This is a genomic window from Nonomuraea sp. NPDC005650 (assembly GCF_040605375.1).
Taxonomy (GTDB): Bacteria; Actinomycetota; Actinomycetes; order Streptosporangiales; family Streptosporangiaceae; genus Nonomuraea.
The window spans coordinates 207,848-265,518 of sequence record NZ_JBEXCR010000007.1 but is presented as its reverse complement, the minus strand read 5'-3'; the positions used below and the strand labels follow the sequence as shown (position 1 = coordinate 265,518).

General features: G+C 70.8%; 44 protein-coding genes and 1 other RNA gene (2 of these 45 running past the window's edge). 12 read left to right on the top strand and 33 right to left on the bottom strand.

Going from position 1 to position 57,671, the window contains the following annotated elements:
• Positions 1-2,484 carry the end of a tetratricopeptide repeat protein gene (locus tag ABZS69_RS14560; protein WP_355371274.1) on the top strand. Its footprint begins 3,627 nt before the window's first position, so only the last 2,484 of its 6,111 coding nucleotides appear in the window; its start codon lies beyond the left edge, outside the window; its stop codon occupies positions 2,482-2,484.
• Between the two features lie 74 nt (positions 2,485-2,558).
• Here the strand turns inward: ABZS69_RS14560 and ABZS69_RS14555 are convergent, their stop codons facing one another.
• From ABZS69_RS14555 to ABZS69_RS14535, 5 genes are read right to left on the bottom strand one after another with little or no spacing between them, the layout of a single operon-like run.
• On the bottom strand, positions 2,559-4,145 hold the full coding sequence (locus ABZS69_RS14555) for an acyl-CoA synthetase (RefSeq protein WP_355371271.1): 1,587 nt from the start codon (positions 4,143-4,145) through the stop codon (positions 2,559-2,561).
• Complete coding sequence (locus tag ABZS69_RS14550) at positions 4,145-5,293, bottom strand: thiolase domain-containing protein (protein WP_355371636.1); 1,149 nt, start codon at positions 5,291-5,293, stop codon at positions 4,145-4,147. The genes ABZS69_RS14555 and ABZS69_RS14550 overlap by 1 nt, the downstream gene beginning before the upstream one ends.
• Positions 5,293-6,312, bottom strand: a complete 1,020-nt coding sequence (locus tag ABZS69_RS14545) for a thiolase domain-containing protein (RefSeq protein WP_355371268.1) — start codon at positions 6,310-6,312, stop codon at positions 5,293-5,295. The genes ABZS69_RS14550 and ABZS69_RS14545 overlap by 1 nt, the downstream gene beginning before the upstream one ends.
• Positions 6,309-7,208, bottom strand: coding sequence for an OB-fold domain-containing protein (locus tag ABZS69_RS14540; RefSeq protein ID WP_355371265.1), 900 nt, complete (start codon positions 7,206-7,208; stop codon positions 6,309-6,311). The genes ABZS69_RS14545 and ABZS69_RS14540 overlap by 4 nt, the downstream gene beginning before the upstream one ends.
• Complete coding sequence (locus ABZS69_RS14535) at positions 7,198-8,748, bottom strand: acyl-CoA synthetase (RefSeq protein WP_355371262.1); 1,551 nt, start codon at positions 8,746-8,748, stop codon at positions 7,198-7,200. The genes ABZS69_RS14540 and ABZS69_RS14535 overlap by 11 nt, the downstream gene beginning before the upstream one ends.
• Before the next feature lie 121 nt (positions 8,749-8,869).
• Here ABZS69_RS14535 and ABZS69_RS14530 point away from each other — a divergent pair, with 121 nt between their 5' ends.
• Entirely contained in the window at positions 8,870-9,679 is an 810-nt protein-coding gene (locus ABZS69_RS14530) for a crotonase/enoyl-CoA hydratase family protein (RefSeq protein WP_355371260.1), read from the top strand.
• On the opposite strand, the gene ABZS69_RS14525 is transcribed toward ABZS69_RS14530, so the two are convergent.
• A complete protein-coding gene (locus ABZS69_RS14525) occupies positions 9,676-10,782 on the bottom strand; it encodes a nitronate monooxygenase family protein (protein WP_355371257.1) in 1,107 nt (368 codons plus the stop codon). The two genes, ABZS69_RS14530 and ABZS69_RS14525, sit on opposite strands and share 4 nt — an antisense overlap.
• Positions 10,783-10,972: 190 nt before the next feature.
• Positions 10,973-11,890: a DUF3068 domain-containing protein gene (locus tag ABZS69_RS14520; protein ID WP_355371255.1), complete on the bottom strand. Its 918-nt coding sequence runs from the start codon at positions 11,888-11,890 to the stop codon at positions 10,973-10,975.
• A gap of 167 nt (positions 11,891-12,057) precedes the next feature.
• Between ABZS69_RS14520 and ABZS69_RS14515 the strand changes: the two genes are divergently transcribed.
• Positions 12,058-13,206, top strand: a complete 1,149-nt coding sequence (locus tag ABZS69_RS14515; RefSeq protein WP_355371253.1) for an acyltransferase — start codon at positions 12,058-12,060, stop codon at positions 13,204-13,206.
• Here ABZS69_RS14515 and ABZS69_RS14510 read toward each other — a convergent pair.
• From ABZS69_RS14510 to ABZS69_RS14490, 5 genes are all read right to left on the bottom strand, one after another.
• Entirely contained in the window at positions 13,127-17,152 is a 4,026-nt protein-coding gene (locus tag ABZS69_RS14510; protein WP_355371250.1) for an alpha-(1->3)-arabinofuranosyltransferase family protein, read from the bottom strand. The genes ABZS69_RS14515 and ABZS69_RS14510 overlap by 80 nt on opposite strands.
• A 404-nt stretch (positions 17,153-17,556) precedes the next feature.
• Positions 17,557-18,651 (bottom strand): glycosyltransferase family 4 protein, encoded by a 1,095-nt coding sequence (locus ABZS69_RS14505; protein ID WP_355371247.1) that lies wholly within the window; start codon positions 18,649-18,651, stop codon positions 17,557-17,559.
• A complete protein-coding gene (locus ABZS69_RS14500; RefSeq protein ID WP_355371244.1) occupies positions 18,648-19,451 on the bottom strand; it encodes a glycosyltransferase in 804 nt (267 codons plus the stop codon). Before ABZS69_RS14500 ends, ABZS69_RS14505 begins: the two co-directional genes overlap by 4 nt.
• A gap of 11 nt (positions 19,452-19,462) precedes the next feature.
• Positions 19,463-19,597, bottom strand: coding sequence for a hypothetical protein (locus ABZS69_RS14495; RefSeq protein ID WP_344996422.1), 135 nt, complete (start codon positions 19,595-19,597; stop codon positions 19,463-19,465).
• A 99-nt stretch (positions 19,598-19,696) separates the two neighbouring features.
• Positions 19,697-21,229, bottom strand: coding sequence for a hypothetical protein (locus ABZS69_RS14490; RefSeq protein WP_355371241.1), 1,533 nt, complete (start codon positions 21,227-21,229; stop codon positions 19,697-19,699).
• A gap of 85 nt (positions 21,230-21,314) precedes the next feature.
• Here ABZS69_RS14490 and ABZS69_RS14485 point away from each other — a divergent pair, with 85 nt between their 5' ends.
• A complete protein-coding gene (locus ABZS69_RS14485) occupies positions 21,315-23,135 on the top strand; it encodes a hypothetical protein (RefSeq protein WP_355371238.1) in 1,821 nt (606 codons plus the stop codon).
• On the opposite strand, the gene ABZS69_RS14480 is transcribed toward ABZS69_RS14485, so the two are convergent.
• Both ABZS69_RS14480 and ABZS69_RS14475 read right to left on the bottom strand, forming a co-directional pair.
• Positions 23,132-25,375: an acyl-CoA dehydrogenase gene (locus ABZS69_RS14480; RefSeq protein WP_355371236.1), complete on the bottom strand. Its 2,244-nt coding sequence runs from the start codon at positions 25,373-25,375 to the stop codon at positions 23,132-23,134. The two genes, ABZS69_RS14485 and ABZS69_RS14480, sit on opposite strands and share 4 nt — an antisense overlap.
• 62 nt (positions 25,376-25,437) lie before the next feature.
• The gene (locus ABZS69_RS14475) at positions 25,438-26,520 is read right to left on the bottom strand and encodes a hypothetical protein (protein WP_355371233.1); all 1,083 of its coding nucleotides are present in this window, start codon (positions 26,518-26,520) and stop codon (positions 25,438-25,440) included.
• A gap of 80 nt (positions 26,521-26,600) precedes the next feature.
• Between ABZS69_RS14475 and ABZS69_RS14470 the strand changes: the two genes are divergently transcribed.
• Together ABZS69_RS14470 and ABZS69_RS14465 are read left to right on the top strand one after the other, a co-directional pair.
• A complete protein-coding gene (locus ABZS69_RS14470; RefSeq protein ID WP_355371231.1) occupies positions 26,601-28,031 on the top strand; it encodes an AMP-binding protein in 1,431 nt (476 codons plus the stop codon).
• An 18-nt stretch (positions 28,032-28,049) separates the two neighbouring features.
• Positions 28,050-29,129 carry a trypsin-like peptidase domain-containing protein gene (locus tag ABZS69_RS14465; protein WP_355371228.1) on the top strand — a complete coding sequence of 360 codons (1,080 nt, stop codon included), beginning with the start codon at positions 28,050-28,052 and terminating at the stop codon, positions 29,127-29,129.
• 20 nt (positions 29,130-29,149) lie between these two features.
• On the opposite strand, the gene ABZS69_RS14460 is transcribed toward ABZS69_RS14465, so the two are convergent.
• The 5 genes from ABZS69_RS14460 to ABZS69_RS14440 form a co-directional block, all read right to left on the bottom strand.
• Positions 29,150-29,692, bottom strand: a complete 543-nt coding sequence (locus ABZS69_RS14460; RefSeq protein WP_355371225.1) for an OmpA family protein — start codon at positions 29,690-29,692, stop codon at positions 29,150-29,152.
• Positions 29,676-30,260, bottom strand: coding sequence for a hypothetical protein (locus tag ABZS69_RS14455; protein WP_355371223.1), 585 nt, complete (start codon positions 30,258-30,260; stop codon positions 29,676-29,678). The genes ABZS69_RS14460 and ABZS69_RS14455 overlap by 17 nt, the downstream gene beginning before the upstream one ends.
• Before the next feature lie 73 nt (positions 30,261-30,333).
• Positions 30,334-33,126, bottom strand: coding sequence for a BTAD domain-containing putative transcriptional regulator (locus ABZS69_RS14450; protein WP_355371220.1), 2,793 nt, complete (start codon positions 33,124-33,126; stop codon positions 30,334-30,336).
• 13 nt (positions 33,127-33,139) lie between these two features.
• Positions 33,140-34,753 carry a protein kinase gene (locus ABZS69_RS14445; RefSeq protein WP_355371217.1) on the bottom strand — a complete coding sequence of 538 codons (1,614 nt, stop codon included), beginning with the start codon at positions 34,751-34,753 and terminating at the stop codon, positions 33,140-33,142.
• 42 nt (positions 34,754-34,795) lie between these two features.
• Positions 34,796-35,758 (bottom strand): GlxA family transcriptional regulator, encoded by a 963-nt coding sequence (locus ABZS69_RS14440; RefSeq protein WP_355371214.1) that lies wholly within the window; start codon positions 35,756-35,758, stop codon positions 34,796-34,798.
• A gap of 100 nt (positions 35,759-35,858) precedes the next feature.
• Between ABZS69_RS14440 and ABZS69_RS14435 the strand changes: the two genes are divergently transcribed.
• Positions 35,859-36,266, top strand: a complete 408-nt coding sequence (locus ABZS69_RS14435; RefSeq protein WP_355371211.1) for a hypothetical protein — start codon at positions 35,859-35,861, stop codon at positions 36,264-36,266.
• On the opposite strand, the gene ABZS69_RS14430 is transcribed toward ABZS69_RS14435, so the two are convergent.
• The 10 genes from ABZS69_RS14430 to prfB form a co-directional block, all read right to left on the bottom strand.
• Positions 36,211-37,374: a hypothetical protein gene (locus tag ABZS69_RS14430; protein WP_355371208.1), complete on the bottom strand. Its 1,164-nt coding sequence runs from the start codon at positions 37,372-37,374 to the stop codon at positions 36,211-36,213. The genes ABZS69_RS14435 and ABZS69_RS14430 overlap by 56 nt on opposite strands.
• Complete coding sequence (locus ABZS69_RS14425) at positions 37,371-38,750, bottom strand: hypothetical protein (RefSeq protein WP_355371205.1); 1,380 nt, start codon at positions 38,748-38,750, stop codon at positions 37,371-37,373. The genes ABZS69_RS14430 and ABZS69_RS14425 overlap by 4 nt, the downstream gene beginning before the upstream one ends.
• 149 nt (positions 38,751-38,899) lie before the next feature.
• The gene (locus ABZS69_RS14420) at positions 38,900-39,505 is read right to left on the bottom strand and encodes a hypothetical protein (protein ID WP_355371202.1); all 606 of its coding nucleotides are present in this window, start codon (positions 39,503-39,505) and stop codon (positions 38,900-38,902) included.
• Positions 39,502-40,338, bottom strand: a complete 837-nt coding sequence (locus ABZS69_RS14415) for a hypothetical protein (protein ID WP_355371199.1) — start codon at positions 40,336-40,338, stop codon at positions 39,502-39,504. The genes ABZS69_RS14420 and ABZS69_RS14415 overlap by 4 nt, the downstream gene beginning before the upstream one ends.
• A gap of 367 nt (positions 40,339-40,705) precedes the next feature.
• Positions 40,706-41,089, bottom strand: a transfer-messenger RNA (tmRNA) gene (ssrA, locus tag ABZS69_RS14410).
• A gap of 290 nt (positions 41,090-41,379) precedes the next feature.
• Complete coding sequence (locus ABZS69_RS14405; RefSeq protein WP_355371196.1) at positions 41,380-43,257, bottom strand: penicillin-binding transpeptidase domain-containing protein; 1,878 nt, start codon at positions 43,255-43,257, stop codon at positions 41,380-41,382.
• Between the two features lie 19 nt (positions 43,258-43,276).
• Complete coding sequence (gene smpB, locus ABZS69_RS14400) at positions 43,277-43,744, bottom strand: SsrA-binding protein SmpB (RefSeq protein WP_355371193.1); 468 nt, start codon at positions 43,742-43,744, stop codon at positions 43,277-43,279.
• A gap of 22 nt (positions 43,745-43,766) precedes the next feature.
• Positions 43,767-44,675, bottom strand: a complete 909-nt coding sequence (ftsX, locus tag ABZS69_RS14395) for a permease-like cell division protein FtsX (protein ID WP_355371190.1) — start codon at positions 44,673-44,675, stop codon at positions 43,767-43,769.
• 20 nt (positions 44,676-44,695) lie between these two features.
• A complete protein-coding gene (gene ftsE, locus ABZS69_RS14390; RefSeq protein WP_185088544.1) occupies positions 44,696-45,385 on the bottom strand; it encodes a cell division ATP-binding protein FtsE in 690 nt (229 codons plus the stop codon).
• Positions 45,386-45,776: 391 nt separating this feature from the next.
• Positions 45,777-46,895, bottom strand: coding sequence for a peptide chain release factor 2 (prfB, locus tag ABZS69_RS14385; protein ID WP_355371186.1), 1,119 nt, complete (start codon positions 46,893-46,895; stop codon positions 45,777-45,779).
• 122 nt (positions 46,896-47,017) lie between these two features.
• Here prfB and ABZS69_RS14380 point away from each other — a divergent pair, with 122 nt between their 5' ends.
• The 3 genes from ABZS69_RS14380 to ABZS69_RS14370 are packed head-to-tail and all read left to right on the top strand — an operon-like array spanning position 47,018 to position 48,846.
• Positions 47,018-48,082, top strand: coding sequence for a hypothetical protein (locus tag ABZS69_RS14380; RefSeq protein ID WP_355371183.1), 1,065 nt, complete (start codon positions 47,018-47,020; stop codon positions 48,080-48,082).
• Positions 48,083-48,133: 51 nt separating this feature from the next.
• Complete coding sequence (locus ABZS69_RS14375; protein WP_355371180.1) at positions 48,134-48,367, top strand: hypothetical protein; 234 nt, start codon at positions 48,134-48,136, stop codon at positions 48,365-48,367.
• Positions 48,364-48,846 carry a Clp protease N-terminal domain-containing protein gene (locus ABZS69_RS14370; RefSeq protein ID WP_355371177.1) on the top strand — a complete coding sequence of 161 codons (483 nt, stop codon included), beginning with the start codon at positions 48,364-48,366 and terminating at the stop codon, positions 48,844-48,846. The genes ABZS69_RS14375 and ABZS69_RS14370 overlap by 4 nt, the downstream gene beginning before the upstream one ends.
• Positions 48,847-48,963: 117 nt before the next feature.
• Here ABZS69_RS14370 and ABZS69_RS14365 read toward each other — a convergent pair whose 3' ends face one another.
• The 4 genes from ABZS69_RS14365 to ABZS69_RS14350 all read right to left on the bottom strand — a co-directional run bounded on the left by ABZS69_RS14365 (position 48,964) and on the right by ABZS69_RS14350 (position 55,520).
• Positions 48,964-53,838 carry an NAD-glutamate dehydrogenase gene (locus tag ABZS69_RS14365; protein ID WP_355371174.1) on the bottom strand — a complete coding sequence of 1,625 codons (4,875 nt, stop codon included), beginning with the start codon at positions 53,836-53,838 and terminating at the stop codon, positions 48,964-48,966.
• A gap of 38 nt (positions 53,839-53,876) precedes the next feature.
• Complete coding sequence (locus tag ABZS69_RS14360) at positions 53,877-54,680, bottom strand: tryptophan 2,3-dioxygenase family protein (RefSeq protein WP_355371171.1); 804 nt, start codon at positions 54,678-54,680, stop codon at positions 53,877-53,879.
• An 85-nt stretch (positions 54,681-54,765) separates the two neighbouring features.
• The gene (locus ABZS69_RS14355) at positions 54,766-54,966 is read right to left on the bottom strand and encodes a zf-HC2 domain-containing protein (RefSeq protein WP_355371169.1); all 201 of its coding nucleotides are present in this window, start codon (positions 54,964-54,966) and stop codon (positions 54,766-54,768) included.
• Positions 54,966-55,520, bottom strand: a complete 555-nt coding sequence (locus ABZS69_RS14350; protein ID WP_355371166.1) for a sigma-70 family RNA polymerase sigma factor — start codon at positions 55,518-55,520, stop codon at positions 54,966-54,968. Before ABZS69_RS14350 ends, ABZS69_RS14355 begins: the two co-directional genes overlap by 1 nt.
• A 109-nt stretch (positions 55,521-55,629) precedes the next feature.
• On the opposite strand from ABZS69_RS14350, the gene ABZS69_RS14345 reads away from it, so the two are divergent.
• Positions 55,630-56,277 (top strand): DUF4142 domain-containing protein, encoded by a 648-nt coding sequence (locus ABZS69_RS14345; RefSeq protein ID WP_355371163.1) that lies wholly within the window; start codon positions 55,630-55,632, stop codon positions 56,275-56,277.
• 14 nt (positions 56,278-56,291) lie between these two features.
• Positions 56,292-57,671: the 5' portion of a DUF1996 domain-containing protein gene (locus tag ABZS69_RS14340; RefSeq protein WP_355371160.1), read on the top strand. The gene runs 84 nt beyond the window's last position; the window shows 1,380 of its 1,464 coding nt (coding positions 1-1,380); it begins with the start codon at positions 56,292-56,294; its stop codon lies off the right edge, out of view.

Below are 57,671 nucleotides of genomic sequence, written 5' to 3'. Positions count from 1 at the left end.
TGCAGGCAGGCCGCCGAGGAGGGCGGCACGCCGGAGATCCACGCCTACATCTCCGCACAGGCCGTGCTCGCCCGCGCCTGGACGGACGTGGGGCGGGCCGGGGACGGGTTCGTGCTCGCGACGCAGGCGGCCGAGCTGCTGCGCCGCCACCCCGTACCGGAAACGCCGCAGCGGGAGCCCGGTCCGGAGCGGCCGCACGCGATCGCCGTGGGGATGGTGGCGGCGGCGCTCGGCCGGGCGCTCGTGGGGCTGGGACGGCACGGGGAGGCCAGACCGCACCTGCTCACCGCCATCGAGTCCTACGAGCCGATGGCCGAGACGAGCGTCGTCTTCCGTACGGAGCTGGCCGAGCTGCTGATCCTGGACACGGCGGCGCTCTCCCACCTCGGCCGGCCGGCCGACGCGGAGGCGGCGGCCGACCGGCTGGTCGAGCTGTACGACGGGCTCGTGTCGGAAGGGCTCGCGGCCACCCCCGCCCTCGCCGGGGCGCTGCGCCTGCAGGGCGGCATCCGCTTCGCCGGGCAGGACGCCGAAGGCGCCCTCCAGTCGGTCACCCGGGCCCTCGACGTCATGTCGCCGGCGGACGCGGCGGGCGACCGGCCGCTCACCGCCGCCTGCCTGGAGCTCGCCGGCCTCTGCCTGGCCGAGCTGCACGAGCCCGGCGCGGCCGGGCCGAAGCTGGCCGAGGGCACCGCGTCGATGGTCGACCCGCCGCCGGATCTCGCCGGCGTGCACCTGCTGGCCCTCGCGCGGCTGGCCAGGATGCGGGTCGAGGAGGCGGGACCCGCCGCGGGAACCGCCCTCTACCGCCGGATACTCGACCTGCGGCCACTTCCGGGGACGGAGGTGCTCGGAACGCTCATCGAGGCGATCGCGACCTACCCGGGCGACCCGTCCGAGCTGCTTCCCGCGCTCGCGTCGTTCACGGACGCGCTGGAGCGGGAGGTGCCCCTGAGCGGTGGTGGCGGCCCCGAGACGCACGACCGGTACGCGCGGTGCCTGATGCGGCTCGGCGCCGCCGCCCAGGAAAGCGCGGCGGTGCTCTGCGCGGAACTGGCCGTCCGGGTCTACCGGGGCCTGGCCGCCTTCTCCGGCGACCACCGGGAACGGCTCGGCCTGGCGCTGGCCGCGCTCGCCCGGCTCGGCCAGGCCGATCTCGGCGTTCTGGAGCAGGCCGTCGACCTGCTCGCCGGGCGGCCGGGCGGCGCGCTGGCGGGCGTCCTGAACCGCTACTCCGTCCTGCTGCTCGAACAGGGCCGTCCCGTGGAGGCGCTGGCGCACTGCGAGCGGGCCGCCGACCTCTGCGACGAGCTCGACGACCCGGCCGTGGCCGCCGTCACGTACGCCCGGCTCGGCGCCGCCCTCGCCATGCTCGACCGCCCCCAGGCCGCCCTGGAGGCGATCACCTGGTCCCTGGCCGAACTGGACCGGACCACGGAGCACGGCCAGGAGCTGCGTCGCGTGCGGGCTCAGGCGATCCGGGTGCGCGGGCAGGTGCTGCGGGGGTTCGGCAGGGAGCAGGAGGCGCTGGGGCAGCTCAAGGAGGCCCTGCGGCTCTACACGGACCTGTCGGAGCAGCGGGAGGCCGCCGACACCGCCGCGGTGATCGCCGACGACCTGCTGGCCGCCGGACGCCCGGAGGAGGCCGCCGAGTACGCCGGGATCGCCGCCGCCGGCCAGCCGCCGGGCACGGTCAAGCACGCGCTGGCCACCCAGCGCCTCGTCCGGTGCCACATGATGCGCGGCGAGCTCGCCGAGGCCAACGCGCTCGTCGAGGAGCTGATCCCGCGGGCCAGGAGGTCGCCGGACGATCTCACGTACCGGGCCGTCCTCGCCGACTCCCTGGCGCAGAGCTCCGAGCTGCTGCCCCTGATCGGCCTGGACGAGGGGACCGAGGCCGAGGCCAGGGCCAGGGAGGCCATCGGGATCTACGACGAGCTGCTGACCACCGGCATGAACGCCCAGGCCCTGCACACCAGCCGGGCGGGCGCCTGCCTCACGCTGGCCTCCGCGCTCAGGATGCGGGGCCTGGCCGCCGACGCGATCCAGCCGCTGCGGGAGGCGGTCGCGGCGCTGGAGCGGTTCAGCCCGGGAAGCCCGGGCGAGCAGCGGTCCGGCCGGGCGAACCCGATGCAGCGCGAGCTGCTGTCCAGGGCGATGCTCATGCTGGGTGACGCGCTCATGGAGGCGGGCCGGGCACTGGAGGCCGGGCTCGTCTTCCACCGCGCCACGCAGGTGACCCGGGACGAGCTGTCCAGGGCCGTGGCGCACGCCCGGCTCGGCCTCTGCCAGCAGGAGCTGGGCAGGGACGACGCCGCCGACGCGGCGCTGCGGGTCTCCGCCGGGCTGCTGCGGGACCTGGTGGCCCGCGACGGCGTCGCCGACCTGCTCCGCGACGTGCTGCGGGGCAGACTGAGGCTGCTGGAGAAGACGGGCAGGCGCGACGAGAGGACGGCGATCGAAGAGGAGCTGCGGCAGCTCTGAGCGCCGGAAAGGGCCTGACGAGCCCTAGGCACCCGGAAAGGAGCTGCGGCAGCTCCGGATCCCCTCGACGGGCTTCAGGCCTCGCTCGCCTGCACCGTTTCGCGGGCCCAGCGGTAGTCGGCCTTGCCCGCCGGCGAGCGCACCATTTCCGCCACGAACGCGTACGTACGAGGCACCTTGTAACCCGACAGCAGCGTCCGGCAGTGCGTGTCCAGTTGCTCGGCCGTGACCTCGACGCCCGGCCGCGGCTCCACCACGGCCGCGACCCTGTTCCCCCACCGCTCGTCCGGCACCCCGGTCACCACCGCGTCGAACACCGACGGATGCCCCTTGAGCACCGCCTCGACCTCCTCGGGGAACACCTTCTCCCCGCCGGTGTTGATGCACTGCGAGCCGCGGCCGAACACGTTCACGGTCCCGTCGGTGTCCACGGTCGCCAGGTCGCCGGTCAGCAGCCAGCGCGTGCCGTCCGCGTCGGTGACGAACGTCCGGGCCGTCTTGTCGGGGTCGTTGTAGTAGCCGAACGCCACCCGCCCGGACCTGGCCACCGTTCCGAGCTGCCCGGAACCGGGCTCGACGGGCCGGTGCCGTTCGTCGAGGACGGACAGCTTGACCACGGAGTTCGGCTGGTAGCGCAGGCCCTTCTCCGGCGAGGACCCGGCCACGCCCGACGCGGTGAAGCCGGACTCGGTGGAGCCGAAGTTGTCCAGGATCCCGATGTTCGGGAGCGCCTCCTGGAGCCGGTCGCGCACCGCGCCCGACAGGATCGCCCCGGTCGAGCTGACCACGAACAGCGAGGAGACGTCGTAGCCGCCCTTCTCCAGCGCCTCGGCCAGGGGCCTGGCCATGGCGTCGCCGGTGATGTTCATGGTGAAGACGCGTTCGCGCTCGACCGCCCGCCACACGTCCTCGGCGTCGAACTTGCGCACGTAGACCATGGTCGCGCCCATCCACCAGGCGATGAACGTGGCCATCTGCGCGGCCCCGTGCATCAGCGGCGGCGCGGCCATCATCACCATGGGGTTGGCCTTGACGGCCTCGTCGATCACCTCACGCGGGGTGGCGCGCGGCTCGCCGTACGGGTTGCCGCCGCCGAAGGCCATGAACAGGTCCTCGACGCGCCACATGGCCCCCTTGGGCATGCCCGTGGTGCCGCCGGTGTAGATGATGTAGACGTCGTTGCCCGAGCGGGCCGGGAAGCCGCGTTCCGGCCTCCCGCGCTCCAAAGCGGTCTCGTACGGCACCGCCGCGCCGATCGCCGACGGCCCGCCCACCGAGATCAGGTGCTCCAGCAGCGGCGCCCGGTCCGCCACGGCGGCCACCCGCGCGTCGAACTCCACGTCGTAGACCAGCGCCCGGAGGTCGGAGTCGCGGTAGAGGTAGAGCAGCTCGGCCTCGACGTAGCGGTAGTTGACGTTGATCGGCACGGCCCGGATCTTCAACGCGGCCAGCAGGCCCGCCACGTACTCGACGCCGTTGTAGAGGTGCAGGCCGACGTGCTGGCCGGGCTGGATGCCGAGGTCCATGAGGTAGTGGGCGAGCCGGTTCGACTCGGCCTCCAGTTCGGCGTAGGTGCGCCGGTCGGAGCCGCAGACGACGGCGGTCCTGTCCCCGATCGCGTCCGCGAGCCCTTCGAACAGGTCAGCGTGGTTGAACTCCATCAGGGTCTCTCCCGTCCGACGATCCACATCGCGAAGAACTGGGCTCCCCCGCCATAGGCGTGGCCGAGCGCCGTGCGGGCGCCGTCCACCTGGTGCTCGCCCGCCATCCCGCGCACCTGCAGCGCGGCCTCGGCGAACCTGATCAGTCCCGAGGCCCCGATCGGGTTGCTCGACAGCACCCCGCCCGAGGCGTTCCACGGGATGTCACCGTCGAGCGCCGTCGCGCCCGACTCGGTGAGCTTCCACCCCTCCCCGTCCGCCGCGAACCCCAGGTTCTCCAGCCACATCGGCTCGTACCAGGAGAACGGCACGTACGTCTCGGCCACGTCGATCTGCCGCCGCGGGTCGGCGATGCCGGCCTGGCGGTAGACGTCGGCCGCGCAGTCCTTGCCCGCCTGCGGGCTGACCGTGTCGCGCCCGGCGCGGAAGATCGGCTCGGAGCGCATGGCGGTGCCGTGTACCCAGGCCGGGGTGCCGGTGACCTTCGACTCCGACGACAGCACCATCGCGCAGGCGCCGTCGCTGGACGGGCAGGTCTCCAGGTAGCGGATCGGCTCCCACAACATCGGCGTGGACTCGACCATCTTCTGGTCGATGCCGGGGATCTTGAGGTGCGCGTACGGGTTCCTGAGCGCGTTGAGCCGGTCCTTGACCGCCACCAGCGTCCCGATGTGATCGGGCGCGCCCGATCTGCGCATGTACTCGCGGATGTGCGGCGCAAAGTAGCCGCCCGCGCCCACGACCAGCGACGCGTTGAACGGCAGGTGCGTGGACAGCGCCCATGTGGCGTTCGACTCCGACTGCTTCTCGAACGCCACCACCAGCACCCGGTCGTGTACGCCGCCCTGGATGAGGCTGGCGCCGACCAGCGCCGTGGAGCCGCCCACGCTGCCCGCCGTGTGCACGCGCATCATCGGCTTGCCCGCGGCGCCGAGGGCGTCGGCCAGGTACGACTCCGGCATCATCACGCCCTCGAACAGGTCCGGCGCCTTGCCGATGACCACGGCGTCGATGTCCTTGAACGACAGCCCGGCGTCCTCCAGCGCCCGCAGCGCCGCCTCGCGCACCAGCCCGGCGATCGACACGTCCCTGCGTTTGGTCGTGTAGTGCGTCTGCCCGACGCCGATGACCGCGCATCGGTTGCCCATCATGCCTCCAGGACGGTGACGAGGTTGTGCTGCAGGCAGGGGCCGCCGGCCGCGTGCCCGACGGTGCGGCTCGCGTCGCCGTCGAGGATGCGCCGCGCGGCCTCGCCGATGCGGATGAGGCCCGTGGCCATGACGGGGTTGGCGGCCAGCGGGCCGCCGGACGGGTTGATCACCGTCTCGCCGGGCAGCTCCAGCGCGCGGCGCAGGATGATCTCCTCGTGGGGGAACTGGGCGTGCAGCTCGGCCACCTCGACGGGCCCCTTGCCGACCCCTGCCGCCCGTGCCGCGTCGGCCGCGGAGGCGGACACCGAGAGATCCCGCATGCCCAGGTAGTGGGGTTCGATGCGGTGGGCGATGCCCCTGATGTAGGCGGGATTCGGGCACAGCTCCCCGGCCAGGTCGCCGGCCGCGAGCACGATCGCCGCCGCGCCGTCCGTGATGGGCGGCACGTCCGTCTTCTTCAGCGGTTGCAGCGCGAAGTCCTCGCCGTCCGGATCGGGCAGATCGAGCGCGTACGGATTGCTCCGCCCGTCCGCCCGGCTCCGGCGGACGATCTCGTCGAGCTCCGTCCGGTCCGCGCCGACGGCGCCGGCCTGGAGCGCGGCGTAGGAGAGCAGGTCGAGGCCGAGCGGCGCCAGATAGTACGGGTCGAGCTGGATCGTCATGATCGTGCGCAGGTCGCCCAGCGACGACTTGCCGAACCCGTAGACCAGGGCCGAGTCGATGTCGCCGTGCTGGAGCCGGACCCACGCCTCGTACAGGGCCCAGGCGCCGTCCATCTCCACGTGGCTCTCCGAGATGGGCGGCCAGGCGCCCAGCGCGTCGAGGGCGGACACGAACGAGAACGGGGCGCCCGCGAGGTAGTCGCAACTGCCGGAGCAGGTGAAGCCGAACCTCTTGAGCCCGGTGCGCTCCTTGACCTCGTTGATCACGGGCAGGATCAGCTCGGGCTCGGTCTGCCCGGCGTCGTGGTCGGTGTGCCGGGTCTGGGCGAACGCGACGATCGCGACATCTCTCATGACAGCTCCACATCGGGCTCGCCGGTGGGAGCGAACCAGCGGATGTTCGACATTGACGCCGTGCGCTCGCTCTCCGGCACCCAGACCGCCTTGACCCGCATGCCCTGGCGCACCTCGTGAGCGGGTACGTCCCCGATGAGCGCGATCATGGGGATGTCGGCGTTGTCGATAAGGATGTACGCCGACACGAACGGCACCTGCGGGGCCCGGGGATCAGGCAGGTTGTTGATGGCGAACGTGGTGATCGTGCCGGTGTCGGGCAGTTCGAGCGTCTCCGCGATGCCGCTCCCGCATTCGGGGCAGGACTCGCGGTAGGGCACGTACACCTTGTCGCAGCTCTCGCACCGCCCCCCGAGGAAGACGCCGCGCCGGACGCCCTCCAGGAAGACGCGCAGCGCGCCGCCCGCCTGGAGGCGGTACTCGGCGCGCACGCTGGACACGATCCTCGTGACCTCGGGGGCGAAATGGGAGATGTCGCGGATGTGGCCGGTGGGCCGGTCGCTCCAGACCGGCCAGACGCGTGCACCCACGGCCAGCGCCTTGGGGTTGTCCGCGTCCACGGCGTGCAGCAGCGCGGTGTCGGCCCCGTCCAGCTTGATCAGCGCCCAGGCGAAGGGGCGGTCGAGCGGGTGGCCTTCGAGCGGCTCCTCCACCCATGCCCAGGTGGTGACCGTGCCGGCCGGGCCTACCTCGACGTACTCGTCGGTGACCGGCTCGCCGGTCGCGGGGTCGTACTCCAGGGGCGGGACGAGCACCTTGCCGTCGTTCGTCCGGACCCCGACGATGCGCCGGCCGCGCAGCTCGCTCAGGAACCGGCCGATCACCGGGCCGGTGGTTCTCGTGTAGCCGCCTGGGAACTCCAGGACGTGCTGGGCGACCAGGGGATCAGATGGCACGGTCGTGTCCCTCCCAGTACGGGGCGCGGAGCTTGCGTTTGAGGAGCTTGCCGTTGGGCTCTCGGGGCATCTCGGCGATGAAGTCGACGCTCTTGGGCCACTTCATCCTGGACAGGCGGCCCTCCAGCGACGCGAGCAGCTCGCGGGCCAGCTCGGGGCCGGGCTCGACGCCCGGGGCGGGCTCGACCACGGCCTTGATCTGCTCGCCCCACTCCTCGTCCGGGATGCCGAACACGGCCACGTCCGCCACCTTCGGGTGGACCATGAGCTCGTTCTCGATCTCGGCCGGGTAGATGTTCGCGCCGCCGGAGATGATCATGTCGGCCTTGCGGTCGCAGAGGTAGAGGAAGCCGTCCTCGTCCAGGTATCCGATGTCCCCGACGGTGAAGTACTCCTTGAGCCGGTTCGCGGCGGTCTTGGCGGGGTCGCCCTTGTACTCGAACGGGACGCCCATCATCTTCATGTAGATCGTCCCGGCCGTCCCGGTCGGCACGGGCTCGCCCTGATCGTCCGCGATCAGCAGCTCGCTGATGGGCCAGGCCTTGCCGACCGTGCCCGGGTGCGCCTTCCAGTCTTCGGGCGTGGCCAGGGTGCCGCCGCCCTCGGTGGCCGCGTAGTACTCGTACACGCAGTCGCCCCACCATTCGAGCATCGCCCACTTGACCGGGACCGGGCACGGCGCGGCGGCGTGGATCATCCACCTGAGGGTGGACAGGTCGTACCCGGCCCGGGTCTCCTCCGGCAGCGCGAGCAGCCGCTTGAAGTGGGTCGGGACGAGGTGGGAGTTCGTGACGCCGTGGCGCTCGCAGAGCCGGAGCAGCTCCTCGGCGTCCCACCTGTCCATGTAGACGAGCGTGTGTCCCATGTGCAGCGCGGTGCCGCCGAACTGGGTCACCGCGGTGTGGTAGTTCGGGGAGGTGACCAGGTGGGCGTTGGGGCGGCCCTGGGTGATGCCGAACAGTCCGAGCAGGAACGTCATGAGCTCCGCGGAGTCGTCCGGATCGAGGCCGTTCAGCCGGCGTCTGACGCCTTTGGGCTTGCCGGTCGTGCCCGAGGTGTAGTGCATGGTGGCGCCCGCGGTGCGGTCCGCGGGGGCGGTGTCCGGCCGGCCGTCGGTCAGCTCGCTCGCCTGGCGGAAACCGTCCGTCTTGCCCTCTCCGAGGAGGAAGCGGCGGTGCGGCTCGATCGCCTCGGCCGCCCTGGCGCCCTCTTCGAGGTAGCGGGGGTGCACGAAGAAGGCCTTGGCCTCGCTGTCAGAGACGATGTACGCGATTTCGGGGCCGGTCAGATGCCAGTTGACCGGGGTGTAGTACCAGCCGGCCTGCATGGCGGCGAGATACAGCACGAGCCCGTCCGCCCCGTTCGGCACCAGGCCGCAGATGCCGTCGCCGGGCTGGAGCCCGAGCTCGCGTAAGCCGTGCACGAGGCGGTTGGAGCGGGCGAGCAGCTCGCCCGCGCGATGCTCCGTGCCGTCGGGGTCCACGGCCGCGATCCACTCGGGATCCGCCTGCGCGAGCCTCCAGAAACCGAGCGTGCCCATCTGAACTCCTTGGAGTCGTGGCGCGAGCAAAAAACAGGAACCTGTTCTCGTTTGCTGCTGGGAGCGTATCCTGGGGCCGAAGTTCGTAGCAAGCGCTTGATTAGACACTTCGGAGGCGTCCGTGGAGCTCCTGCCGATCAGCACTCCCCACTGCCGGGTCGAACGCGACGGCCATGTCCTGATCGTCACCATGAACCGGCCGGAGGCGCGCAACGCGCTCTCCTCGGACATGTTGATCGGCCTGGCCTCGGCGTGGGCGTACGCGTCGGCCGAGACCGGGATCCGGGTGGCGATCCTGACGGGCGCGGAGGGCACGTTCTGCGCGGGGGCCGACCTCAAGGCCATGGGACAGCCCTCCACGGACCCTGACGTCCAGGCCAGGGCCGCGCAGATCCCCAACTTCCACTGGAAGGGCCTGCTCAGGGAGGACCTGCCCACCAAGCCGATCATCAGCGCGGTCGAGGGTTACGCGGTGGCGGGGGGAACGGAGCTGCTGGTGGGGACGGACCTGCGGGTGGTGGCGGAGTCGGCCACGCTGGGGCTGTTCGAGGCCAAGCGCGCGCTCTTCCCCATGGGCGGCAGCGCCGTACGCCTGCCCCGGCAGATCCCGTACTGCCACGCCATGGACCTCCTCCTGACCGGCCGCCCGATCACGGCGGCGGAGGCGCTGTCCATGGGACTGGTCAACCGCGTGGTGCCCGACGGCCAGGCGCTGGCCTCGGCCCGGGAACTGGCCGAGGACGTCGCCGCCTCGGGCCCGCTCTCCGTGCAGGCGATCCTGCGCACGTACCGGGACACCCTGGGCCTGCCGGAGCCGGAGGCGCTGAAGGTGTCGGACGAGATCGGCTGGCCGGTGATCGGCTCGGAGGACGCCAAGGAAGGCACCCGGGCCTTCCGCGAGAAGCGCCCTCCGACCTACCACGCGCACTAGTCCTGGGTGAGGCGCTCCAGGCGTTCGAGCGCCTCACCGTACTCCTCCACCAGGCCGAACACGACGTCCTTCGTCGAGCGGACCTGGTTGGTGATGCCGATGACCTGGCCGGCCGGGAAGGTGGCCAGGTCGGACGCGTCGGAGCGGCCGATGCGCCGCAGGGCGTCCGACACCAGCATGAACTGCAGGGGCATCGGCAGCGTGCCGGGCGACTCCTCCGACTCCCACGCCTCCGTCCAGGCGTTCTTGAGCAGCCGCGCCGGCTTGCCGGTCCAGCTGCGCGAGCGGACCGTGTCGCGGGAGGTGGCCTCCAGGATCCGGCGTCTGGCCATCTCCGGGGTGTCGGCCTCCTCGACCGTGAGCCAGAGCGAGCCGGTCCAGACGCCCTCGGCGCCCAGCGCCATCCCCGCCGCCATCTGGCGGCCGTTGCCGATGCCGCCGGCGGCCAGGACGGGCACGTCCACCGCGTCCACCACCTGCGGGATCAGCACCATCGTCGAGATCTCGCCCGTGTGGCCGCCGGCCTCGGTGCCCTGGGCGACCACGACGTCCACGCCGACCTCCACCTGCTTGAGCGCGTGCCGGGGCGTGGAGGCCAGGGCGGCGACCTTGACCCCCTGCGCGTGGGCGAGGTCCACCACGTCGGCGGGCGGCGGGCCGAGCGCGTTGGCCAGCAGGGCGATGGGGTGACGCAGGGCGACCTCGACCTGGGGGCGCGCGGTGGCGTCCGTCCAGCCGAGCAGCACCTTGCCGGGGTCGGCGTCCGAGGACAGCGCCGGCACCCCGTGCCGGGCCAGGAGGTCCTCGACGAAGGCCCGGTGGCCGTCGGGGATCATCGACTGCAGGCGGCCGACCAGCTCCTCGGGCGCGAAATCGGCGCCCTCGTAGGAGGCGGGCATGACGACGTCCACGCCGTACGGCTTGCCGTCCACGTGGTCGTCGATCCACTTGAGCTCGGTCTCGAGCTCGTCTGGCGTGAAGTAGAGCGCGCCGAGCACCCCCATGCCGCCCGCGCGGCTGACGGCGGCGACCACGTCCCTGCAGTGGCTGAAAGCGAAGATCGGGAACTCGATTCCGAACATGTCCGTGACACGGGTCCGCATGGCCCGACAATACGTCCGGCGCGACGCTAACTGCAACGTGTTCTAGACTAGAACCTTTCGTCTGGTACCAGCGAGTAACTTGTCACGATAACGAGTTCTAGTTTGCTCTTGTCCGGGCATGAAAAAGGGGCCCGCATATCGCGGGCCCCTGAATGCTCTTCGGGTACTCGACCGGGCTAACTCGGCCGGGCTACTCCACCGGGCGGCGGCGGCCCAGCACGACGCCGGTCACCACGAGCGCGGCGCCCACGATGAGCAGGACCAGCGGGATGATGTTGCGCAGCAGGTTGATCTGGCTCTTGCCCGACTGGGCGTTCTTGACCAGATCGTCCACGGTCTGCTGGGTCATCTTCGCGGTGCCGACGAAGGCCGCCTTGCGCTCGATCCCGTCCTGGGTCTTCAGCACCTCGTGGCGCTGCACCTCCTGCTTGACCGGCGAGCCCGTGACCGGCTCGACCCAGTACGTGGTCTTGCCGTCGTACCAGCGGTCCACCTGCACGTCACCGGTGGTGCCGGTGACGCCGAGCACGTTGGCGGGCGCGGAGCGGGTCTCGGTCTTGGTCGGCGGCACGTCCTGCTCGAAGACGTAGACGGGCAGCCCGTTGACATTGTCCTCGCGCACGAACTTGGCGTCGAACGCCTTGCCCACCGTGCCGTTGAACACCTTGTACGTCTTCTTCTCCACGTCGAACGGGAACTTGTAGATCTGCCCCTCAAGCGTGACCGGCGCCTTGTCGATGTTGCTCCCGCAGCAGTTCAGGCCCACGCCGGTGCGCCGGTCGAAGGCGCTGCGGCGCTCGGAGAGGTCGATCTGCGGCCGGCTGTTCGTCACGTCGTTGACGACGGTGGCCTCGTCCCAGACCACCCGCTGCGAGTTGGCCTCCTTCACGTCGCCGCGGGTGGTGACGAAGATCTGAAGGTCGCCGGTGAGGACCTTCAGGTCCTGGAGCGAGAAGTACTGGGCGCTCTTGGCCTCCAGCCGCGTGATGCCGAACTGGTTCGCGGGGGCGGAGATGACCTGGCCGGCCGCCCAGAATTTCAGCAGCGGCGCCAGTGCTATGAAGAAAGCCCCGAACCCGATGAGGACGAGCGTGGAGATACGACCCATCGAGGCCTCCGTATTAGTAGAACGTGTTGTCATCTAGCGCGATCGTCGAGCAACAAAGTATGACAGTGGGTGATGCGCGTCACTGCCGGGCATACCACCGCAATCAAATCGATAGAAACAGGTTCTATCGTGGTTTCGCCGAGCCGATCGAGAGGGTGTGAGCAGGGGTGAGGAACCGGGACGCGGCCCTCGACGGCATCCGGGCGTTCGCCGCTCTGGGCGTCTGGTTGCTGCACGTCGGCAGCAACACCGGCGTCATGTACCGCGAGGGCATGTACGCCTGGATGATGGCCCGGCTCGGCATCGCCGTCCCCATCTTCTTCCTCCTGTCGGGCCTGCTTCTCTACCGCCCGTGGGCACGCGCGGTGATCGAGGATACGCCACGCCCGGCACCCCTGCGCTACCTGTGGCGCAGAGTGCTGCGGGTCATGCCGGTCTACTGGCTCGTGGCCGGGCTCGGGCTGTGGGCGTGGAGCTCGCTCGACTGGCTGGGCTGGGTCAAATGGATGCTGCTGGTGCAGAACTACTTCCCCGACGAGCACACGGCCGAGGGCCTCTACCAGATGTGGACGCTGCCCATCGAGATGGCCTTCTACATCGTGCTGCCCGCGCTGGCCTGGGCGCTGCACAAGTGGGCCCGCCGGGGCGCCAACCCGCCGGTCAGGCTGCTGGCGGGCATCGCGGTGCTGCCGGTGATCACGGTGGTCACCGTGATCGTCACGCGGGAGTTCGAGCAGCCGCAGCTCGCCCTGCTGCTGCCGTACCACCTGGTGTTCTTCGCCTGCGGCATGGCGATGGCGGTGCTGTCGGTGTGGATCGGGCACAGCAAGGTGATCGACTCGCTGGCGCCGCAGCTCCTGGTGCTGGCGGCGCTGCTGTACGCGGTCCTGAGCACCGACCTGGCCGGCCCGCGCACGCTGACGCTGCCGACCCTGTCGCAGTCGCTGGTGCGGATCAGCCTGGAGGCGGCGATCGCGATACTCCTGGTCGCGCCGTTCGCCCTGGCCTCCAGGCCCGGCTCGCTCAGGCAGCGCGTGCTCGGCAACCCCGTGACCGCCTACCTGGGCCGCATCTCCTACAGCTTCTTCCTGTGGCACGCGCCGGTGGTCACGTTGCAGCTCAAGCTCACCGGCGCGCCGCCGTTCGGCGGGGACTTCCCCAGCGTGGCCGTGGTGTCGTTCGTGGTGTCGCTGCTGCTGAGCGTCGGTAGCTACCATCTCATCGAGATCCCCGCGCTCAAGCTCGCCCGGCGCCGGTCAGCACCTGCTCGGCCGCCTGCCGCTCCGGCGCCGGAGCCGGCCGTGCCGGCGGCCTGATCAGCTGGCCGAACAGCACGCCCATGGCCGCACCGGCGGCGAGCTGCGGCACCACGTCCCGCAGGAACACCCCGCCGGACACCAGCGTGGCCGCCGCCAGCGACAGCGTGGCCACGCCGAAGAGGGCGGCCGCGAGCCAGTGCGCGGGCAGGCGCCGGGCCCGGAGCACGAGCGTCACCAGCAGCGCGCCGAGGACCGCGAGCATGCCCTGCCAGCTCGCCACCCACCCGCCGAACGCCAGGCCCAGCACGACCGCGTACGGCGCGCGCAGGCGCGCCAGCCGCGCGGCCGAGGCGGCGGCGGTCTCGCGCACGTGCTCGGGACGCGGGCCGCGCATGACGAGGGCGATCAGGGTCAGCAGCGCGATCCCGACCAGGCCCAGCACGAGCGCGAGCCGGTAGGCGCGGTCCGGCAGGTATTCGAGCCGCGCCGTCCCCGAGGTCCCGGCCGGCAGCTCCCACGCCTGCTTCCAGCCGTCGATCCGTACGGGTTTCAGCGTCTTGCCGTTGATCTGCGCCCGCCAGCCGGCGTTGTAGTTCTCGTTGACGACGAGGAAGGAGTCCTTGGGCGCGGTCACCTTGACCTCGCGCTCGGACGTCGTCCAGGTGCTCTGCACGGCGGCCCCATCCACGCCGCGCGGCTTGTCGGGCAGCGTGCCCACCACCAGGTCGTCGATGGAGAACGACTCCCAGCCCGCGACCCGCACCCGGTTGTCGCCCTCCCGCAGAGCCGCCTTGGAGCAGCCGAGGATCTGCACCGGCCGCTGTTCGATCAGGTCGGCGAAGGTGCCGGCGACCTTGGTCTGGATCGTGCGCCCGTTCACCTCGATCCTGGGGCCGGCGCCGCAGGCGAGCCTGAGCGGGACGTCGGCGGGCCGGCCCACGGGGTTGACGCCGGGCACGACCAGCTCGGTCACCTGCAGCCGCTTCGAGTACGGCGTGAAGCGGAGCTTGAGGCTGGAGGTGACGAGCGGCTTGAACGTCAGGACGCCGTGCTCGTCGACCCGGCCCGCCCGGACGGCGCCGTTGTCGCCGGTCACGATCAGGTCCAGCGGCTGCTTGTCACCGCCGGGGCGGCCGACCTGGAGCCGGGCGATCCGCCGCTTGCCCTTCCAGGCGATGGTGAGCGTGGGCTCGGCGTCCTCGGCGGCGGGGACCCAGGTGGTGGTCAGGTCGCCGTCGAACGCCGATCTGGGCGACACCGGCGCGTCCAGGGTGAGCTGGGACGACCCGACCACACCGGTCAGACCCGCGCTGATGCGCGTGTACCGGTCGGCGAGCGCTGGATCTTTCAGCACGGCCGATCCCCGCACGTTCACGGTCGAGGCGGACTCCGCGCTGAAAGTCCGGTCGAACCCGTGCTCCTCGCCCGGCTTGGCGAGCGCCCCCGCGTTGCAGATCCACCGGAACTGGTTGCGCATGCAGGCGGACCGCTCGTCGAGCCCCCGGTCCATGACGAACACGTCGCCGCCCTTGCCCGGCAGCCGGATCGTCCGGCCGGGCGCGACCCCCGGGATCGACAGCTCGATGATGCCGACCCGCTGGCCGTAGCTCCACTCGCCGGACACGGTCTGGAGCACCTTGATCCGCACCCAGCTCGTGGGCCCGTCGGGCACGCGCAGCCGCTGCGGGTCCGTGACCCGCTCCACGTCCTGGGCCAGGCTCCCCGCCTCGGTCTCCACGGCCACCCGCTTGATCTCCTGGCCGAGCAGCAGGTCGGGGGTGAGCATCACCTGCAGGTACGGGATCCGCATCCGCGTCGGCAGGTCCACGCGCAGCCATTCGCCCTGCGGCGCCTTCGAGCCGTCGCTCTCCCAGCCGGTCTCCACGCTGCCGTCCATGGCCGCCCACGGGCCGCGGCCCGTCGTGCTGATCCCGGCGATCGCGTACGGGTCCGCGACCGAGGACGAGGCCGTGATGCCGGCGATCCCGTCGTACTCGGCGGTCGCGGTGTCGTCCAGCCAGCCGTCCTCCAGCAGGTCCAGCGCCCGTACGCCGGAGAAGTCGGCCTTCTTGTCGGCCGTCAGCGTGGGCGACCAGTTCGACCTGATCTCGCCGAACGAGCGCTCGCGCAGCCGCAGCGCGTCGCTGACCACGGTCGGCGCCTGGCGCTTGCCGGCATCGCCGTTGACCAGGACCGGGCCGTCGCCGAGCAGGCCCAGGTCGCCCATCGCGAGCAGGGAGTCCGGCCCGCCGCGCACGGCCAGCGCGTCCGCCACCGGCTGCACGGACACCAGGTCCGAGCTGCCCGTCACCTCGTACAGGTCGAGCGCGGGGAACGGCGCGTCCAGCGACTCCACGGCGTCGTCGCTGCCCTTGTCGCCGACGAGCTCGCCGAACGAGCGCACCCGCTTGATGCCGGGCGACTCGCGCAGCGCCTCGAAGATCCGGGCGGGCCAGGCGCCCTGGAGGTTCGCCCGGTTCAGGTCGTTCCTGACGAGCAGGTAGCGCACGCCCATCCTGCGCAGCACGGCCGTCAGCCCGGCCGAGCCGTGCCCCGCGGTGAGCCGCTGGTCGATGGCGTCGAGCAGCCTGGTCAGGCCCACCGAGCCCGGTGGCGTGATCTGCCTGGTCGTCCAGCGGGAGACCGACAGCGCCTGCATGGGCTCGTCCATCGGGCGGCCCCAGACGTACTCGCCGAACTTGGCGCCCGGCACGATCAGCACGCCGTCGTCCTCGGCGTTCTGGTTGAGCCAGGTCGCCGCCTCCCGCCAGTGCGCCGGCACCTCCTTGAAGTCGCCGGGCGCGGCCAGGCCCACGTTGAACACGGGCAGCACGAGGGCCGCGAACGCCGCCACCGACACCGCACGCAGCGGCAGCCGGGCCCGTACCAGCAGGTGGGCCAGCCCGAAGGAGAGCGCGAGGCGTACCAGCGGGTCGAACTTGCGCAGGTTGCGCAGCGGCGCGAGCGGGCCGTCGAGCAGCCAGCGCACCGGCTCGGCCACGATCGGCTCCAGGGCGCTCATGTGCCCGGCGACCAGCGCCGTCACGCCCACCAGGAACAGCGCCACCACGAACCCCTTGGCGGGCAGGTCACGGCGGGACAACCCGGCCAGGGCGAGCGCGGCCAGGAGGCCGGTGACCACGACCATGGTCGCGGAGGTGGCGATGGCGAACCCGGGCGGCTGGTCGAAGACGCCGTTGAGCGGCAGGTAACGCACCCAGTCGGAGGCGCCGCGCAGCACGTTCGTGAGCGAGGTGACCTGCGTGGTGATGCCGGCGGTCTCGGTGTACGGCAGGAACGAGAATGCGTACCGGCCCACGAGGAGCAGCGGCAGCGTCCAGAACAGGGTCGCGACGGACACGGCGGCCGTCCACCAGGCGAGCAGCCGCCAGCGCGGCACGGGGCGCGGCCTGGTGAGGATGAAGAGGACCGGGCCGACCATTACGGCCAGCACGGCGACCGCGTTCACACCGCCGCACAGCGCCACGGCCAGCGCAGACCTGACGGCCCCGCGCGCCCGCTGGCCCGTCTCCGAAGCGGTGAGCAGCGGGATCAGGATCCACGGCAGCATCGCGGCGGGCAGCCACTCGATCGAGATCTCGCCGAGAATGGACAGCGTGCGCGGGGCCAGCGCGTACGCCAGCGCGGCCACGAGCCGGGTCCCGGGGGTGCCGATGCCGAGCTGCCCGGCCAGCCGCTCCACGCCGAGGAACGCCACGCACATCAGCAGCGTCAGCCAGAGCCGCTGCGTCACCCACGGCTCGACGCCGGCCAGGTCTCCCAGGGCGAAGAACGGGCCTATCGGGAAGATGTAGCCGGCGACCTGGTTCTGGAGCTGGCCGAAGTGCTGCAGGTCCCACAGGTGGGCGGCGCGCTCCAGCCAGCCGAGGGGGTTGAGGGCGAGGTCCATCTTGGTGTCGGAGATGAGATTGCCCGGCCGGGTGGTGAACGCCAGGACGGCGAAGCCTAGGGAGCAGATGAACAACCACCAACGCCGCCGCACCCGCTCACCGGCACTCCCCCCTCCGGCCCGCAGCCCACCCGCCGACCTCGTGGCACCCGACCCTCCTGCAGGCCCGCCGTCGCCCGCCGAGTTCCCGGTACCCGGCACTACGGCACGCTCGCCGCCTGCCGAGTTCCCGGCGCCCGGTCTTCCCGCTCGCCCGCTGTCGCCCGCCGTCGCTCCGGCTCCCGGCCCGTCGGCCGCCGCGCCGCCGCCTTCCATCCGCGCACTCGCGGTCGGCTCGGCCCCGCGCCATCCGGCGGGCGGTCGGGGCGAGCGCCCCTCAGCCGACGTCTGCCCGCCCTCACGTCGGCCGGTGCCTGGGCGGCCGGCGACGAGGCGGTCGGTGGGGGGTTGCTTGGGCGATCGCCCGGCCACGAGCCGGTCGATCGGCGGTTTGCGGGTCACCGGGCCTCCCAGCCGGGCTCCACGGCGTGGCCGAGCATCAGTGCGGTGAGGCGTTCCGCGCTGCGGTCCCAGGAGAAACGGTCCGCCCATTCCCGACATTTCACGGAATAAGTGTCGTCCACCTCATCGAGTGCGGCGGCGATCCCCTTCGCCAGCCCCGTCCCCTCAGGCAGCAGCCACCCCGTCTCACCAGGCCGTACCGCATCCCGCAACCCGTCCACGTCGAACGCCACCGTCGGCACCCCCAGCGCCGCGGCCTCCAGCACGCTGAGCCCCCAGCCCTCCCCCTGCGAGGCGCTCACGTGCACCCAAGCCCGCGCGACCAGCCGCGCCTTGTCCTCCTCCGGCAGGTAGCCGTGCATGGTGACGCCCTCGGGCAGCCGGGCGCGCAGCGCGCCCTCCTCGGGCCCGCGGCCGATGATGTCCACGGTCAGGCCGGGCCAGCGCTCCCTGAGCTCCGCCACGGCGTCGAGCAGCAGGTGAACGCGCTTGTGCGCGACGAGCCGCCCCAGGCAGACGAGCCGCGGCGCCGGGCTCCGCACCACGTTCCCGGGCTCGGCGATGCTGACCCCGTTCGGCACGATGTGCACCGGCCCGTCCCATCCGAGCCGTTCCCGCATGGCCCGCACCGTGGACGGCGAGACGGCCACGCTCGCGTGCCGCCGGTAGCTCCACCTGGCCACCGGCCCCTCCAGGAACCGCCCGAACGCCGCCAGCCACCCCGGCATGTGCATCCCGAACTGCCGGTCGTGCACGTGGTGCATGACGCAGAACACCTTGGTACGCCGCCGCACGACCCACGGGGTGAAGAACGGGATCCCGTTCTGGCAGTCGAGCACCACGTCGAAGCGCCCGCGCCGGACCAGCAGCCAGCACAGCACCAGCGGATAGACGGTGAACACACCGCCCATCCGCACGATGCGTACCCCCTGGACGGTCTCCCCCCGGCCCTGCCCCTGCGCCCGCGCGGTGACGAAGCAGACCTGGTGGCCCGCCCGCGCGAAGCGGCGGGCCAGCTCCCAGGCGAACGTCTCAGCGCCGCCCGCCTGGGGATGCCAGGGGTCACGCCAGTTGACTACAGCGATCTTCACGGATATCCGACGGGGTCGAGCGGGGGTTCCCAGGCCGGGCGCGCGGCGGGACGCGGCTGGGCGCGCAGCCGCAGCCAGATCCTGCCCAGCTCCATCACGATGCCGAACGTGTGCCGGGCCGGGGAGAAGCGCGAGCCGGGCATGTCGTGCCAGCGCACGGGGATCTCCTTCACCGACGAGCCCCGGTGCACGCAGCGTGCGAGCAGCTCGACGTCGAAGGCGAAGCCGGGGGTGCGCAGCTGCGCGGCGCTCTCGCGGGCCAGCGCACCGTCGAAGAACTTGAAGCCGCACTGGGTGTCGCTCACCCCCTGCACCAGCACGCCCGCCAGCGCGCGGAACCCGAAGGCGCCCAGCTCGCGGACCTTGCTGTGGCGGTTCTCGACATGGGAGTCGAGATGCGCCCTCGACCCGATCACCACCCGCTCCCCGGACAGCAGCTGTCCGAAGGCGACGTCGATGGCGTCGAGGTCGGTGGCCATGTCGGCGTCGACGAACCCGACGAACGGCGCACTCGTGCCGAGCAGCCCAGCGCGTACGGCAGCGCCTTTGCCCGGAACGGGGCACCGGACAAGGCGAACGGGCACGGGGCCACGCGGCCAGTCCCTGACGATCTCGGCCGTGCGGTCCGTGCTGTTGTTGTCGACGACGATGACGGCGGTCGGGAACGGCATTCGGGCAAGCTTCGCGCACAGCTGCAGGAGGCCCCCGGGAAGTCGTCGTTCCTCGTTGTACGCGGGAATGACGATCTCAAGCAGTGGTGGTCGGCTCGTCTCCTCGTCCCCTGGTGGAGAGGGCGGCATGTCGGCTCGGGTTACCGGTCGCCGTAGAAGTAGAGAGGCTGGTTGACCGGCGTGGCGGTGGCGCCGGTGAGAGAGACGGTGGTGACCGTCGCCACGAGAGCCGCTACGGCGACGCCGATGATCGCTGCTAAGAGGATCTTTATCACGGGGGGTTCCTCCTTGAGCAATGGAGCGGACCGTCCCCAACCTAGAACCAATTCTTGCTACTCGGAAGTAGCTCTACAAAATCTTTATAAATCCCCAGATCAGGGCATCTGTCGTGACGGGAGCGGCCCGTCGAACCGGTACAGTCGCAGGTCACCCCCATCGACCAACATCCTCGCGTTCCGTAGCCACAAGCCGAAACGCTGCCGTTCTTCAACTGTCCCGGCGTTGACTATCACGTAGCGAAATCCGGCCGCGGGAAGGTCGGGCGAAGGCCCTTCTAGTACGTGTTCTACTCCCTGGGCGCGCGGATCCTCGCTCTTGACGGCCATGCCGCCGACCCGTACCACGTCGTTGGAGACCACCCTCCGGCCGGGCACGGCGAAGAAGCGCTGCGCCGGATCCAGCACGGCCCGGCCCCCGTTCCACGGGAAACGCCGGTAGGACTCGAACGGCAGCACCAGCACGTCCCCGCCCGCCGGATCGCGCCGGATCACCTCGCGCGCGGCCGTCCAGCTCTCCGGATAGGAGACGGAGCCGAGCGCTCCGAGCGACCCCCACGCCATGGTCGGCAGCACGACCACCGGCACCAGCGCCATCGCGCCGACCCACACCCGATCGCGCGCGACCGACTCGACGAGCAGCCCGAGCCCCAGCGCCGCCACCAGCGCCAGCGGCGCCACGAACTGCTGGGCGTCCCTGAACACCGCGAACCCGCCCCACACCCCGACGAGCCACGCGAACGCCTGCCTGCCGGGCTCGCTCACCCCCACGCACGCGATGCCCAGCCCGACGGCCGCCGCCACGGCCAGCCCCTTCTTGTACGGCACCGCGCTCCGCAGGAAGAAGACCACCCCGGTCAGCACGAGCAGCAGTCGGGCCAGCGCCCCCGCGAAGGTGCCGTAACCCGGCGGCACCGCGTACGCGTTCCAGATCCCGCCCAGCGACAGCAGGCTCCCGACCGCCCCGAACGGCGTGTCGGCCCTGGCCGCGAACGCGTACACGCCCACCGGGTCGCCGGCGATCCCCTCGGGCCGCAGCGCGGTCGCCACCAGCCACGGCAGGCTGAAGGCCGCCAGGACCCCGGCCACGACCAGGAACCGGCGGGCCACCGGAAGCACCGTGATCGCGGTGACCGTCATCGCCGCGAACCCGCCGACCGCGGCGGGCAGCATGGCCGGCGCGACCCGCCGCCCCGTCCACGCGGCCCGCACCACCCAGGGCAGCCCGGCGTACCCGAGCAGCAGCGCCCACTGCCCCATGAGCAGCCGCTCGGCCACGTACGGGTTCCACACGTAGAACGCGCCCGCCACCAGCCGCGGCCCCAGGGACTCCGACGGCAGCAGCAGCGCGGCGCCCGAGCACCCCAGCACGAAGACCGCCAGCAGGATCGCCTTCTGCACCAGCTCCGCCGGGATCACCTGAGCCAGCACGGTCACCACCGCGTCGCTCGGGACGACCCGCGCGGCCCCGCCCGCCAGCCCGAACGTCCACGCGCTGAACCCCGGATCCGGCACGAACACCATGTCCTGGATCAGCGTGAACCCCCAGCCCAGCGCGGGTCCGAGCGCCAGGCAGCCGAGCGCGAGCCCGAGGAGGGCGGAGGCGTGCCCGGCTCGGGGCGTGTGCGGCATCCCGCTATGACATCACAACCCTGCTACGGCCATTCCACCGCCGACCTCCGGCGTGGTTGAGTCGTCGCGGGGGTGATGGGGAGCGGTGGTTGCGGCTGGGGCGCGGCAGTGGCTACGCGGCGGCGACGCGGTGCTCGCCGCCGGCCTGGTGATGGTCGCGGTCCAGCTCGTGTGGAAGTTCGAGCTGGTCGGGCGGACGTATTTCCGCCAGGACGACTTCATGTTCATCGCCAGGGGCCTGGAGAACCCGCTGTCCTGGGACTACCTCATGCGGATCGACTTCGGCCACCTGATGCCGGGGGCGTTCGCGATCCACTGGGCGATGGGGCGGCTCGGCGTCTACAACGACGCCCTCGCGCACGTGCTCACGATCAGCCTGCAGGCGGCGGCCGGACTGGCGGTGTTGCGGCTGCTGCGGCTGCTGTTCGGCACGCGTCCGGCCATCCTCGTGCCGCTCGGGTTCTACCTGCTGACGCCGATGACGATCTCGGGGCTGTCGTGGTGGGCGGTGGTGGCCGAGACGCTGCCGTTCCAGATCGCGCTGCCGATGGCGCTCGGCTCGCACGTGCTCCACACCCGCACCGGGCGCTTCAGGCACGCGGTGGCGGCGGCCGCGTGGACGGTGTTCGGCATGGTCTTCTTCGTGAAGGCGCCGTTCATCCTGGTGCTGGCCTTCGTGCTCACCCTCGGCTGGCTCGGCGGGCGGCGGCAGTGGCGGGCGTGGCTGCTCTACCTGGGCGTGCTGATCCCGTACGCGGTGCTGTTCTTCCGGCAGTTGTTCACGTCGGTTCAGCTCACGCACGACACGTTCCGGCCGGTGCTGCCCACCGCCGAGGTCGCGGCGAAATCGGCGTGGACGCTGCTGACCGGCTCCCTCGTGCCCACGTCTCTGGGCGGGCCCTGGCGGTGGCAGCCGATCGGCGAGGACTACGCGCTGGCCGCCACCCCTCCCGTGCTCATGTGGGCGAGCCTGGCGGTCGCCGTCGTCGCCGTGACGGTGTCTGTGATCTGGCGGCGGCGGGCCTGGCTGGCGTGGCTGACGCTGCTGGGCTACTTCCTGCTGGCCGACGTGGTGCCGATCATGCTGGGGCGGGTCGAGGCGCTCGGTCCTGATCTGAGCGGATTCGAGCTGCGGTACATCTCCTCCACCGCCACGGTCGTGGCCCTGGTCATCGGGCTGGCGTTCATCCCGGTCGAGGGCGAGGAGCGGCCCTGGCGCCGTCCTGCGCTGCGGCTCAGGTGGGCGTGGGTGCCGGTGGCGGCGGTGTTCGCGGCGGGCTCGGTGTGGTCGGTCGCCGCCTACGCCGACCGCCCGCTCGGCGCGAACGTCAGGAGCTACGTACGGACCGCCGCGCAGGCGCTCGCCCGGGTGCCGGCCGGCTCGGTCATCCTGGACACGCACGTGCCGGCCAAGATCGCGTTCCCGGTGTTCTTCTACGACTACGCGCTGCACTCGCGCATCCTGGGCCCGACCGCGCCGCGCCAGATCACCTGGGCCAAGCAGCTCACGGGCCCCATGCCCGTGCCGCTGATCTTCGACGAGCAGGGCCGGCTGCGCCCGGTGGCGATCGACGGCGTCACGATCCCGGCCGGCTCCGCCTGCAAGCCCGTCGGCCGGGCCGAGGTGCGCTTCCGGCTGCCCGTCCCGATCGAGGACGGCGAGCACACCGTCCAGATCTCCTACCTGAACGGTGCCAAGACCACCCTGAACGTGCGCATGGGGCTCGCGCAGAGCGTCGTGCCCGCGGGCAAGGACCTGGGCACGACGTACGCGACGATCATCGGCGGCGGGAACGAGCTGGCCATCCGCGCGGACGGCCCCGGCTCCTGCGTCGGCGAGATCAGGATCGGTACCCCTGTGCCCGCCGAGGACGTCTCGCCCATTCCCCCGCTGCCTGTCCGCTAGTCCCTGGGCAGGCCCAGCATGCGCTCGCCGATGATGTTGAGCTGCACCTCCGTGGTGCCGCCGTAGATGGTCATCGCCCTGGTGGCGAGCACCGCGCGGTTCCAGTAGCCCGGGTCGCCGAGCTTCATGTCGGCCCCCACGACCGCCGCCGGGCCCAGCAGGTCGACCGCCGTCTCGGAGACGTGCTGGGCGTGGGAGGTGGACAGCAGCTTGCGTACGGACGCGTCCGCGCCCGGCTCGGTGCCGGCGAGCTGCTTGAGCGTGACCCGCAGCGACAGCGCGTTGATCGAGTGACCCTCGCAGACCACCGCGGCCACCTGCTGCGCCTCGGCCGGCGTCAGCTCGCGGCCGAGGCGGCCGATCAGGCCGAGCAGGTCGGGCACGGACGCGCCGGTGCCGCCGGAGCCGGACGACAGCGAGACGCGCTCGTTCGAGAGCGTGTTGCGGGCGACCTTCCAGCCGTCGCCGACCTCGCCCACGACCAGGTCGTCGGGGACGAAGACGTCGTCGAGGAAGACCTCGTTGAACAGGTTCTCGCCGGTCATCTCGGTCAGCGGCCGGACCGTGACGCCCGGGGCCTTCATGTCGACCAGGAAGTACGTGATGCCCTCGTGCTTGGAGCCCGCGCTGGAGTTGCGGGCGATGCAGATGCCCCACTCGGCGATGTGGGCGACGGAGGTCCAGATCTTCTGCCCGGTCAGCTTCCAGCCGCCCTCGACCTGCTCGGCCTTCATCTGCAGCGAGGCCAGGTCGGACCCGGCGCCGGGCTCGGAGAACAGCTGGCACCAGATCGTCTCGCCGCTGAGCGTCCTGGGCAGGAAGCGCTCCTGCTGCTCCCGGGTGCCGTACACGGCGATGGACGGCACCACCCACGCGCCGATGATCATCGCGGGCAGCCTGACCTTGGCGGCCTTGAGCTCCTGGGCGATCAGCACCTGCTCCAGCGGCTTGGCGTCGCGGCCCCACGGCCTGGCCAGGTGCGGCATGACGAAGCCGCGCTCGGCCAGGGCCCGCTTCTGCTCCTGGCCCTCCAAGCGGGCGATCTCCGCGATCTCGGCACGGATCGACTCGCGCAGCTCCTCGGCGTCCTCCGGCAGGTCGATCTGCATCTCGCGGCCGACGCCCTGCAAGGCCAGCCCGCTCACCTTGGCCGCCCACTCCGACGAGGAGCCGAGCAGGGCGCGCAGGGTGAGCGCGCGGCGGTAGTAGAGGTGGACGTCGTGCTCGAAGGTGTAGCCGATGCCGCCGAACGTCTGGATGGCGTCCTTGGCGCACTGCACGGCGGCGTCGGGGGCCATCACGCCCGCGATGGCGGCGGCGTACTCCAACTCCGTGGCTGCGCTGATGGTCGCGCTCCCTCGGGCCTCCGTTGGCGTCGGGCTGAACGCCCTCGCTCTCTCCGGCCCGGCTCGCCGCTCCGCGGCCCTGGTGGCGTCCCACACCGTGGCGCGGGCCTGCTCCAGCGCGACCAGCATGCGGGAGAGCTTGTGCTTGATGCCCTGGAACTGGCCGATCGGGCGGCCGAACTGCACGCGTACCTTGGCGTACTCGGCGGCGGCCGTGACGCACCACGAGGCCAGGCCCGCGGCCTCGGCGCCGAGCAGGATCGCGGCGAGGTTGAGCACGTCGGGGCGCTGGACGCCGCCCAGGATGCCCTCGGCGGGCACCACCAGCTCCGACAGCTCCACCTTGGCCACCGGCCTGGTCAGGTCCAGCGACTTGACCTCGGTGACGGTGGCGGCGGAGGCGTCGACGAGGATCCACTCCTCGCCGTCGTCCGTGGCGACCGGCAGCACGAGCGCGTCGGCCAGCGAGCCGCCGAGCACGGGGTCGGCCGTACCGGAGACGACCAGGGAGCCGTCCTCGGTGCGGGTGCCGGTCAGCGTGCCGGTCAGCGCCACGGCGGCGGTGCGGGAGCCGTCGGCGAACGACTCGAGGTGCTCCGGGCGCTTGGAGGCGTTGATCACGGCACTGGCCAGCACGGTCGGCAGGTAGGGCCCGGGGGCCATGCGCTCGGCCAGCGCCTCGACGGCCACGGCCGCCTCCAGCAGCCCGTAGCCGGAGCCGCCGTACTCCTCGGGCAGGTGCAGGCCGAGCAGCCCCTGCTCGGCGAGGCCCGCCCAGAACGGCGGACGCCCGTCCGTCCCGGCGCGCAGCAGCTCGGACGGGATATTCCGCTCGGCCCAGCCGCTCACCGACTCACGAAGCGCCTCGTGCTCCTCGCTCAACCCGATCGCCATGCTCATCCTCCATGCCAGGTCCGACCCATGCCCAGAACCATATTCTAGAGGATGCTTCTGGCCTAGAGCGGTCGAACCCGTTGGACGAGGGTGTTGATGTCCCGCCAGTGCTTCTTGTTCGTCTCGGGGATGGAGGCCAGGAGCATCGCGGGCTTGGTCTTGCCCACCTCCACGACCGTCACCATGGCCTGGGCGACCTGCTGCTTGCCGTTGAAGGTGTAGGTGACCTGGTAGCCGAGCGTCCAGCCCTTGCCGACCGGGATCTTCTGGGAGGCGGTCCAGGCGAGCGTGGCGCCCGCGGGGTACTGCGTGCGGAGCGACCAGCGGGCGGCCTGGGTGGCCAGCTCGCGGTAGTCGGCGTCCTTCGAGGGCTTGGTCGTGGGCGAGTCACCCGGGAACATGGCCGAGGCGACCACCGTGTGCGGGACGGCCACCTTGCCGATGCGCTGCGCGATGGAGAACGGCGGGAACGACTTGGCGTTCCACGGCGCGGCCAGCCGGGGGTAGGTGATCCCGGCGTTCTTGTCGCCGATGAGGCCGGTGACCACGGAGGCCGTGCCCGACAGCGTCGGGTACGCCTTGCTCTTCGGCACCGGCGGCAGCACGATCGGGCTCTCGGTGGCGGTCGGGGCGACCGACCCCGAGGGGGCGCCCGAGCTCGGCACGGGGGCGACGGGGGCCACCTGCTCGGCCGGCTGCTTGTTGGTCGGCACGTCGCCGGAGAAGACCACGAAGATCAGGAACACGGCCAGGACGGTGGCCAGGATGGCGCCCAGAAGATAGACGGCCTTGATCGGGATGTCGCCGATGCCGCGCCTCGGCGGCTTGGGGATGGGCAGCGGCGGGGACGGGGGCGGGTACAGCGGCTGCTGCTGCATCGGTGGCTGCGGGAGCGGGCCGGGACCGCCCCGATTGACCGGGGGCTGCGGAGGAGGGGGCTGCTGGCCAGAAGGCTGCTGGACGGGAGGCTGCCGGGCAGGGGGCTGCTGCGCCGGCGGGTTGCCTGCCGGGGGCCGGAGGGGTACGGACGGACCCGCCGCCGGCGGCCGGGGGATCTTGACCGTCTCCTCGGCGGGCAGGACGACCTTGCGGAACGGGGTGGTGGGTGAATCGTATGAAGGTCTCTTGTCGCCGACGTCCGCCATGACCTTGAGGTTACGTCACGAGAGAGCAGGATAATTCCTCTAATACCCCTGCAGAATCTAATTCTGTAAGGTCTGCGGACATGAGGGGTTTCTATGAGATCGCAGCCCATGACCCTGAACGTCCCGCCCTCCTCGGTGACGCCCGCGCCACTTACGGTGAACTTCTCGCCCGGGTGAACCAGGCCTCCAACGGGCTGACGGCCCGCGGCGTCGCCCCCGGCGACCCTGTCGTCACCGTGTTGAAGAACGGGCTCGACGCCCTCACCATGATGCTCGCGACGTACCAGATCGGCGCCTACCTCGTCCCCGTCAACTGGCATTTCACCGCCGAGGAGATCGGCTACATCACGGCCGACTGCGGGGCCGAGGTGGTGGTCTCGCCGGACGCCCGCACGGTCGCCGAGCTGACCGACGGGCAGCCCGCCACCGCACCCGCGCTCCGGCGGGCCGGGTCCATGATGCTCTACACCTCCGGGACGACGGGACGCCCGAAAGGGGTACGTCGGCGGCTGCTGGACCTGACGCCGGAGGAGCTGTACCCGATCCTCATGCGCAAGAGCTGGCGCCACTTCGGGCTGCCGCTCGGCGGGGTGCACCTGGTGTGCTCGCAGCTCTACCACTCGGCGCCGTACGGGCAGGCCATGATGGCGCTGCAGTTCGGGCACGCGATCGTCGCGCCCGAACGGTTCGAGGCCGTCGAGGCGCTGCGGCTGATCGAGCGGCATCGGGTGACGAACGCGTTCATGGTGCCCACGATGTTCCATCGGCTGCTGGGAGTGCCGGAGCGGGAGTCGTACGACCTGTCGTCCCTCACCCACCTGTACCACGGGGCGGCGCCGTGCCCGCCGGCCACCAAGCAGGCGATGATCGACTGGCTAGGGCCCGTGCTGTGGGAGTACTACGGGTCCACCGAGGCGGCCGTGGCGACCATGGTGTCCTCTGAGGAGTGGCTGGCCAGGCCGGGCACGGTCGGCAGGGCGCTGGACGGGATGTCGTTCACGATCGTCGGGGAGGACGGCCAGGAGGTGGGGCCGGGCTCGCCGGGGCTGGTCTACATCGGCGGGATCAACCGGTTCGAGTACCACCGCGCCCCTGACAAGACGGCGGCGGCGATGCGCGGCCAGGCGTACACGCCCGGGGACATCGGCTACCTCGACGACGACGGTTACCTGTTCCTGCTGGACCGGCGGACCGACCTGATCATCTCCGGCGGGGTCAACATCTACCCCGCCGAGATCGAGGCGGCGCTGCTCGAACACCCCGCCGTGACAGACGTGGCCGTGATCGGCGTACCGGACCCGGAGTGGGGGCACAAGGTCGTGGCGCTCGTGCAGCCGGCGGCCGGCGCGGTGACCGGGGACGAGCTCACGGCCGAGCTGCTGCGGCACTGCGCGCCCCGGCTGGCCAGGCTCAAGCATCCCCGGGTCATCGAGTACCGGGAGTCGCTGCCGCGCACGCCGACAGGCAAGCTGAGCAGGCACGACGTGCGGGAAGCGTATCTTTCTGGCTGAGCTGGGAAGAGTCCTGCCATGAGGAGGATCGCCACGGGACTGGCCGCCGCTTTCGTGCTGCTCGTGGGTTGCGGTCCTCCTCCCACCACCAACGCCACGCCCTCGGCCACGCCGTCGTCTCCTTCGCCCCGCACGCCGTCGGCGGCGAACCCTTCCGTGGCCTCGCTGCACTCGCTGGAGTCGGCGTACGAGGACGTCATCGCCAACGTCCTGCCGTCCATCGTGCAGATCACGACCAAGGTCGGGCTCGGGTCCGGCATCGTGTTCGACACCGCGGGACACATCATCACCAACGCCCACGTCGTCGGCCAGGCCTCCAAGATGGAGGTCACGATCGCCACCGGCGGCCCGCCGCGCTCGGCCAGGCTGGTCAAGTCCTTCAACGCGGGGGACCTGGCGGTGATCAAGGTGGACAGCCCGAACGGGTTGCGGCCGGCGCGGTTCGGCGACTCGTCCAAGCTGCGGGTCGGGCAGATCGTGCTCGCCATGGGCAACCCGCTGGGCCTGTCAGGCAGCGTGACGAACGGGATCGTCTCGGCCCTCGGCCGTACCGTCTCGGAGCCGCAGGAGGCCGGCTCCCCCGGCGCCACGATCGCCGGCGCCATCCAGACCTCGGCCGCCATCAACCCGGGCAACAGCGGCGGGGCGCTCGTGGACCTGGCGGGCGACGTCATCGGCATCCCCACGCTCGCGGCCACCGACCCTCAACTGGGCGGGGGCGCCGCGCCGGGCATCGGGTTCGCGATCCCGAGCAACACCGCGAGAGACATCGCCACCCAGATCGTCAAGTACGGCAAGGTCACCAGCAGCCACCGGGCCGCGCTCGGCATCCAGGGCAGCACGGTGATCGGCCTCGACGGGGAGCCGATCGGGGTGGGCGTGATCCGGGTCGGGCCGGGCGGCGGGGCCCAGAAGGCGGGGATCAAGGCCGGTGACGTGATCGTCTCGATCAACGGCAAGGACACGCCGACGATGGCGTCCCTCTCGGAGCTGCTCGCCACCCTCAAACCCGGGGACCAGGTCAAGGTGGAGATCCAACGCGCGGACGGCACCACGGCGACGGTCACCGTCACCCTGGGCCAACTCCAACCCGAATGACACCCGGCCACCGCCCGCCGTCACTGCTTGGCGGTGAAGACGATCTCGACCCGCCGGTTCTGCGCCCGGTTCTTCTCCACCGGCTTCCCCTGCACCACGTTCGGCCGCCGCGGCCGGCTCTCGCCGTACCCCCGCGCCTGCAGCGTCACCCCCGCCCCGGTGAGCAGCCCGCGCATGTCCGTCTCCACGGCCTGCGCCCGCCGCCGCGACAGGGTGAGGTTGTACGCGTCGCTCCCCTGGTCGTCCGTGTGCCCCTCGATCCGGACCACCCCGCCCGCCCCGTCGTCGTTCACCTTCGCGGCCACCTCCCGCAGCCGCTGCCTGGCCTTGGCGGTCAGTTGCCACTTGTCCAGCGCGAACAGCACGTCACTGGTCAGCGAGACCGTCACCTGGCGCCCCTGCTTGGTCTCGCTCTCGGTGCCGTCCAGCGACTCGACCTCGCCGATGATGTCCTCGACGGGCAGCACCAAGTCCTCGACGGCGCCGACGGCGTCGGACGGCGCGCTGGGCGCGGGGGTCGGCGACAGGACGAGGGCGAGGACGACGCTAAGAGATCGGAACATCGGTGAGCACGCCGATCATGGGCATCTCAATGTTGATCTTCGTGACGTCCGCGGGAGGCGCCGCGAACACCGCGTACAGCGTGGAGGCATCCCCCTTGTTCAGGAACTGGCCCTGGGTGCCGGAGCAGACGCACTTCGCGTTCTGGTCGGTGCCGTTGCGGGCCACGCGGTAGCGCTTGGCGTTCACCGGGTCGATCAGGGAGACGGCGGAGACCGTGTAGTCGAGCGTGCCCGTGCTCAAGCCGTTGTGGACATTGACCTTGCCGTCGAGCGCAGTGATCGTCCAGTTGAGGCTGAGCGTCCTGCCCTGGCGCTTGAGCGCGGTGATGTCGACGCGGGCCTTGCCGCGCTGCCCGGCCCCGTACACGTCGGCCTCGCGGCTGGCGATCGCCCTGGTCTCCTGCGGGGGCGCTTCTTCCGCCTTGGCAGTGGCCACGGGTTCGGTGGTGCTTTCCCTGACGGGCTGGGGCTGCTTCTCCTCGCCGCCGCCGCCGGCCTGCCGCCCCGGGAGCGCACCGCAGCCGGCCAGCGCGACGGCCGCGACCGCCAGCGCGATCGTCTTTCGCATTGTGAGATCACCTTCGTTGTCGGGGATGTGGCCCTCACCGTAGGGGAGCGACGTTCAGGATCCGCATAGTCCGCTATATCCGCCTACGGACCTCCTGCGCGAGCCGGTCGGCCTCCGCTCTGCCCTGCTCGTCACCGAGGCGGTCAAACTCTCCCATAGCACGCGTAAGCGCCTCAACCGCACCTTCGACATCATGGAGGTCCAGCGCGGCCCGGGCGAGCGCCATCAGTGCCTGCGCGGTGCCCCGGCGGTCCCCGTACGAGCCGAACGTCTCCAGCGCCTCGCGCGCGGAGCCGGCCGCGACCCCGGGCGCGCCTTCCGCCCTGGCGATCTCGGCCAGTACGAGCAGCGCCCCCGCCTCGGGCAGCCGGTCGCCCAGGCGGCGGTTGATCCGCAGCCGCCGCTCCACGCGGTCGCGGGCCTCGGCGAGCCGGCCTTCTCCCAGGTGCAGCCTGCCCAGGTCGAGCAGCGCCTCCGCCTCGCCACGCGGGTCGCCGAGCTCCTGGTACGCGCTCAGGCTCTCGTTGAGCCGGCCCTCGTCCCTGCGCGACGCGCCCAGCGCCCGTAAGGCGTCGGCCCGCCCGCGCCGGTCGCCGGCCTCCTCGAAAACCCGCAGGGCCCGTACGAACGCCTGCTCGGCCTCCGCCGGGCGGGTCTGGACCAGGCCGAGCCGCAGGGTGATCCTGGCCAGCTCCAGCCCTTCCACCAGCGGCTGGGCCGCCCGCAGCGCCGCGACCGCCGACTCCGTGCGCCCCTCGGCCCGGTGCAGGTCGGCCAGGCCCCGGAGCAGGAGCGCCTCGCCGTGCCGGTGGCCCGCCGCCCTGGCCGCGTCCAGCCCGGTCGCCGTGGTGGCGTGCCAGTCGTCGTGGTGCGCGCCCAGCTCGAACAGCGGGGTGAGGTAGAACGCCAGCCGCCAGGCGGCCTCGTACAGGCCCACCCGGTAGAAGTCCTCGACGGTCGCCACCAGGAACCGGCGCTCGGCGCCCAGCCAGCGAGCCTCGTGCCGCAGCCGGCCGGTCTCCAGCCCCTGCCCGTCCGGCCGCCGATCGGGCAGGTGGACCTCGGTGCGGCCGGAGCCGGGCTCGGCGGGCAGGAGGGAGGCTCTGGCCTGCCTGGTCCGTTCGAGGATCGCGCCCGCGATGACGGCCAGCACGCGTCCCGGGCCGCCTCCCTCCTCTGCGAGGCGTTCTGCGGCGTAGAGCCTGGTCAGGTCGTGCCAGCCGTACCGCTCCTGACCGGCCTCGTCCAGGCCGCGCGACTGCAGCAGCCCGGCCTCCGCCAGCGGCTCCAGGTCCGTGCCGAACACCCACGACGCGAAGTCGGGCGCCGACAGCGCGCCGAGCCCGCGCAGCAGCCGCCGTTCCGGGTCCGCCAGGCCCCGGTAGCCGAGCGCGAGGCTGCCGCGCACGGCGAGGTCGCCCGCGCTGAGCTCGTCGAGCCTGCGCCGCTCGTCGCCCAGCCGGCCCGCCAGGTGGTCGAGCGTCCAGCCGGGTTTCCTGGCCAGCCGGGAGCCGGCGATGCGCAGGGCCAGGGGCAGGTGGCCGCAGAGCCGTACGATGCGCAGGGCCGCCTCGGGCTCGGCCCGCACCCGCTCGTGCCCGGCCACCTCGCCGAGCATCGCGACGGCCTCGTCCCCGTCGAGCACCCCCATCTCGTACGCCCGCGCCGCCTCCAGCCCGGCCAGCGGCGACCGGCTCGTGACCAGGGTGAGGCTGCCGGGACCTGTCGGCAGCAACGGGCGCACCTGGGCCTCGTCGGCGGCGGCGTCCAGCACGACGAGCAGCCTCTTGCGGGCCGTCATGCTCCGGTAGAGCCGCACCCGCTCGTCCAGCGCCGGCGGGACCGCGCCGTCCGGGCAGCCCAGCGAGCGCAGCAGGTCCTCCAGCACCGCACCGGGCGGCCTGGCGCCGAGCGAGGCGTAGAGCCGCCCGTCCGGGCGCTCCAGCCCGGTGGCGGCGTGCACCGCGACGGCCGACTTCCCGCAGCCGGGCGGGCCGTGCAGGACGAGGTGCACGGGCGCGGACGCGTGCTCGCGAGCGGTCCGGACAATCCACTCGACGACGGGCGATCGGCCGACAAAATCGGAGATGTCGGGGGGTAGCTCGTCGACCGGGCCCCGGTCGACGCCTGCGGGTGCCGAGGGGCGGCTCTCGCCGGCCAGGACCCGCCGGTGGGCGTCGGTCAGCTCGGCGCCCGGCTCCAGGCCCAGCTCGTCCACCAGCGTCCGGCGCGCGTCCTGGTAGGCCCCGAGCGCCTCCGACCGGCGTCCCGCCTGGTCGAGGGCTTCGATCAGGCGCGCCCACGCGCGTTCGCGCAGCGGGTGCGCCCCGGCCAGCGCCCGCAGTTCCCCCACCACCTCCGCGCCCCGGCCCAGGCGCAGATCCAGCTCCACGCGCTCCTCCAGCGCGGTCAGGCGCAGCTCCTCCAGCGATACGGCGTGCGTCCGGCGCAGCACGGACGACTCGACGTCGGCCAGCGCCTGCCCCCGCCACAGCCCCAAGGCCGCCCTGAACCCGTCGGCCGCCTCCGCCACCCGGCCCGCCGCCCGAGCCTGCCGGGCCCCGCCGACCAGCCGCTCGAACCGATGGCAGTCGACCTCGTCCCGCTCGACGTCGATCAGGTAGCCGCCCGGCACGGTGTGGATGCCGTCCACGAGCTTGCGCAGCGCGCTGACGTACACCCTGAGCACCGACCCCGCCGAGGCCGGCGGCCGGTCGTCCCACACCACGGACATCAGCCGTTCGACCGGCACCGTCTCACCGGCCGACAGCAGCAGCGCGGCCAGCAACGTGCGGTGCTTGGCCGGCCCCGGCACCTGGCCGGCCTCGATCCGCAGCGGCCCGAGCACGCCGAAGCGCACGTTCACGCACCTCTCAGCATCACTTGCCCGCCGGCCTGAGCGCGAAGGAGTCGAAGCGGACGCGTGCGGAGGCGGTGGCGCCGGAGGCGGCGTGGACGCCCGACTCGCCGGGGCCGTAGGGCGCGTCGGCGTCGGACGCCTCCGCGACCAGGCGTTCGTTCAGCCACATGCGTAGCGTCACCTTGCCCCCGCTCTCGCCGCACTCCGCAACGACGCGGTTGACGGCCGCGCTCTGCGCGTCCGCCGGGCCGTACAGGGTCGTGCCCCGGGTGCCCGTGCGGCGCTTGACGATCGTGACCTTGCCCGAGCCGCTCACCCCGAACTCGTAACGATCTCCGGAGCTCGCCGAGCCGTGGCACCACACACCGTACTCCCCGGTCCCTTCCGCGAGGGTGGCCTTCGCGCTGACGATCACGCCGCCCTCCGGCTCCTGCCTGGGGGCCGACTTCCACAGCCGCCAGCCCGGCTTGACGGTCAGCTCGTAGCCGGAGCCCGCCTGCCGCGCGCTCCCGCCCTCCGAGGAGCCGAGCTCCCAGGAGTCGCCGAAGTCGGCCTCGTACGGCCAGCTCTCCTGCGACAGCGCGGGGACGGTCACGGCGGCGGCGACAGCGACGGCGAGAGCGAGCCCGGCGGCCCCCGCGGCCCACGGCCACCGCCGCCGCTTCGGCCTGGGCTCCGGCTCGGGCGCGAGCACGGCGGGCGATATCCCGGACGCGGGCGGCATCCCGGGCACGGGCCTGGAGTCAGGCACAGGCCGCGGGTCAGGTGCGGGCCGCAGGTCGGGTGCGGGCCGCGGATGGGCCGTGGGGCTGCCCGTCCAGGTGCGCTCCACCACTTCGGTGGCCGTGGCCAGGCGGGTGCCGCCGACCAGGTCCGCCAGCAGCCGCTGGGCCGTCGGCCGCACGCGCGGGTCCTTGGCCAGCGCCCGCTCCACGACCTGCCTGATCCCGTCGTCGAGCCCGTCCAGCCTGGGCTCCTCCTGCGTGATCCGGTACAGCACCTCTCCTGGCGCCCCGCCCCCGAACGGCAGCCGCCCCGTCCCCGCGAACGCGATCACCCCGCCCCACGCGAACACGTCGGCCGCGGGCGTCAGCGGCTCCCCGCGCACCTGCTCGGGCGCCATGAACGCGGGCGTCCCGAGTATCGCCTGGCTGGCCAGGCTGTCGTTCTCCACGAGCTGGGCGATGCCGAAGTCGATCACCCGGGGTCCGAGCGGCGAGAGCAGCACGTTGGACGGCTTGAGATCGCGGTGGATCACCCCGGCCCCGTGGATGGCGCTCAGCGCGGTGGCGATGCCCACGGCCAGCGCCTCCAGGTTTCCGCCCGAGAGCGGCCCCTGCTCGTTCACGGCCTGCGCCAGGTCGGGCCCCTTGACGTATTCGGTGACGAGGTAGGCGACGTCGCCGTCGATCCCCGCGTCCAGCACGGGCGCGGTGCAGAACCTGGCCACCCGGCGGGCCGCCGCGACCTCCCGCTCGAACCGCCGCCTGAACGCCGGGTCGCGGGCCAGCGTGGGATGGATGACCTTGAGCGCCGCCAGGCCGCCGGTGGGTGTGGAGGCGAGATGCACCTCGCCCATGCCGCCGCGCCCGAGCAGGCGCCGCAGCGTGTACCCGCCAATGACCTCGTTCATCGCAGACAGACTAGCCAGCTCCCGACATTTCCCTGGATCGGGTCACCCGGCCGCCTGGGTCAGCCGGTAGCGCGACGGCGGGATCCCGTACCGGTCGACGAACGCCTGCCGCAGGGTCTCCGCCGTCCCGAACCCGCACCGCACGGCCACGGACGCCATCGGCAGCGACGTGGACGCCAGCAGGTGCGCGGCGGCCTCGGTGCGGGCCTGCCGGACGTATCGCCCGGGCGTCAGCTCCAGGTGCTGGAGGAAGAGCCGGGTGAGGTGCCGCTCGCTCACCCCCGCCTCGGCCGCCAGCGCGGGCGTGGTGAGGTCGTCGCGCAGGTGGGCGGAGATGTACTCGATGGTCCGCCTGACCAGGTTGTTCGCGGGGGCGGGCGCTCTGACGAACATGCTCATCTGCGCCTGGTCGCCGGGCCGTTGCAGGTAGGTGACCAGGTTGCGGGCCACCGTGCGGGCCAGCTCGGCGCCGTTGTCCTCCTCGACGAAGGCGAGCGTGAGGTCGAGGGCGGCGGTGACGCCGGCGGAGGTGGCCACGTTGCCGTCGCGGACGAAGATCGGGTCGGCGTCCACGGCCACCGCGGGATGCCGGGCCGCAAGCTCGTGCGCCAGTTGCCAGTGCGTGGTGGCGCGCCGCCCGTCGAGCAGCCCCGCGGCGGCCAGCACGTACGCTCCCGTGCAGACGGACGCGACGCGGCGGCTCTCGCGGGCCAGCCGGCGGACGTGGCCGACGATCAGCGGGCTGGCCGCGGCGTCGTCGTGACCGACCCCGCCGGCCACCACCAGCGTGTCGAGCGGCCCGTTGATCCGCTCCAGCCCGAGCTGGGCCTGGACGGTCAGCCCCGTGCCGCAGGTGACGGGGTGCCCGCCCGGCGTGGCCACGCGCACCTCGTAGCAGGGCGCCGCGCCGTGCCAGTTGGCCTCCTCCAGCGTCGAGGTGACGCAGGCGACGTCGAGTAACCCCACCGCCTCGTACGCGACGACGACGACCCGTCGTACCTCCATGGTCACGACTCTAGGGCCGAAGGACAGAGAGCCCAAGTTTCCGGACCTCCTCGGGCCACCGCCCTTGGCACGCGGGCGGCGCGCCGGGGACAGTCGTGGCATGACAACGACTGACGCAGGCACCGGCCGCCGCTGGGGCAAGTTCGCCCTTCACTACGTGGAGATGATCGTCGCCATGTTCGCCGGGATGTTCGTGCTCGGCATGCTGCAGTCCGCCCTCGGGCTCGGCCTGTCCCACGATGAGCAGCCCGAGGCGGCGTACCTGGTGATGGCGGTCGAGATGTCGATCGGCATGGCCGCGTGGATGCGGTTCCGCGGGCACGGCTGGGCCTCGACGCTGGAGATGTGCGCCGCGATGTTCGTCCCGGTCGTGCCGTTGTTCCCGTTGCTCTGGCTGGGCGCCGTCGACAGCGGGACGATGATGATGGCCGCGCACGTGGCGATGTTCCCGCTCATGCTGGCGGCGATGCTGCGCCGCCTCGACGAGTACGCCGGTCACGCTCACTGAGCGCCTTGCGGTAGCCGTCCAGGACGTCCTGCCGCAGCAGGTGCCCGAACCCGGCGCGCTCCAGCCGCAGCCCCAGCTCGGCGGCGCTCACCCGCAGGCTCTGCGCGGCGGCGGGCAGGCTCCAGTCGTGCCCGGCCAGCGTGCTCAGCAGGTGACCGCGCCTGACCTGCGCCTCCGACAGCCTGAACGTCTTCAGGTAGGCCAGCCGCCCGTCCGCGTCGGTGATCGTTTCGCCGATGTGGTTCTCGGTCTTCCGCTCGAACGCCGGCAGGAACCGGCTCAGCGTGAACCTGCCCATCCGGTAGACCTCCTCCACCCGCGCGGGGGCGCGGAGGAGGCCCGCGGCCATGACCGAGTCGTGGAAGCCGGCCCAGTCCCGCTCGGCGCGTACGGCCTCGGCCCGCAGGTCGGCCAGCGAGGCGACCGCGCTCTCGTCGATCACCGCGGGGAAGTCCCTGGCGGGATAGAACAGGGCATAGTCGTGGATCAGCTCGCCGTACATGTCGCGGATGAGCGTCGGGTGCAGCGCCCGGTAGTCCTCGGGGTGGGGCACCACGAAGGCGCTGGCCAGCGTGTCACCGGCGTACAGCAGCAGCCCGCACTGCCCCGGGTAGATCTCGAAGATCTTGAGCGCGTCCTCCAGCCCGCGCACCTCCGCCCCGGTGTAGGCCTCCTCGGTGCGGGGGGACAGCCCGTGGGCGATCGCCTGGCGCGACCACTCCTCCCACGCGATCACGGGGCCGCCGAAGTGCAGCGCGAGATAGCCCTCCATGGCCAGGTGCAGCGGCAGGAACCGGAGCCGGCCCGGGTCCACCCGCCGGGCCATCCTGCGCCTGGTCCTGATGGACATGTGCCGCAGCGGCTGCCCGAGCTGCGTGCCGTAGGCCGCCGCCGGGGTGCCGTCGTCGGTCCACGACGCGACGAAGGCGTGCGGGATGTACGCCGTGTAGTGGGTCCTGTCCGCCAGGTGGACGACGGACGGCTCGTCGCCGTACACCTTGGCGTGCAGCCGCAGGTCCTCGACGGGCTCGCGGCGCACGAGCGGCACCAGCCGCAGCCCGCCCCAGGTCTGCGCGGGCCGCGTGTCCAGCCCCGTGAGATCCGTCATCGGCCCGCCGCCCGATCCTCCAGGTACGCCCTCAGCTCCCCGAGCCCGGTGCGCCCCTCCGCGAACCTGGCCAGCTCCACCAGCGCCGGCAGGTCCTCGGCGTCGCGAATGCCGGCCGTCGGCACCATGGGCGACAACCGCCGCACGTCGAACCGTTCGGCGTCGTAGACGGGGTTCACGTGCACGATGCCGACCTCGCCTCCGGGGTCGAGCTTGCGCCGCCAGACGCGCAGCACCTCGCCCGCCAGCCCCGGCGGCGCGTTGTCCCAGCCGTCGGAGACGATGACGAGCAGGCCGGGCCGGTGTTCGAGCGCGTCGAGGATCCGCCGCCCCAGCGGCGTCGGCCCGTACGGCCGCACCTGGAGCGGGTCGGCCCCGCGCGACAGCCACAGGCCGCGATAGTCGCCGGCCAGGGCCTCCAGCAGGTAGTGGCAGGCCAGCGCGACCGCCAGCGGCCGGCGGCGCTTCACCGGCGAGCCGAAGGAGGAGAAGCTGTCGTCGAGCACCGCCGCGACGCTCCCCCACGTGCCCGCGCGCGCCCCGGCCACGCGGCCCGCCGCCGCCCGGAGCGCGCCCACCAGCTCGGCCCGGCGGCCGGCGCGCACGTCGGCGCCGAGCGAGAGCACGTACGAGGCCAGCCTGACCAGCGGCATCGCGGCCAGGTCCGCCTCGGCGTCCACCCCGCCCCGGCTCGCGGACTCCGTCAGCCGCAGGCGCTCCAGCCTGGTCAGCCGGGGCGCGATGCGCTCCATGAAGAGCTCCCTGCCGATGCCGTGGCGAGCCGCGAACCCCTCGGCGACGGTGTACGGGAGGTCGTACAGCGCGCTCTTGTCGAAGTGGGCGCGGCGCCACGCCTCCAGCACGGGCGTCTCGTAGCGGGCCCGGCGGAACGGCGCGAACAGGAAGTCGCCCAGCTCGCCCGGCAGCCGCAGGTGGGCGTGGCGCACGGCCGACTTCACCCGCGCGCGGTACTTGACCGCGTCGAAGGCCAGGTCGGGACGGCCGTTGAGCCAGTCGCGGATGAGGGCTCTGGTGCGCCGGTTGTTGACGCCGTCGTGGCGCAGCCGCTGGAAGAGGCGGTAGACCCTGGGCGGGCTCATCCGCTCCAGCCGCCAGGCGATCAGCCGGCCGTCGCCCGCGTGCCCGCTCAGCAGGTTGGCGATGATCAGGGCGGCGTTGTGGTCGTTGATGTCGAGCGCCAGCGTGGCCGCGTACAGGTCGGGATAGTTGCCCTGGACGTAGCGGTGCAGGAAGTCGAGGGAGAGCCGCTGCTCGCCGGCCGAGCCGTGGAACTCGCGCTGGCCGGTGGAGGTGATGGCCGCGTTCGCGAAGATCAGCACGTCTTCGCACTCGATCAGGTCGGCGTAGGTCTCCATGGCTCCCCCGGGGATAGGCGGACTGGCCGGGGAATGGGGGCACGAACTGCGAAGCATCGCTGTACAGGCGGGTTCCGGAAGTCGTACCGGAGTCCCGCGGCCAGTCTGGTCCGGACCCTATCTAGCCTTACGCACCGACGCGACGGGATTTATGAGGGTTCAGCACGCGCTGTGCGGGCCTTGATCTCGCCGAGCGTGGCGTGGTTCTCCCTGATGACGGAGATCAGCACGTACGAGACCAGCAGCAGCCCGAGGCAGAGCGCGTCGGCGGCCCACCAGGGGATCTCGGCGAGGAGCAGGTAGCCGTCGCCGTCGCTCAGCGACCTGATCACCGCCGTGACCACGGCCACCACCAAGGTGACCAGCAGCCAGCTCCGCAGGCGCGGCAGGTTCCCCTTGTTCCACAGCCGGATCCGCCAGCCCATGAACACGGCGAGCACGCCGAGCAGGGCGGTGAACCCGATCAGCCACCACGGCAGGGCAAAGGCGGTCTGGGAGGCGATCTGCGCCTGCGTGGTGCGCAGCTCCGTCTCGGCCTTCCGCTTGGCCTCCACGGCCGCCTCCAGCTGCTTCTTCAGCTGGGTGACGCTCTTCTCCGGGCGCGCGGGCGTCGTGGGGACGTCCGTCGGGAGCATCCGCGCCACGACGGTCAGCATGATCGCGACGAACGACAGCGCCAGGACGATGGCCATGAACAGGTCGATGAAACGCAGATCGAGCGGCGGGGCGAACGATCGGGCCGGCCGCCTCCTCACGGCTCCCTCACCAGCGTGTACTTATGGGGGCGGCTCTCGGCCGCGCTCAGCCGCTCCACCGCGGTACGCAGCGCGTCCAGCCCCTTGACGAGCTCCTCGGTCCTGCCCCTGGACTGGGCCAGCTCCTGGGTGAGCCCGTGCATGGCGGGGGCCGCCTGCTTGGCGGGCAGCCGCGCGATGTAGATCAGGAACACCTCGTCGGCGGCCACCACGCCGGCCCGCTCGCCCCGCTCGACCAGGGCCATCGCGCCGAACGCCAGCACGCTCAGGAACAGCGCGACCAGCGTGACGCCGAACGCGGAGGCCAGCTCGGGCAGCACGTGCTGCTTGAGCGCGGCGATCAGCACCCCGGGGTCGCCCTCGCGGTCGAGGGCGTTCGAGAACGAGTTGACCATCGCGCCCATCGTCAGCGCGGTGCCGATGAACCCGAACACCGGCAGCGCCCAGATGAGCGCGTGGTCGAGGTGGTGCTTGTTGGCCATCTCGCTCTCGTCCAGCGCGGACCGGGCGCTCAGCACCGCCTCGCAGTCGTTGCCCGCCTCGGCCGCCTCCCTGAACAGCTTGAGCCGCCGCGCCACCAGCGTGTCGTCGGTCGGTTTCACCGCCTGGACGTTCGTCACGGCCCGGGCCGTCGCGGCGTTCTCCCGCCGGATGTCCGGCACGGCCCTGACGATCCTGAGCACGGCGGTCAGGAACACCGCGATGATCAGCGTGACCACAAGCTCCGCCGCCACCGGGGCCGTGGTCGCACCCACGGACACGAGCAGCATCTCCACCACTCCGGCCGCCATCAGCAGCGCGGAGAACACCACGCTCACCACAGGCGCGAACACCGAGTGACGCCAGCCGTACCTTGACACCCTTTACCCTCACTCCGGCACACAAAATGTCAGGGACCCACCTAAGCACATGTAAAACACACGTTGGTTACGTTCTGCGGTGCAGAGGGTACGAGATGTGCTGAATTTCGGGAAGGGAACAGTCCGTTCCCGCATTGACGGCGACCGTCCCCACAGCACTACGAAGCACCTGGAGGGCCTTCGGGGGCGAAGTGACGGTCCGGCAGGCGTTCGCGCTCTTGCCCTCTGTGGATTCGATGTAGGGCCACCGGTGCTCATGCCTGAGCCGCGGCGAGCGTGCCGGCGCACGAAAAAACCGCCCCCGCCTGTCGATGTTCCGACAGGCGGAGGCGGTCTCATGGTGTGGAGGTGGCGGGAATCGAACCCGCGTCCTTCAACCCCAAGTCAGGGCTTCTCCGGGCGCAGCCTGCTGTGCTTTTCTCGGCCCCGGCAATCACGCAGGCGTGTCGCCGACGGGCCCAGCCACTGTTTGGTTTCCCGCTCTCCCCCGTGGCCGGGTCGAGCGGTTGAGCCTTCTAGCGATGCCAGACACCGGGCCGAAGGCACTCCCGGGCTGACAGTGGTTTCGCTACTTAGGCAGCGAGGCCCAGGGAACCCTGGGCTACCACAGTGCGCTTGGAATTGGCACTTGTTGTTTGCGGTCACAGGATTAACGAGGTTATGTCCGCAGTCCTCGGCCCGCTTCACCTGGCTTGCAAAGTCGAAGTCGAAGCCAGTCACCCCCTGTGTAGTTGTCAACACACCCGGCGTGCGGGTGAGCAACAAGAATCTACATGGGTCAACGCCCTCAACGCCAACTTAATTCCTCATGACGAAACCCCCGGGAGCGCGGCTCAGAGGCGCGCGCTCCCGGGGGCCGACCGGCAGGGTCGAGCCGGTCCGGACGGCAGGACTTCCCCCGAGATGAAGTCCTGATCTCATCACGGCGACTGGATCCGCAACCCCCCGAGCGGGCCCAGTCACTCTGTAAGACGCAACCGGACCCCTGGATGGTTGCTCAGTGTGACGACAATTTCACTGTGAGTTGCCGAGGCTCGCGAAGAAGCTGCCCGCCACCGCTCCGGCGTCGTGGTTTCTCGCCAGCACCGCGACCGCCACGTCCCCCTGCCAGCCCACGAACCACTTGAGCTGGCTGCCTGCCGTGGCCGTCACGCCGAAGACCCTGCCCTTGCCCCCCTGGGCGGGCGTGCCGGCCGCGCCGGCCGCCATCATCCGCTTCAGCGTCGCGTGGACCTTGGCGTCCAGGGGCACGGGAGCGGGCTGCGGGGCCTGTGCGGCCTCCGCCGCTGGGTCGGGCGACTTGGGGTCGGTGACCAGCACCGGCGGGCGCCAGGTGCCCGAGGCGACCGCGGCGGCCACCAGCGCCATGCCGAGCGGGCTGACCTCGACGTTCTGGCCCGCGATGGCCTTGGCCTTGTCGGCGTCGCCGGTCAGCGCGGGCCGGGAGCCGCTGAACGACTTGAGCGGCAGCCGCCACGGCTCGCCCACGCCGAACGCCTTGGCGCTGCGGTTGAGGTCGTCGGCCGTGACGCGGCGGGCCAGCGAGGCCAGCGCGGTGACGCAGCCCTTGGCGAAGTTCTCCTGGAAGGTGGCCGAGGCCGTGACCCCGGTGGACTCCGCGGCGAGCTGGAACTTGGCGCCGCCGACCGTGCGCTCGTCCGGGCAGGCCAGCCGCTGCTTCGGGCTGACGTTGTTCCTGAGCAGCGCGTCCGCGGCCACGATCGAGAACGCCGTGCCCGCGAGGAACCTGCCGCCCAGCGCGCCCATCTCCTGGCTCAGGTCCTTCTGCCGGGTCAGGTCGCCCTCGGTCCCGACCGCGAGGATCTGGCCGGTGCCGGCCTGCACCGCGACCAGCGCGCTCGCCTCGGTATCGCCCACCGCCCGCTCGGCCGCCGCCTGGACGGACCGGTCGATCGTGGTCTTCACCGAGACGTTCTCCCGGCCCCCCCACTCCTGCAGCAGGGCGACCTGCTTGCCGGTCTTGAGGTCGAGCGTGATCACCTTGGTCTGCGTCGAACCGGTCAGGTAGTCCTGGTAGGCACGCTGGAGGCCGCTCCGGCCGACCGAGTCACCGGCCCGCTCGGGACCGCCGAGCTTCTGCTCGGTCTCGGGGGTGAGCGCGCTGACGCTGCCGACGATCTGCTGGGGCGGCTCGGGGTTGACCGGCTGGTCCTGCGGCACCGTCTCGATCCCGTCGATGGCGTCGAGCTTCGACCGCATCGACTGGTAGCGCGAGCGCCCGAACGTGACCAGCGGCACGAACTTGTCGGGCGGCGACGACCTGATGCGGCTCAGCAGGCGGTCCTGCGCGTAGTCGGTGATCTTGGACAGCTTGGCGGCGACCTCTTCCGCCCTGTCGCCGAGCTTGGCCGGATAGACGCCCGCGCTGTAGAACGTGGTGTTGCTCTGCAGCGGCTCGCTCGTGCGGTCGACGATCGGCTTGCGTGGCCTCGGGTCGGTGTCGACGGCGAACCGCTGCCCCTCCTTGAGCTGGGGATGCAGCACCGAGGGCGACCAGCGCACCTTCCACGTGCCGTCCACGAGGTGGAGCGGCAGCAGCCCGTCGTACTCCCAGAGGGGGTTGTTCTCCCCCAGGTCGACCTCGGCATGGAAGTCGGCCTTCGCCTCCTCGCCCGTCATGCCGAGGCGTTTGATCTTGAAGCGGAAGGAGGCCGCGTCGAGCTCCAGCTTGGCGTCGGACAACGCCTTGCGAACCGTGGCCTGGTCGCCGTCCGTGCGGCCGGCGGCCAGGTCGTAGTCGCCCGACTGCCAGCCCACGAGGAAGTCCCGCACCGCGTCGTGCGGCGAGGGCTCCTCGAAGCAGCCGGTCAGGGTCGTGCTCGCGACCACCAGAGTGGCCGCGGCGGAGAGGATGCGGCGAGCGCGTGTCATGGGGTGCGGTGCCGCCGTCTCATCGGTTGCGGTGCCGCAGGGCCCGGGCCATCTCCCGTTTCGCCTGCTGCTCCGCCAGCGACTGCCGCTTGTCCCAGTCTTTCTTGCCGCGGGCGACCGCGATCTCGACCTTGGCCCTGCCGTCCTTGAAGTAGAGCGTCAGCGGCACGATCGTGAGCCCGCCCTCCTTCGTCTTGGCGGCGAGCTTGTCGATCTCCTTGCGGTGCAGCAGCAGCTTGCGCTTGCGGCGGGCGGCGTGGTTGGTCCACGTCCCCTGGGAGTATTCGGGGATGTGGACGTTGAGCAGCCACGCTTCGTCGCCGTCGATGCTGGCATAGCCGTCGACGAGCGAGGCGCGGCCCTCACGCAGCGACTTCACCTCGGTGCCCTGAAGCACGAGACCCGCCTCGAAGGTGTCCTCGAGGAGGTAGTCGTGCCTGGCACGTTTGTTCTGGGCGATGACCTTACGCCCGGTCTCACGTGGCATGCTTCGACTTTACCGGCGATCCCTAGACCCTCAGGTAGCGGCGGAGCGTCACGAACGATGCCAGCACACAGATGACCACACCGATGACCATGGTGATGGTGATGGTCTGGGCCACATCGTTCCAGCCCAGCTGTGCTGTCGCGTCGCCCAGGTACTTTCCGAGCTCCTCGAAGAGGAAGACCTTCGTGACGATCAGGATGGCCGCCGCGAAGACACCGCCGACCAGGCCGGCGATGACGCCTTCCATGACGAACGGGAGCTGGATGTAGAGGTTGGACGCGCCGACCAGGCGCATGATGCCCGTCTCTCTACGCCGGTTGAACGCCGAGAGCCGTACCGTGTTGCCGATCAGGAGGGCCGCCGCCAGCACCAGGATGATCGCCACCGCGAGGGCGTAGAAGGCGAGCTTGTCGAGCAACTCGAAGAAGGGGCCGACCAACTGAGCCTGGTCCAGCACCTGCGACACGCCCGGCTGCCCCTGCAGGGCCTGCACGATGGCCTTGTAGTTGTTCGGGTCTGCCACCTTGATGCGGAACGACTGTGGCATGTCCTCGACCTGCGTGGCGCTCACGAGGGCCTTGTTGCTCGCGTACAGCTTCTGGAAGTTCTGGTACGCGGTCGTCTGGTCCTCGAAGAACACCTCCTTGACCCCCGGAGTGCCCTTGATCAGCGTCTGGAGCGCCTCCGTCTGGGCCTTGGAGATCTCCTTGCCCTTGCAGGCCTCCATGGCCGAGCCCTTGCTGCACAGGAAGACCGAGACTTCGACCTTGTCGTCCCAGTAGCCCTTCATCATGCCGACCTGGGCGTTGATCATCAAGCCGACGCCCAGCATCGCCATGCCGACGGCAACGGTGATGACCACCGCGATCGTCATGGTCAGGTTGCGACGGAGGCCGATCCAGACCTCGGAGAAGATGAAATTCGCCCGCATGTTCTGTCTGCAGCTCCCTGTCAGTACGCCTGGCCGTAGACGCCACGCGACTGGTCACGGACGATCTTGCCGTCCTCCAGCTCCACCACGCGCTTACGCATGGAGTCGACGATGGCCGCGTCGTGAGTGGCCATGACGACCGTGGTGCCAGTCCTGTTGATGCGGTCGAGCACCTTCATGATGCCGATGCTCGTCGCGGGGTCGATGTTGCCCGTGGGCTCGTCGGCCAGCAGGATCATGGGCCGGTTGACGAACGCGCGGGCCATGGCGACGCGCTGTTGCTCGCCGCCGGACAGCTCGTCGGGCATGCGGTGGGCCTTGCCTTCCAGGCCGACCAGCTCGATGACCTCGGGCACCACCTTGCGGATGAACCGCCGGGGCTTTCCGATGACCTCGAGGGCGAACGCCACGTTCTCGTAGACGTTCTTGTTCGGGAGCAGCCTGAAGTCCTGGAACACGCAGCCGATGCGGCGGCGCAGGTGCGGCACCTTGAAGTTGGAGAGGCGCCCCAGGTCTTTCCCGGCGACGTGGATCGCGCCGGAGTTGGGCCGCTCCTCCTTGAGGACCAGACGCAGGAACGTGGACTTGCCTGATCCCGAAGGACCGACGAGGAACACGAACTCGCCCTTGTCCACGTCAACGGACACGTGGTCGAGGGCGGGCCGGTTCTGGTTCGCGTAGACCTTGGTGACATTATCGAAATGGATCACGAGAGCATCACGGCATGCCAGTCTAGGGGTCAGGACGGAAGCGAGGGTGGCACATGCCCACTTCCCGCCACCGGCCGATCGGGTTACGCGGTCTTTACTGATGATCGACGTTCCGATTGGCCAGACGACAGTCTAGGGGGAAGACTGGCATGGAAAGTCCATAACGGAAACAAAACGATTGTGCGGCTAGACTTGGGGCTGTCATGAGTTGTGAACACCTCGTATGCGCGCAGTGCGCCCACCCTGTGATCGAGGGACGCTGCCCCACCTGTCGTGCCAGCAGGGAGCGGATGCATCAGCACGGCTTCGCCGGGCTGTCACCCGCCCTGATCGCCCTGCTACTGCTCGTCCTGCTCTTCGTGAGCCTGGCGATCAAGCACCTGAGCGGGCTCTAGTCGGCGGTCCCCGCCTCCTGGCGGCGCATCCAGCGGATCTCCGACTCGATGAACCCGTCGAGGTCGCCGTCGAGCACGGCCGACGGGTTGCCGGCCTCTGTGCCCGTGCGCAGATCCTTCACGATCTGGTACGGGTGCAGCACGTAGTTGCGGATCTGCGTGCCCCATGACGTCGTGGTGGCCCCGCGCAGCTCCGACATCTTCTCCGCCTCCTCCTGCCGCTTGCGCTCCAGCAGCTTGGCCTGGAGGACGTTCATGGCGGTGGCGCGGTTTTGGAGCTGCGAGCGCTCGTTCTGGCAGGAGACGACGATGCCGCTCGGGAGGTGCGTGATGCGCACCGCCGAGTCGGTCGTGTTGACGCCCTGCCCGCCCGGACCGCTCGACCGGTAGACGTCGACGCGGATCTCGTCCTCGATGATGTCGATGTGGTCGGTCTGCTCGACGACCGGCACGACGTCGACCCCGGCGAACGAGGTCTGCCTGCGGCCCTGGTTGTCGAACGGGCTGATGCGGACCAGCCGGTGGGTGCCGTGCTCGCCGCGGAGCGTGCCGTACGCGTAAGGGGCCTTGATCGTGAACGTGGCCGACTTGATGCCGGCCTCCTCCGCGTAGGAGGTGTCGTAGACCTCGGTCGAGTAGCCCTTGCGCTCGGCCCAGCGCAGATACATGCGCAGCAGCATCTCGGCCCAGTCGGCCGCGTCGACCCCGCCCGCCTGGGAGTTGATCGTCACGAGTGCCTCGCGGGCGTCGTACTCGCCCGAGAGCAGCGTGCGGACCTCCAGGGCGCCGATGTCGGACTTGAGCGTCTCAAGCTCCCTGTCGGCCTCGGCGCGCGTGTCGTCGTCACCCTCCTCGGCCGCCAGCTCGTAGAGGACGTTGAGGTCGTCGAGGCGGCGCGCGACGCCCTCGACGCGGTTGAGCTCGCCCTGGAGATGGGAGAGCTTGCTGGTGACCTTCTGCGCCTGGTCGGGGTCGTCCCACAGGTCGGGTGCGGCAACCTGCTGCTCCAGCTCCTCGATCTGCTTGCGCATCGCGTCGAGGTCGAGCACGTCCTGGATGCTGCGGAGCGTGCCCGCGAGCTCGTTGATCTCTTCTGCCGGATCGATGCCTGCCACGTTTCCCAAGCCTACTTCCCCCGACGGGTTGCGCCCCCCATCCCGCCCGCGTGGTCAAAGAGGCGCCTTCCGTTCGGGCACCGGAGGGCCCGCCGCCCCGCGGGCGCGAATAACATGGCGAGGTGCGTGCATACGGTCGGCGGAAAGTGCTGGCGCTCGCCGCCGGCGTACTGGCCGCGGCGACCGCCTGCACGGGCAATTCCCCGGCCGAGCCGTCCAAGGCCGCCGCGACGTCCTCGGCGACGCCCTCCGCGTCCCCTACGCCCTCCGCCGCCGAGCCGGCCGTGACGCTCGACGAGGCCGCCAAGGTGTTCACCGACCTCACGGTCACCGACGACACGCTGCGGGCGAAGGTCGACCTCCGGGACCGGCCGGCGACGGCGGTCGACGTCCAGGGCCGCCTGGCGATGGCGGTCGACCTCACGACGGGCGGGCAGACGTCGCTCACCGTGGCCTCGTACCTGGCCGCCGACTACGCGCCGCCCCGCTACCGCTGGGGGCCGCCGACGCTGTACGTGCCGAAGTTCCCGACGGGCGAGCGGGCGCCGTGGTTCAGCGCGCTGGCGACCCGTAACGGGAGCCCGGCGCTGCTGACGTTCGCCAAGTCCGACCGCTGGCGGCTCAGCTCCGCGGCCCAGCTCCTGCCGGGGCAGAAGGTGCCGGAGATCGAGCTCGACGCCGACGGCTACGCGACCACCGTGGCGCCCGACGACAAATCGGTCACGATCAGCCCGCAGTTCATTGGCCCGGTGCACGCCAGCGTGGCCGAGACAGGGTCCGCGGGGGTCACCGGGGGCCTCCTGGGGGCGGGCCCGTACACGACGGAGGTGGCCGAGCAGATCGCCAGCCTCCGGGAGGAGTCGAAGCTCGCCGGATACAGCTACGACTCGATCTTCAGTGCCGACAACTACCCGGTCTACGCGCTGCGCACCAAGGACGGCGGGACGCTGGTCCAATACTCGCTGTCCCGCACGACCTCGACGAAGGCGGTGACGAAGACGGCCGTGGACGACGGGATCCCGATGCCCGAGGAGGCACGGTGGGCGATCGACGCGACGGTGCTGCGGCGCTCGCTCAAGCTGATCGAGACGCACCAGTACGCCACCGTGGTGCCGCCCCTGAAGGCCCCGGCCGCCGCCCACGTCATCGCCCACGACGGCGCCCTGACCCGCGCCTCGGGACAGTAAACTAGCAACTCAGGTTGACTATCCGCTTGTGTGTCAACTACGGTTGCTCGCATGCCGGCTGATGACATTCCCGTACCCCAGGAGCCCGCTGACGCGCTGGCGGCCGTGGTCGCATTGCGGCGCCTGGCCGATCAGCTGGAGGACGCCGCCGTCGAGCAGGCGATGCGGGCCGGCTGGAGCTGGCCGCAGGTCGCCGAGGCGCTCGGAGTCACCCGCCAAGCGGTCCACAAGAAGCACGTCAGGCGGCTCATCGACGCCGGCGTCACGCTGAGGAGACGACAGTGAGCGCGATCGACCACTACATCAACGCCGTCACGCAGCAGGGAGAGACCGAGGCCAGGCAGGACGGGTCCGCGGCGATCGAGGCGCACCACCTGCTCCTGGGCATCGCCGCCCAGGAGGGGAGCTCCGCCCACGACGTCCTGACCTCGGCGGGGCTGGACCGGCAGGCGATCCGCGAGGCGCTGGACCGGGAGTTCGAGCACAGCCTGGGCGCGGCCGGAGTGTCGCTCGCCGCGTTCGGCCTGCCCGCGGCGACCCCCGACCCCAAGCGCCGGGTGAGCCTGGGCGCCTCGGCGAGGCTCTGCCTCGAACGCGGCTTCGCCTCCGCCACGGGCAAGAAGGACCTCAGACCGGGCCACCTGCTGCTCGGGATCCTGGAGGCGGAGGTCGGCACCGTGCCCCGGGCGCTCGCCCTGGCAGGCGTGGACCGGGCCGCGCTGACGACCGGCCTCCGGCAGGCACTGGCGGACGGAAGCTGGTGACCCTCCGGAGCGCCCTGTAAAGACCCTCCGGAGCATTCTGGAGGGGGCCGTGCCCCGGCCGCCGGCGCCCGTGCCGTACGGCGTCACGGGCGCGCCACCGGGGCGGGGCGGCAGGGCCTACGCCTCCGTGTGCGGCAGGTTGCTGGCCGCCACCAGGGTGCGGATCGCCCGCAGGGCGACCGACAGGGTGGCCAGGTCGAAGTGGTCGCTCTCCCAGATCTCCGAGAGCGTCTGCCGCGCCCGGGAGACCGCCGCCGAGTTGGCCTCCGACCAGCGCGCCAGCCGCTCCTCCGGCGGCAGCCCCGGCGTGCTGTGGGCCAGCACGTCGCGGGTCAGCGAGGCATGCGCGGCGTAGAGGTCGTCGCGCAGGGCGGAGCGGGCCATCGAGTTCCAGCGGTTGTCCCGGGGCAGCGCGATGATGCGCTCCCGGAGGCGGGCCAGCTGGAGCCGGTCCGCCAGGTCGAAGTAGACCTCCGCCACCTCTGCCACCGGGCGGCCCGTCAGCGACGCCACCTCCACCAGGTCCAGCATCGAGTACGCGGGCACCATGGCGGCCGCCCGCTCGGCCAGCTCCAGCGGCACGCCCCTGGCGACGAACGAGTCGCGCCGCTCCTCGTAGGCGGCCAGGTCGGGCCCCGTGAGCAGCTTCGGGATGTGGGACAGCAGGCCGTTGACGCCCTTCATGAAGAAGCTGACGGACCCGGCCAGGTCCAGCGGCGGCCGGCGGTTGACCAGCAGCCAGCGAGTGCCGCGCTCGGCGAGCTTGCGGGCCTCCAGCAGCATGGCGATCTGGGTGGCCGTGTCGACCTTGTTGTCCAGGGCCTCCACGGCGCGGTGGAAGCTGGGCAGGTCGAACACCTCGCGCGCCACGAGGTAGGCACGCACGATGTCGGGCGTCGAGGCCCCGGTCTCCTCGCCGAACCGGTACATGAACGAGGTGCCCATGGAGTTGACCAGCTCGTTCACCACGCAGGTGGTGATGATCTCGCGCCGCAGCGGGTGGGCGTCCATGTAGGGGCGGAACCGCTCGCGCAGCGCGGACGGGAAGTACGACACCAGCCACGAGGCCAGGTACGGGTCGTCGGGCAGGTCGGAGCCCAGCAGCTCGGCGTCGGCGACCAGCTTGGTGTAGGCCAGCAGGACGGAGAACTCGGGCGCGGTCAGGCCGAGCCTGGCCTGGCGGCGCTCGGCCAGCGTCTTGTCCGAGGGCAGGAACTCCAGCTCCCGGTTGACCAGGCCGTCCCGTTCGAGGCGGCGCAGGTAGCGGGAGTGGATGTGGAGCATCTCGACGGCCTGGGTGCGGGCCGCGGCGAGGACCACGTTCTGGGCGTAGTTGTCGCGCAGCACCAGGTCGGCGACCTCGTCGGTCATCGAGGTGAAGACCTGGTTGCGCTGCTTGTCGGTCAGCTCGCCGTCGCGGACGACCTGGTCGAGCAGGATCTTGATGTTCACCTCGTGGTCGGAGGTGTCGACCCCGGCGGAGTTGTCGATGAAGTCGGTGTTGACCAGCCCGCCGTTCAGCGCGAACTCGATGCGGGCGAGCTGGGTGAAGCCCAGGTTGCCGCCCTCGCCGATGACCTTGCAGCGCAGCTCGGCGGCGTTGACCCGCAGCGCGTCGTTGGCCTTGTCGCCCACGTCGGCGTTGGACTCGGAGCCGGCCTTGACGTACGTGCCGATGCCGCCGTTCCACAGCAGGTCGACGGGGGCCCGCAGGATGGCGCTGATCAGGTCGTTGGGGGCCAGGGACGCGACCCCGGAGGGGATGCCGAGCGCCTCGCGCATCTGCGGCGTGATGTGGATCGACTTGGCCGTGCGGGGGAAGACGCCGCCGCCGGACGAGATCAACTTGGTGTCGTAGTCCTCCCAGGAGCTGCGCGGCAGCTCGAAGAGGCGCTGCCGCTCCGCGTACGAGCGGGCCGCGTCGGGCGAGGGGTCGACGAAGATGTGCCGGTGGTCGAACGCGGCCATCAGCCGGATGTGCCGGGACAGCAGCATGCCGTTGCCGAACACGTCACCGGACATGTCGCCGATCCCGGCCACCGTGAAGTCGGTGCTCTGCACGTCGACGCCCATGGTCCGGAAGTGGTACTTGACCGACTCCCAGGCGCCGCGGGCGGTGATGCCCATGACCTTGTGGTCGTAGCCGACCGAGCCGCCGGAGGCGAACGCGTCGCCCAGCCAGAAGCCGTACTCCTTGGCCACGCCGTTGGCGATGTCGGAGAAGGTCGCGGTGCCCTTGTCGGCGGCGACCACGAGGTAGGTGTCGTCGCCGTCGTGCCTGACCACGTCGGGCGGCGGCACGACCTTGCCGTCCACGAGGTTGTCGGTCACGTCGAGCAGGCCGGAGATGAACGTCCGGTAGCAGGCGACGCCTTCGACGAGCATCTCTTCCCGCGTTCCGGACACTGGCGGCTGTTTTACGACAAATCCGCCCTTAGACCCAGTGGGGACGATGACGGTGTTTTTCACCATCTGCGCCTTTACCAGGCCGAGAATCTCCGTACGGAAGTCCTCCATGCGGTCCGACCACCGCAGCCCGCCCCGCGCCACTTTCCCGAAGCGCAGGTGCACGCCTTCGACCCGCGGCGAATAGACGAATATTTCGTACTTCGGCCGCGGCAGAGGCAGGACGCTGATCGCCAGCGGGTCGAACTTGAGGGATATGTACGGTTTGCGGTGCCCTTCCACCGTTTGGAAGTAATTCGTACGCAATGTCGCCTGGATCATCTCCAGGTACGCCCGCAGGATCCGGTCCTCGTCCAGGGAGGCCACCTCGTCGAGCGCGCCCAGGATCTCCTCGGTGAGCGCCTCGGCCAGATCGAGCCGTACGTCCTCGCCGCGCCGCGGATCGAGCCTGGCCTCGAAGAGGCTCACCAGCAGTCGCGCCAGCCGCACGTTCCCGGCCAGCACCCGCTCCATGTAGGTCTGTGAGAACGTGCCCCCGGCCTGGCGCAGGTACTTGGCGTACACCCGGAGGATCTCGACCTGCTCCCAGGTCAGCCCGGCGCTCAGGATGAGCGAGTTGAAGTCGTCGGCCTCGACCTGCCCCTTCCAGAGGGCGCCGAGCCCTTCCTGGAACAGCCGCTTGAAGTCGTCCCTGCCGACCTCCTCCGTCGGCGTGTACCGCAGGCCGAAGTCGTAGATCCAGGCGTTCTTGGTGTTGGGGTCGTTGTCACGGTCGATCTCGTACGGCCGCTCGTCCACGACCTCGACGCCGAGCCGCTGGATCAGCGGCAGCGCCTGGGAGAGCGAGATGGGCGAGCCGACCTTGTAGATCTTGAGCCGCCGCTCCCCCTCGGCCGCGTCGTACGGCTCGTAGAGGTTGATGTCGACCTGCGCGCCGTCGCCCACGGCCACCAGGTCCTCCAGGCGGCGCAGGTCGACGACGGCGACCTTGGGCGGGAAGTCCGCCTTGTAGCCCTCGGGGAACGCGGACGCGTACCGCTTGATGAGCGCGGGCGCCTCGTCCTCGGAGGTCCTCCGCCCCAGCTCGGTGGCCAGGTCGTCCTCCCAGGAGCGGGTCAGGGCGGCCAGCCGCGCCTCCAGCTCCTCCACGTCCACGCTCGGCGGCGGGAGCTGCTTGCCCCGCTCGCCGCGCACGACCACGTGCAGCCGGGCCAGCACGGACTCGCCGATCATCGCGCTGTAGTCGAGGGACTTGCCGCCCAGGGCCTTGAGCAGCACCTCCTGCATCTTCAGCCGCACCTTGGTGGTGTAGCGGTCGCGCGGCAGGTAGATCAGGCAGGAGATGTAGCGGCCGTAGTCGTCGCGGCGGAGGAAGAGCTTGACCTGCTTGCGCTCGCGCAGCCGCAGCACGCCCAGCGCGATCGGCAGGAGCTGGTCGATCGAGGTCTGGAAGAGCTCGTCGCGGGGGAACGTCTCGAGGATCTCGATCAGGTCCTTGCCGTCGTGGCTGTCGGGCGCCAGCCCGGCCTTGTCCAGCACGGCCGCCAGCTTCCGCCGGAGGACGGGGATCCTGGAGATCGACTCGTTGTAGGCCACGTGTGTGAACAGGCCCAGGAACCGCCGCTCGCCGACCACCTCGCCCTCGGGCGAGAAAATCTTGACCCCGACATAGTCGAGGTAGGCCGCCCGGTGTACGGTGGCCCGCGAGTTGGCCTTGGTGGTGATCACGAGCTGCTTCTCGCGCGCCTTGGCGCGCACCTCGGCGGGCAGCGCCGAGAAGCTCTCCGAGCCGATCTTGTCGTCGCGCAGGATGCCCAGAGCCGCGCCCGGCACCGCCCGCAGCGTCTCGCCCTCGTCGGTGTGCTGGAGCCGGTACTCGCGGTAGCCCAGGAAGGTGAAGTGCCCGTCGGCGAGCCAGCGCAGGAGGTCGATGCTGTCCTCGACCTCCGCGGGCTCCAGCGGCGGCGGGCTCATGCTCAGGTCTTCGGCGGTCTGTACGGCCAGCGCCCGCATCTTCCTGAAGTCCTCGACCGCGTGGCGCACGTCGGTGAGCACCCGCTGCAGGTCGGCTTCGAGCTCCTTGAGCGCCTCGGGATCGGCCTGCCGGTCGACCTCGATGTGCATCCACGACTCGACCATCACCTGGCCGGTGACGTCCTCCTGGCCGCGGCCGAGCATCCGGCCCGTCATGTCGCGGCGCACCCGCATCTGGGGGTGGACCAGCAGGTGGATGCCCAGGTCGTGGCGGCCGAGCTCCATCGTCACCGAGTCGACGAGGAACGGCATGTCGTCGGTGACCACCTCGACGACCGAGTGGCCCGGGTCCCAGCCGTTCTCGTCCAGGGTGGGGGTGTAGGCGCGGACCACGGCGCGGCCCTGGGGGCGGACCTCGGCCAGCTGCCGCTGCGACATCGCGGGGCCGTACACGTCAACGGGGTTGCGGTCGAGCAGGTCCTCCGGCGCGACGTGCCGGTAGTAGAACCGGAGGAAGGACAGGGCCTCCTCGGTGCCCACATGTTCGCTGCTCGCCGCGCAACTCTCTGCGGCTCGCTGGAGCAGCTCGTCCTTGGCCTCGTCGAGGGGCATTTCGGTCTCACTCCTTTGTGAGGGTTTGCCAAAGCTGTTCATAGCCAGGCCCTTAGCTCCCACAGCAGCGGGAAGTAGTGCAAGCGCGTTCTGTCGCGCAGATAGGGGGCGCCTGTCGAGCCGCCGGTGCCCGACTTGGTGCCGATTTGGCGTTCGACCATCTGGACATGACGCATCCGCCAGCGCGCGGCGTCGGCGTCGTGCGTCAGCAGGTCTTCGGCCAGTTGCCACAGATCGTCGTACGACCCGCGGTCCCTCGCCACGGCCAGCAGCGAGCCCATGATCTCGTCGTCGGAGACCGGCAGGCCACGCTGGGAGAGGGCGGTGAGGTAAGCATCCCACAGCGTGGGCTCCTCCAGCCTGTGGCGCAGCCGTGCGAGCTCCGTGTCGCTGGCGTGCCTGAAGCTGCTGAGATAGCGCTCGTCCTTCAGCCCGGACAGGAACTCCAGCTCACGGAACTGGACCGACTGGAAGCCGCTGGCGGGCGCCAGCTTCTCCCGGAACTGGAGGAAGTCCTGGGGCGTCATCGTCTCCAGGACGTCCACCTGCTCGATCAGCACCTTCTCGACCGCGTGCACCCGTCGGAACACGTGCCTGGCCCGCCAGAGCTCGCCGGCGAACATGGCCTCGCGGGCGTTCTCCAGCTCGTGGAGCAGCAGCTTGAACCACAGCTCGTAGACCTGGTGAATGGTGATGAAGAGCAGCTCGTCGGGCGCTTCCGACTCCGGCCGCTGCTGCGCGAGCAGCTCGGGCAGGCGAAGATAGCCGCCGTACGACAGCCGACCGCCTTCTTCGCCGAACCGCCGATGCGGGGGAACGGGCGCATCACCGTCGATGCCCACCGAACACCTCCCCCTGACCGTCCGGACACGCTACACCGGACGCAAAGCCTCACCGTACCGATACCACCCGAAAAGGGCACAGACGTCAACGTGACATCGACATCGGGGGGTCGTCACCGGAGGAGGCTGAGGGAGCGTTCTTGAGCTCGTCGAGCTGGTCTGGAAGCTCGGCAAGCTCAATCAGCTCCGCCTGACATCTCTCGCACGTATCGAGGTGGCGCTCGAATGCCTCGTGCTCGTCATCATCGAGGACTCCGAGGACATAGGCAGCCACCCCGTCATGCATCAGCCGGCTACCCCCTTGTCCCGCAGCAGTTCGCGAAGAGCCCGGATCCCGTAGTAGAGCCGGGACTTCACCGTGCCCGGTGGTATCCCCAGGATCTCCGCTGCTTCATTAATCGTACGGTCTCGGAGGTAGGTCTGCTCTATGACTTCGCGGTGTTCTTCAGAGAGGCTGCGAAGCGCATCGGCGACGATCATCGCCGAGAGAGCCCGCTCCGAGCCGTCGGGGACGGCCATCATGTCGACTTCGGGCGGCTCGACCTCTTGAGGCCGGACGCTCTTCCGTCGACGTCCATCGATAACGATGCGGCGGGCTACCGTCAGTAGCCACGCCCATATAAGGCTTGGTTCCCACTGCAGTCTTGCCGAGTTTTTCCAGGCTCGGACGAGCGTCTCCTGCACCACGTCTTCGGCCCATTGAAGGTCGTTGCCTGTCGATTTGCGTACGTGGCGCAGCAGAGGGCCGCCGAACTCCTGGTAAAGCACCGCAATGCGATGCTCCGCCTCGGCATCCGCACTCTCGAACCTGCCGTCGAGGTGACCTAGCACGGGGCACATCTTTACACCTTCGTTATCTCGGCGGTAGCCACTCCGATAACTCCAGTCATTTCTAACTATCTCCGACCATGTGCTGAACCAAGCCGGAGAGACTCGCGTACCTCCGACCATGCACAGGCTTTTGCGCGGTGGCGAGCTGTTCATGCTCGGAGGCTTCGTCGTGGCGGCCGCGGTGACGATCGTGCTGGTCATGCCACCTTCGATCGATCCCGCCGCCACTGCGGCGACCCAGACCTCATCGGGGCCCGTCACGGCCGCCGACCGTGACCTGCTCATCAAAGTGCGGCAGGCCGGTCTCTGGGAGATGCCCGCGGGCGACTACGCCCAGACCCGCGCCGAGTCCCAACGCGTCAAGGAAGTCGGCAGGCTGATCATGGAGGACCACCAGAGGCTGGACCTCCTGACACGCCAAACAGCCAAGAAGCTGGGCGTGGCCCTGCCCGCCGAGCCCAACGCCGATCAGCAGAGCTGGATGGCCCAGCTGGCTGCGGAGCGTGGGCCCGCCTTCGACAGGGACTTCGCAAACCTGTTGCGTGCCGCGCACGGCAAGGTCTTCACCGTCGTGGCGGGCGTACGGGCCGGCACGCGCAACGCGGAGATCAGGAAGTTCGCCCAGGAAGGCATCAACTTCGTCATGCGCCACATGGCGCTCCTGGAGTCCACCGGCCTGGTCGATCACACCCAGTTGCCCGAACCCCCGACGCCCTCACCCGCTCCACCCGTCGCGATGGCGGTCGAAAAGAGGAGACAGGCATGACGAGATCCAGACGCATGGCCGCGGCCGTGTCCACATTGGCCGTGGTGGCAAGCGGTTTGGTGTCCGCGGCGGTCATCGGAGTCGGCCCCGCGCTCGCCGACCACTGTGACCCGGCCAAGGCTTCCCAGGAGCAGCAGCAGGGCCAGCGGCAGAACCGGAACCAGAACCAAGATCAGGGCCAACAGGATCAAGATCAGCAGGGACAGGATCAGAACCAGCAACAGCAGGACCCGAACCAGAACCAGGACCAGAACGGTCAGAACCAGAACCAGAACAACCAGGATCAGAACGGCCAGGACCAGAACAACCAGCAGCAGAACAACCAGCAGAACGGCCAGCAGCAGGACCAGAACGGCGACCAGCAGCAGAACGCCGACCAGCAGGGCCAGGGCGGCGGCGCCGCCGTGCTCGACCCGGCCCAGAACCCCGACGAGCAGAACGCCGAGACGTTCGGCCGCCGCAACCGCCCGACCAGGAGCCCGGACCAGGGCAACAACAACGGCAATAACGGAAACAACGGTAATAACGGCAACAATGGGAACAACGGCAACGGAACCGCCTCCCCCAGCCCCTCTCCCACCGCCTCCAACGACGACGACCACAACGAATGCGCCGACCTGGGCCCGTTCGTCGAGGACTTCGTCAACATCCGCCAGATAGCGCCGCGCCAGCTTGACGCCCGCATCGGCAGGGGCGGCTCGCGCGGCACCTTCGTCTCCCAGTGCGGGACGAACCAGAACCGCCACAACAACCCGGACAACTTCATCGTCGCCCCCGGCGTGAGCAACGGAGCGCACCACCTGCACGACTACGTGGGCAACCTGTCCACGGACGGCTTCTCCACGGACGAGAGCCTGGCCGCCGCGGGCACCACGTGCCGACAGGGCGACAAATCCACCTACTTCTGGCCGGTCCTCAGAGACCGCAAGGTGGACGTGAACACCGAGGACGCGGACGGCAACGTCGGCCAGGTGCTGCGCGCACGCAACGTGACGCTCCAGTTCCGCGGGAACGCCACCTCCCAGGTCGTCGCGATGCCGAGGTTCCTCAGGCTGATCACCGGTGACGCCAAGGCCGCCACGAACGGCACGGCCAACGCCCGCGCCGGGTGGTCCTGCACGGGATTCCAAAATCGCATAAGTCCCGACAAATATCCGCTTTGCCCGCGCGGCAGCCAGGTCGTTCGTATCCTGGACTTTCCTAGCTGCTGGGACGGACAGAACACTGATAGCGCCAATCACAGAACGCACGTGGTCTTCCCTGGTCAGGGAGGCGCCTGCCCACAAGGGACCAAGGCGGTGCCGGCACTGCGCATGACCCTCACGTACAACGTGCCGCAGGGCCCGTCATTCGCCGTGGACTCCTTCCCTGAGCAGAAGCACAACCCCGTCACC

Bases quoted from the DNA above. Each gene is read 5' to 3' on its own strand.
- ABZS69_RS14555 (WP_355371271.1), bottom strand. From the start codon at position 4,145: ATGGAGTTCAACCACGCTGACCTGTTCGAAGGGCTCGCGGACGCGATC.
- ABZS69_RS14550 (WP_355371636.1), bottom strand. From the start codon at position 5,293: ATGGGCAACCGATGCGCGGTCATCGGCGTCGGGCAGACGCACTACACG.
- ABZS69_RS14545 (WP_355371268.1), bottom strand. From the start codon at position 6,312: ATGAGAGATGTCGCGATCGTCGCGTTCGCCCAGACCCGGCACACCGAC.
- ABZS69_RS14535 (WP_355371262.1), bottom strand. From the start codon at position 8,748: ATGGGCACGCTCGGTTTCTGGAGGCTCGCGCAGGCGGATCCCGAGTGG.
- ABZS69_RS14525 (WP_355371257.1), bottom strand. From the start codon at position 10,782: ATGCGGACCCGTGTCACGGACATGTTCGGAATCGAGTTCCCGATCTTC.
- ABZS69_RS14520 (WP_355371255.1), bottom strand. From the start codon at position 11,890: ATGGGTCGTATCTCCACGCTCGTCCTCATCGGGTTCGGGGCTTTCTTC.
- ABZS69_RS14500 (WP_355371244.1), bottom strand. From the start codon at position 19,451: ATGCCGCCCTCTCCACCAGGGGACGAGGAGACGAGCCGACCACCACTG.
- ABZS69_RS14490 (WP_355371241.1), bottom strand. From the start codon at position 21,229: ATGCCGCACACGCCCCGAGCCGGGCACGCCTCCGCCCTCCTCGGGCTC.
- ABZS69_RS14480 (WP_355371236.1), bottom strand. From the start codon at position 25,375: ATGGCGATCGGGTTGAGCGAGGAGCACGAGGCGCTTCGTGAGTCGGTG.
- ABZS69_RS14475 (WP_355371233.1), bottom strand. From the start codon at position 26,520: ATGGCGGACGTCGGCGACAAGAGACCTTCATACGATTCACCCACCACC.
- ABZS69_RS14470 (WP_355371231.1), top strand. From the start codon at position 26,601: ATGAGGGGTTTCTATGAGATCGCAGCCCATGACCCTGAACGTCCCGCC.
- ABZS69_RS14465 (WP_355371228.1), top strand. From the start codon at position 28,050: ATGAGGAGGATCGCCACGGGACTGGCCGCCGCTTTCGTGCTGCTCGTG.
- ABZS69_RS14460 (WP_355371225.1), bottom strand. From the start codon at position 29,692: ATGTTCCGATCTCTTAGCGTCGTCCTCGCCCTCGTCCTGTCGCCGACC.
- ABZS69_RS14455 (WP_355371223.1), bottom strand. From the start codon at position 30,260: ATGCGAAAGACGATCGCGCTGGCGGTCGCGGCCGTCGCGCTGGCCGGC.
- ABZS69_RS14445 (WP_355371217.1), bottom strand. From the start codon at position 34,753: ATGAACGAGGTCATTGGCGGGTACACGCTGCGGCGCCTGCTCGGGCGC.
- ABZS69_RS14440 (WP_355371214.1), bottom strand. From the start codon at position 35,758: ATGGAGGTACGACGGGTCGTCGTCGTCGCGTACGAGGCGGTGGGGTTA.
- ABZS69_RS14435 (WP_355371211.1), top strand. From the start codon at position 35,859: ATGACAACGACTGACGCAGGCACCGGCCGCCGCTGGGGCAAGTTCGCC.
- ABZS69_RS14430 (WP_355371208.1), bottom strand. From the start codon at position 37,374: ATGACGGATCTCACGGGGCTGGACACGCGGCCCGCGCAGACCTGGGGC.
- ABZS69_RS14425 (WP_355371205.1), bottom strand. From the start codon at position 38,750: ATGGAGACCTACGCCGACCTGATCGAGTGCGAAGACGTGCTGATCTTC.
- ABZS69_RS14405 (WP_355371196.1), bottom strand. From the start codon at position 43,257: ATGACACGCGCTCGCCGCATCCTCTCCGCCGCGGCCACTCTGGTGGTC.
- smpB (WP_355371193.1), bottom strand. From the start codon at position 43,744: ATGCCACGTGAGACCGGGCGTAAGGTCATCGCCCAGAACAAACGTGCC.
- ftsX (WP_355371190.1), bottom strand. From the start codon at position 44,675: ATGCGGGCGAATTTCATCTTCTCCGAGGTCTGGATCGGCCTCCGTCGC.
- ABZS69_RS14375 (WP_355371180.1), top strand. From the start codon at position 48,134: ATGCCGGCTGATGACATTCCCGTACCCCAGGAGCCCGCTGACGCGCTG.
- ABZS69_RS14365 (WP_355371174.1), bottom strand. From the start codon at position 53,838: ATGCCCCTCGACGAGGCCAAGGACGAGCTGCTCCAGCGAGCCGCAGAG.
- ABZS69_RS14355 (WP_355371169.1), bottom strand. From the start codon at position 54,966: ATGCATGACGGGGTGGCTGCCTATGTCCTCGGAGTCCTCGATGATGAC.
- ABZS69_RS14350 (WP_355371166.1), bottom strand. From the start codon at position 55,520: ATGTGCCCCGTGCTAGGTCACCTCGACGGCAGGTTCGAGAGTGCGGAT.
- ABZS69_RS14345 (WP_355371163.1), top strand. From the start codon at position 55,630: ATGCACAGGCTTTTGCGCGGTGGCGAGCTGTTCATGCTCGGAGGCTTC.